Raw genomic sequence first — 43,940 nt, 5'->3', positions numbered from 1 at the left:
CCCTCCCCCACAAGGGGGGAGGGAGCGAGAGGTCGGTGCCTCCCTCACGCGCAAAGGCCCATCGGAAATTCTCCAATGATTTCAGTCGCCATTCTACTGTGCATGGGGTTGTTTTCGAATGTTTGAGTGACGGGAGCCGTCCATGACCGCCCAGCCGCTGCTCGACGTTCAGGACCTCACCGTCGAGTTCACCACCCGTCGCGGCATCGTGAAAGCGGTGCAGCACGTCGACATCTCCGTGGCCAAGGGCGAGACGCTCGCCATCGTCGGCGAGTCCGGCTCCGGCAAGTCGGTGACCTCCTATGCCGTGATGCGCATCCTCGATCGCGCGGGGCGGATCGCCGAGGGTTCGGTGATGTTCTCCGGCATCGACGTCAAGGCCGCGACCGAAGACCAGATGCGCGACCTGCGCGGCCGCGAGGTCTCGATGATCTTCCAGAACCCGCGCGCCGCGCTGAACCCGATCCGCAAAGTCGGCGACCAGATCGAGGACGTGCTGCGCACCCATGTGCAGCAGGCCCAGGTGGCCGATCACGGCGAGAAGGCGATCGAGGCGCTGGAGCAGGTCAAGATCGCCCGCCCGCGCGAGCGCTACCACGCCTATCCGTTCGAGCTCTCCGGCGGCATGTGCCAGCGCGTCGTCATCGCGCTCGCGCTCGCCTGCAATCCGCAGCTCCTCATCGCGGACGAGCCGACCACCGGCCTCGACGTCACCACCCAGAAGGCGGTGATGGACCTGATCGTCGAGCTGACGAAGCGCCGCGCGATGTCGACCATCCTGATCACGCACGATCTCGGCTTGGCTGCCGCCTATTGCGACCGCGTCGTGGTGATGGAGAAGGGCCGCGTCGTCGAGACCGCGAAAGCCGCCGACATCTTCGCCAACCCGCAGCACCCCTACACCAAGAAGCTGATGCGCGCGACGCCGCGGCTGGGTGTGAGCCTGCGGGATCTGCTGCCGGAAGAGGAGGGCACTGCCTTCGCCTCTCCCCGCGTGCGGGGAGAGGCCGACGCGCTCGGGAGCGCAATTGCGCCCAAGAGCGCGGCGGGTGAGGGTGAGCCTCCGCGTATTGTGCTCGCAGATGTAGCCCCTCACCCCAACCCTCTCCCCGTGAAGGACGGGGAGAGGGAGCAGAGCAGTGCAAGCGGGGAGAAGGCGCCCCTCCTCCTCGTCGACAAGCTCGTCAAGGAATATCCCCGCCAGGGCGCCACCGCCGTGCTCGGCAAACTGTTCGGCCGCAAGCCGCCGGTCGAGCCAGACGTGTTCCGCGCCGTCGACGGCATCAGCTTTGCGATCGGCCATGGCGAGAGCGTCGGCCTCGTCGGCGAATCCGGCTGCGGCAAATCGACGACGTCGATGATGGTGATGCGTCTCCTCGATCAGACCTCCGGACTGATCGAGTTCGATGGCGAGGCGATCTCCGGCATCGCGCCATCGGCCTTTGCCCGCCTGCCGCAGCGCAGCCGCATCCAGATGGTGTTCCAGGACCCGACCGACAGCCTCAACCCGCGCTTCACCGCCGCGCGCGCCATCGCCGACCCCATCATGCAACTCGGCGACGTCAAGGGCCGCGATGCGCTCCGCGCCCGCTGCGAGGAACTGGCCACCATGGTCGGCCTGCCGCACAACCTGCTCGACCGCTTCCCGCACCAATTGTCCGGCGGCCAGAAGGCCCGCGTCGGCATCGCCCGGGCCATTGCCCTGCATCCGAAGCTGGTCATCCTGGACGAGCCGACGGCGGCGCTGGACGTCTCGGTGCAGGCCGTGGTGCTCAATCTGCTGCAGGATCTCAAGGCGCGGCTAGGTATGAGCTATCTGTTCGTCTCGCATGATTTGAATGTGGTGCGCTTGTTGTGCGATCGTGTCATTGTCATGCGGACGGGTCGAATCGTCGAGGAAGGCTCGTCCGAGCAGGTCTTGAGCGATCCCAAGGACGACTACACCAAGGAACTGCTGACGGCGATCCCGCATCCGCCGTTGCCGGCCTAGGTGTCGTGCCCCGCGCAGGCGGGGCATCCAGTAATCACCAGCGTTGGTGTGTACTGGATCGCCCGCCTTCGCGGGCGATGACGAAGATGGAGATAAAAGTGACTGCGAGTAAACGCGAACCCCTGGACGACTATATCGACGCCGTATCAAAAGCGCTGGCGCTGCCGCTCGAGGAGGCCTGGAGGCCCGCGGTGCGCGCCAACCTCGAGGTCTCGCTGCGGCTCGCCCGTCTCGTCGACGAATTCGCGCTGCCGGACGAGACCGAGCCGGCGCCGATCTTCACGGCCTGATGCTGCCATGACCGCCAAGCCAGAGATGACGGCTTCCGAGATCGCAAGCGCGGTCGCAAGGCGGAAGATGTCCGCGCTCGATGCCACGGAAGCCGCGCTGGCGCGCATCCAGCAGCATGACGGTGTGCTCAATTCCTTCACCGACATCACCGCCGATCGTGCCCGCACGAAAGCGCGCGCGGTCGACGTCGACATCGCCGCCGGCAAGCCCGTCGGCCCGCTCGCCGGCGTGCCGTTCGCGGTGAAGAACCTGTTCGACGTCGCGGGCCTGCCCACCCGCGCAGGCTCGAAGATCAACCGCGACCTCGCACCCGCCAAGCGCGATGCGGCGCTGATCGAGCGCATGGAAGCGGCCGGCGCCGTTCTCGTCGGCGCGCTCAACATGGGCGAATACGCTTACGACTTCACGGGCGAGAACATCCACGACGGCCCCTCGCGCAATCCGCACGACACCACGCGGATGAGCGGCGGTTCGTCGGGCGGCTCGGGCAGCGCCGTCGGCGGCGCGCTGGTGCCGCTCGCGCTCGGCTCGGACACCAACGGCTCGATCCGCGTGCCGTCGTCGTTCTGCGGCATCTTTGGCCTGAAGCCGACCTATGGCCGGCTGTCGCGCGCGCGCTCGTTTCCGTTCGTCGCGAGCCTCGACCATCTCGGCCCATTCGCGCGCTCCGTCACCGATCTCGCGCTCGCCTATGACGTGATGCAGGGGTCGGATGCGGACGATGCCGCCTGCACCACGCGTGGGCTGGAACCGACGCTGCCGCTGCTCGCCAATCCGGTTTCGGATCTGCGCATCGCCGTTGCCGGCGGTCACTTCCAGAAGAACGTCTTTCCGGAAGCGGTCGAAGCCGTCAGCCGCGTTGCCAAGGCGCTTGGTGCGACGAAAGTCATCGACGTGCCTGAAGCCTCGCGCGCCCGCGCGGCCGCCTACGTCATCACCACCACCGAAGGCGCCTCGCTGCACCTCGATCGCCTGCGCAAGCGCCCGAACGACTTCGATCCGGCCGTACGCGACCGGCTGATCGCGGGCGCCATGGTGCCGGCGCCGCTGGTTGATCGCGCGCAGAAATTCCGCCGCTGGTATCGCGCGCAGCTTGCCGAGATCTTCAAATCGGTCGACGTGCTGCTGGCGCCGGCGACGCCCTGCACCGCGCCGAAGCTCGGCCAGGTGAATTTCAACCTCGACGGCGTCGAGCTGCCGGTGCGCGCCAATATCGGCATCCACACCCAGCCGATCTCGTTCATCGGCCTGCCGGTCGTGGCAGTGCCGGTGCCGCTCGAACCGCTGCCGATCGGCGTGCAGATCATCTGTGCGCCCTGGCGCGAGGACATCGCGCTGCGCGTCGCGCACGCGTTGGAGAAGATGGGCGTCGTTGCTGCGTCCACGCCAAGAGGATTTTGAGATGGAGATCGATCTCCCCGAGGTGATCGCGGAAGTCAAAGCCGCGTTCGAGCGCTATGAGCAGGCCCTCGTCAGCAACGACGTCGCCGTGCTCGGCGAACTCTTTCGCAACGACCCCCGTACGCTGCGCTACGGCATCGGCGAGAACCTCTATGGCTATGAGGCGATCTCCGGCTTCCGCGCCGCACGCTCGCCGGTCGGGTTGAACCGGCGCACCGCAAGGACGGTGATCACCAGCTACGGCCGCGACACGGCCGTGGCCTCCACCCTGTTCTATCGCGACACGGCGCCCGGCAAGGTCGGCCGGCAGATGCAGACGTGGATTCGCTTCCCGGAGGGCTGGCGCGTCGTTGCGGCTCATGTCAGCATCATCGACGAGCCGAAAGAGACCTGACCGAATGACGCTTGACGATCTTCCGCCCGGGACATTGCCGGCCGAGCCGGTGGTGCCCCGCGTCGACCGGGCACTTCCGTCGCTGCAGAAAGTCACGCGCGCCGAGGAACTGCGGCTTCAGCTTGCCGACGAGATCGTGCGCGGAATGCTGGCGCCGGGCGCGCCGCTGGACGAGACCGACATCGCGCGGCGCTTCAACGTCTCGCGCACCCCGGTCCGCGAGGCGCTGCGCCAGCTGGTGGCGAGCGGGCTGGTCGAGGCACGGCCCCATCGCGGCGCGGTGGTGGCGCGGCCATCCGTCGAGCGGCTGAAAGGTATGTTCGAGGCGATGGCGGAGCTCGAGGCCTTGTGCGCAGGCCTTGCCGCCGAACGCATGTCGGCGGCCGAGCGTCACGGCCTGGAGGCCATCCACGAGGAGCTGCGGGTGCTGAGCTACACCGGCAATCCCGAGCGCTTCCACGAGGTCAACGAGCGCTTCCACAACGCGATCTATGCCGGTTCGCAGAACGGCTACATCGCCGAGATCACGCTCGCCACCCGCGTCCGCGTGCAGCCGTTCCGCCGCGCCCAGTTCCGCAATCTCGGCCGCCTCGCCAAGTCGCACGCCGAACACGATCGCGTCGTCGTCGCCATCATGCGCGGCGACAAGCAAGGTGCCGCAGCGGCGATGCGCGCGCATATCGAGCTCGTGCGCGGCGAGTACGAGATCTACGCGGTGTCGGTGTAAGCCGTTCATTGCCACACTCTCACTGTCGTCCCCGCGGAACGCGGGGACCCATAACCACAGGGAGTAGTGCGAGGCAAAGCTCCCACTCCCAGTCTTCCCAAAGCCGCTCCCTGTGGGTATGGGTCCCGGATCTGCGCTCCGCTCTAGACAACGCTACGCGTTGTCCAGAGCTGCGCTTGTCCGGGACGACAGCGGAGTGAAATTCACCCCGTCGCGGCTTCCGCCATAAATTTCCGCCAGCCACCATACGCGGTGATATCGCGGGCCTCGCCCAGCACCTCCGGCTCGACGAGGAAGCCCTTCACGCTGCGGCCGTCCGCCAAGCGAACGGCGCCGATCGCCATCGGTGCGGGGATCGCGTTGACGAACCTGCCGAAGGCGGATGGCGATAGCGACCAGATCTCGAGCTCGATCGCGGCGCCCTTGCCGGCTGCGACACGCAGCATGCCCGGCTTGGCCGGCGTGGTCGGCAGCGCATAGAGCTTGTAGTCCGGCGCGGTCTTGGTGACCTCGATCAGGCGCCCGTCGAGCGCCGTCAGTTCGCCGTTCAGCGCCATGCCGGACAGGTGCGCGCCGACGACCGCGATGGGGATCTCGTCGCTGCTGCTGGTGGCGAGCGCTGCGAGCGGTGGCTGCGCCACGCCCTTCGCGCCGACGGTCAGCTGGGTATCCGCATGGAAGACGCGGCCGATGCTGGCGAGCAGCGCATCGCGTCCTGCGGGCGCGAGCAGTGTGATGCCGAACGGAATGCCGTCGCTGCGCATCGATGCGGGTAAGGCGAGGCCGCAGAGATCGAGCAGGTTGACGAAATTGGTGTAGGTGCCGAGACGGCTGTTGAGCTCGATCGGATTGGCGAGCACCTGTGCGGTCGTGTAGGCCGTCGGTGCCGTCGGCAGCACCAGCGCGTCGATATTGGCGAATGTGCGTTCGGCGATCTTGCGAAGCCCTTGCAGACGATAGAGGGCGGAGAAGGTTTCCGCCGCCGTCAGCCGCGCGCCGGCGGCGGTGATCTCGCGCGTCACGGGATGGATCGTGTCGGGCGCGGAGGCAAGCAGGTCCTTGATCACGAGATAGCGCTCGGCGACCCAGGGCCCCTCATACAGCAGCCGCGCCGTCTCGTAGAACGGCTCGAGGTCGAACTCGACCAATGTCGCCCCAAGCGCAGTCCATCGCTTCAGCGCATCGCCGTAAGCGGCTTCCGCTTTCCTGTCGCCGAAGAAGATCAGCTGCCCGTTACGCGGCACGCCCAGGCGCAAGTTTGGCGGCAACGGCGTGATCGCGCCAAGCGGCCGGTCGCGCGAGAACGGATCGGCCTGGTCCGGTCCCGCCATCACCGACAGCGCGAGGGCGGCGTCGTCCACCGTCAGTGCGAACACCGAGATGCAGTCGAGCGTGCGGCAGGCCGGCACCAGGCCCGCGGTCGAGATCATGCCGAGGCTCGGCTTCAGCCCGACGATGTTGTTGAGCATCGCCGGCACGCGGCCGGAGCCGGCGGTGTCGGTGCCGAGCGACAGCGGCACCAGCCCGGCGCCGACCGCGGCAGCCGAGCCCGAGCTCGAGCCGCCGGGAATGAGATCCTCGCGGATCGAGTTTTTGGGGATGCCGTAGGGCGAACGGACGCCGACGAGACCGGTCGCGAACTGGTCGAGGTTGGTCTTGCCGATGATGATGGCGCCGGCGGCGCGCAGGCGCTCCACGGCAGTCGAATCGTGCGCCGGCGTGTACGAGAAGGCCGGGCAAGCGGCCGTGGTCGGAAAGCCCAGCGCGTCGATATTGTCCTTCACCGCGACCGGCACGCCATAGAGCGGCAGGCCGGTGGCGCCCTTCGTGGCGAGACGTTCGGCCTCCGCGATCGCGTCCGTCTCGTCGCGCAGGCTGATGAACACGGCGGGGTCATTGTGGTCGCGGATGCGCTGATAGGTCCGCGCGACCGTCTGCGCCGGCGAAAGCCGGCCCGCGCGGTGCGCGGCCACAATCGCGGCGATCGTTTCAGGCTGCTCAGCCCCCATGGCGACAAAACTCCGGCAACATGTCCTCACCCCGGAGTGAAGCAAGCGATGTGCCATTGTGTACATTATCCGGGCAGGAAAATTATCCAGGATATTATCGTGAGATCAGTGGGTTGGTGGATATTTCGGCAGGGGCGCGAGCGGACGCGCCAGCGACCCGTGACGTGCATCTGCCCAAATCATGGGCAGATCGGGATCAGGTGAAGCCGGCGAGGATCCGGAGCAGCTGCGCCCTGTTCTCCCTGCCGATCTTCGCCTCGACGTGCCGCTCGTGCTCGGCCGCGAGCCGCTTGAACTTCGCCAGCGCGGTCTCGCCCTGCGCCGTAAGGTGCAAGGCATGGGAGCGCCGGTCCTCCTTCGACTTGATCCGCTTCACCAGCTTGCGCTGTTCGAGGCTGTCGAGCAGGTGCACCAGCCGGGCGCGCTCGATGCCGAGGCGCTTGGCCACCGCCATCTGCGACAGGCCCGGATTGGCGCCGATCACCGTCAGCACCGAATATTGCGTCGGCCGGATGTCGACCTCGCCGAGCGTCTTGATGAAGTCCTGAAAGATCCAGATCTGGAAACGCCGCACCGCATAGCCGGCATGGCCGGCCAGTGCGTCGAGGCCGACGTCGTCGGCGACATCGCGTGGTGCTGCGCCGTTGCCCGCGCGCTTTCGCGGGGTGTGGCGGCTGTCGACCCGGGCTGCGGTGGCTGTCACGTCGGTCTCTCCTGTCGCGCAACCCTATCGCCTCGTGGGCCTGAGTGAAAGATTGTTGTTGACGACAACAATTGTCGTGACCAACATTATGGCCAAGCGGCCCGGACGAGGCTGCGGTCGATCCCGTATCCGGGCGGAGGAGGAAACACATGACAGTCGCCCCAGATGGTGACGTTGCAGGACTGTTCGCAACGCCAAGGACGATCGCAGAGCAGCGCGCCGACGGCAGCATCGTGCTGCGATCGCCGGATCCGTTGCGCGATGGCGCCCGTTGCGTCGGCGACTGGCTGGAACAATGGGCGCGGCGAACGCCCGATGCGATCTTCCTGGCCGAACGCGGCAATGTCGAAGCGCCCTGGATCACCGTCACCTATGCCGAGGCGTTGCGGAAGGTGCGCGCCGCCGCGTCCTGGATCTTGGCGCAAGGCCTCTCCGCTGAGCACCCGCTCGCGATCCTCTCCGACAACAGCATCGATCACGCGCTGCTCGCGCTTGCCGCCCAGCATGTGGGCGTGCCATCGGCCGCGATCTCGCCCGCCTATTCACTGATGTCGAGAGACTTCGACAAGCTCAAGAGCATGATTGCGCTGCTCGAGCCGGGCGCGATCTACGTCTCCGCGGTCAGGCCGTTCGCGCCGGCGCTGGCAGCTGTCGCGCCGCTGCACCAGGCGCAGATCATCAGCGGCAATGCCGATGACGATGGCGCACTCGCCTTCCGCACCGTTGCGGCGACGCCCGAGACGCCCGACGTCGCAAGGGTCTTTGCCGCGCTCACGCCGGACACGATAGCGAAACTCCTGTTCACGTCAGGCTCGACCGGCACGCCCAAGGCGGTCATCAACACCCAGCGCATGCTGACCTCCAGTCAGCAAGCCAAGGCGCAGACCTGGACCTTTCTCGACGAGGGCCCCGGCAATCTCGTCATCCTCGACTGGCTGCCCTGGAGTCACACCTTCGGCGCCAACCACAATTTCAACCTCGTGCTGCGCAATGGCGGCTCGCTCTATATCGACGGCGGCAAGCCTGCCCCTGGTCTCTTCGCGACGTCGCTCGCCAATCTGAAAAGCGTGATCCCGACGGTCTATTTCAACGTGCCGCGCGGCTTCGACATGCTGGTCGCCGCGCTGCGCAGCGACGAGGAATTGCGCCGCCGCTTCTTCGGCGAGGTGAAATTCGCCTTCTATGCCGGCGCGGCGCTGCCGCAGAATCTCTGGGATGCCCTGGAGCAACTCTCTATCGAGACCGTCGGCCGTGCGTTGCCGATGGTCTCGGCCTGGGGCTCGACCGAAACCTCGCCGCTCGCCACCGATTGTCATTTCCTCGCCGAGCGCTCCGGCAACATCGGCGTGCCCATTCCCGGCACCGAATTGAAGCTCGTCGCCTCCGGCGACAAGCTGGAGGTCCGCGTGCGCGGCCCCAACGTCACGCCGGGCTATTGGAAGGCGCCGGAGCTGACCAGGCAAGCGTTCGACGAGGAGGGCTTCTACCTGATCGGCGACGCGGTGAAGCTTGCTGACAGCGCGCGGCCGGAGCGCGGCCTGTTCTTCGACGGCCGCGTTGCCGAAGACTTCAAGCTCAACTCAGGCACATGGGTCAGCGTCGGCACGCTGCGCGTTGCCGGCATCGCTGCGCTGGCACCGCTCGCACAGGATATCGTCGTCACCGGCCACGGCGGCGACGAGGTGCGCTTCCTGGTATTTCCAAACATCGCAGCTTGCCGCGCCCATGCCGGTCTGCCCGAGACAGCGGCTGTGAACGACGTGATCGCGCATGACCTGATCAGAACCACGATCGCGCAAGGCCTGGCGAGGCTGAAACTGCAGGGCCCCAACTCCTCCGGCCATGCCACGCGCGCGCTGCTTCTCGCCGAGCCGCCATCGGTGGATCGCGGCGAGATCACCGACAAGGGCTACATCAATCAGCGCGCCGTGCTGACGCGCCGGGCCGATGCGGTGGCGCGGCTGAATGATGATGCGTCGGCGGAGTGGGTCGGTCCGTAAGGAGTAGAGGTTCTCTCCACTCGTAAGCTCTCGTGCCCCGGACGCAGCGCAGCGCCCCGGCGATGCGAAGCATCGTCCGGTGTGATGCGCTGCAGAGCCGGGGCCCATCTATCCGAGTGCAGAGCCGGGACCCGGGGATCCAGGCCCGTAAACTAGCCCAGCATCCCTGCCGCAATATCTTGCCGATTCTTTTGTTGCCTAAGCAACTAATTTATGCGAACCGTTCCAGATAGAGATGACGGCGGGGGAACCGCCGCGTTCTTGTCTGGAGGAAACAATGCTCGGCACGAATGGTGCCGCCGGCAAACGCCGGCGCATGCCTGGAACTGTCGGAAGGTGCTGCCTGAGGCGCGACCCGTCAGACCTCAGTGCCGCCTGTCACCGCGCCGAGATTTTCGTGCAGCCGGCGCAGCAGGTCGATCAGCACCTCGCGCTCGTCCTTGCTCAGGCAGGACAACAGGCGTTTCTCACGTTCGAACGCAGCGACGATCACCTTGTCGTGGGTGGCGCGCCCCTTCGCCGTCAGCGAGATCGAATGCGTGCGGCCGTCATTGGGATCGGTGCGGATCGAGACCAGCCCGCGTTTCTCCAGTCCTGCCAGTGTCCGGCTCACCGGCCCCTTGTCGAAGCCGATGACGTGGCAGATTCGCGACGCCGGAATGCCGGGTTCGATCGCCAGCAGCGACATGATCCGCCATTCCGTGACGTTGACGCCGAACTGCTTCTGATAGAACGCGGTCGCGCTGTTCGAGAGCTTGTTGGCGATGAAGGTGATGAACGCCGGGACGTAACGGTCGAGATCGAGCGTCGGTCCCACATCATTGGGCGCGGGTTTCTGGCGGACTCTGGTCGAAGACGGCGGCATATCGGGTTTCTGACTCGCGGCGGGCCCGCTGACCTAAGGGCATGCGCTCCCCTTTCACAAGATCAAAATGAGGGAGGTCTTCCATGACCGTATCCGGCCCCGCTGGATCAGGCATTCCGCATCTCGACGTCGATCCCTTCGACATGAAGTTTTTTGCCGACCCCTACCCCACGCATGAGCTGCTGCGGGAAGCGGGCCCCGTGGTCTATCTCGACAGATGGAACGTGTACGCCGTCGCGCGCTACGCCGAGGTCCATGCCGTTCTCAACGATCCCGCGACCTTCTGCTCGAGCCGCGGCGTCGGGCTGTCCGACTTCAAGAAGGAGACGCCGTGGCGGCCGCCGAGCCTGATCCTCGAGGCCGATCCGCCGGCGCACACCCGCACCCGCGCCGTGCTGTCGAAGGTGCTGTCGCCCACCGTGATGAAGCAGGTCCGCGATCGCTTTGCCGCGGCGGCCGAGGCGCGGGTCGATGCGCTGCTGGAGACGCGCAGCTTCGATGCGATCACGGATCTTGCGGAAGCCTATCCGCTCTCGATCTTTCCGGATGCGCTCGGCTTGAAGCCCGAGGGGCGGGAGCATCTGATTCCCTATGCCAGCGTGGTGTTCAACGCCTTCGGTCCGCCCAACCAGCTGCGCCAGGAGGCGATCGAACGCTCGGCACCGCACCAGGCCTATGTCACCGAGCAGTGCCAGCGCGAGAACCTGGCGCCGGGTGGCTTTGGGGCCTGCATTCATGCACAGGTCGACGAAGGCGCCATCACGGCAACCGAAGCGCCGCTCCTGGTGCGCTCGCTGCTGTCGGCCGGTCTCGACACCACCGTCAACGGCATAGCGGCCGCGGTCTATTGCCTCGCCCGTTTCCCGGATCAATGGCAGCGCCTGCGCCAGGATCTTACGCTCGCGCGTGGCGCCTTCGAGGAGGCCGTGCGCTTCGAAAGTCCGGTGCAGACCTTCTTCCGCACCACCTCGCGCGAGGTCGAGTTGTCGGGCGCGCGGATCGGCGAGGGCGAGAAGGTGCTGATGTTCCTGGCCGCAGCCAATCGCGATCCCCGTCGCTGGGACAAGCCGGACAGCTACGACATCACACGCCGCACCTCCGGCCATGTCGGCTTCGGCTCCGGCATCCACATGTGCGTCGGTCAGCTTGTCGCCCGGCTCGAAGGCGAGGTGATGCTGACGGCGCTGGCCCGGCGCATCGAAAAGATCGAGATCACGGGCGAGCCGAAGCGCCGCTTCAACAACACGCTGCGCGGGCTCGACAGCCTGCCTGTCACCATCACTCCGGCCTGACGAGGAGCTCATGCCCGCCATCACCTTCATCCATCCCGACGGCAAGTCCGACCGCGTCGAGACCGGCGACGGCGAGAGTGCCATGCAGGCCGCGACCCGCCACGGCCTCGACGGCATCCTGGCCGAATGCGGCGGCAACGCCATGTGCGCCACGTGCCACGTGTATGTCGACGACGGCTCGCTCGCACTCTTGCCCGCGATGGCGGATGACGAAGACGCGCTGCTCGACGGCACCGCGAGCGAGCGGCGGCCGAACAGCCGCCTGTCCTGCCAGATCAAGATCACGCCCGCACTCGATGGGCTGGTGCTGAGACTGCCCGAACGGCAGGTCTGACTTTTCAAACGCGCCGGCAGAGACCGGCGCGCCAATCGACCAACAGGGGAGGGAAATGATGAAACGTCTGAAGTGGACGCTCGCGCTGGCCGCGAGCCTGGTAACTGGCGCGGCGAATGCCGAGATATCGGACAACGTCGTGCGCATCGGCGTGCTCAACGACATCTCCGGCATCTTCCAGGACACCAACGGCATGGGTTCGGTCGAGGCCGCGCGCATGGCGGCGGAGGATTTCAACGGCGGTGGAAAGGGCATCAAGGTCGAGATCGTCTATGCCGATCACCAGAACAAGGCCGATGTCGGCAACGCCATCACCCGCAAATGGCTCGACGTCGAGGGCGTCGATGCCATCGTCGACGTGCCGAACTCGGCGGTCGGCCTCTCCATCAATGCCCTGCTGCGCGACAGCCGCATGACGTTCCTGGCGTCGTCGACCGCAAGCTCGGATCTCACCGGCAAGGCCTGCTCGCCCAACACCATCCAATGGGTCAATGACGCCTGGGCAACCGGCAACACCACGGCGGCCGCGATGATGTCGCGCGGCGGCAAGGATTGGTATTTCCTCACGGTGGACTATGCGCTCGGCAAGGGCATCGAGGCGGAGGCGCAGAAATACATCGAAGGACACGGCGGCAAGGTGCTCGGCTCCTCGAAGCATCCGCTCGGCACTTCCGACTTCGCGTCCTTCCTGTTGCAGGCGCAGAGCTCCAAGGCGCAGGTGATCGGGCTCGCCAATGCCGGCGGCGACACCATCAACGCTGTGAAGCAGGCGGCCGAGTTCGGCATCCAGCAGAGCGGCCAGAAGCTCGTCGCCTTCCTGCTCTTCATCAACGACATCCACGGTATGGGCATCAAGGTCGCCCAAGGGCTCCAGCTCATGGAAGCCTTCTATTGGGACATGAACGAGGATACCCGCGCCTTCGCCAAGCGCTTCGCCGCCCGGCCCGGAATGAACGGCAAGATGCCGAGCGGCAATCAGGCCGGTGTTTACGCCTCTACGCTCGCCTATCTCAATGCGGTCGCCGTCACCGGCAGCGACAATGCCAAGCAGGTCGTGCCCGAGATGAAGAAGTTCAAGGGCAAGGACAAGCTGTTCGGCGACACCACGATCCGCCAGGACGGCCGCGTCGTGCACCCCATGTACCTGTTCGAGGTGAAGAAGCCGGAGGAGTCGAAATATCCATATGACTACTACAAGCTGGTCTCGACGATTCCCGCCGACCAGGCCTTCCGTCCGCTGACGGAAGGCGGATGTGAGCTAGTGAAGTAGCTATAGCCGAGCGCGCAACTGCACCCTCTTCCCTTGTGGGCTAAGGCGTGCACAGAATTTTCTTGCCTTGAGTGAATCGAGTCTGATTCTTTGTAATGCGGTTAAGAAGGATAACCGCATTGAAGGCAGGAATGGATTGGTCGGTCGGCCGTTTTGGAGACGTTCGACTGGCCAAAAGGGGGCGCTGTTGTTGCGGCGCGCCGTCGAACGCGTGACGATGAATCTGCGAGCAGCGGCCGATGGCCGCGCCGAATGGGTCGGCTTCAGCCGGTGGCTGAACAATCCGAGCGTAACGGTGGACGAGATCGTCGGGCATGGCGCAGAGGTGCTGTCGAAGCAGTGTGCAGGCCTGCATGTGCTTGCGATCCAGGACACGACGGAACTGAACTACGCGAGGCATGCGGGCCGGGTCCGCGGCCTTGGCCCTTCCGGGAACGGGATTGACCCAGGCCTGTTTGTGCATCCGGTGTTGGCCGTTGACGCCGGGAGCGGAGCCTTGCTCGGGCTCGCTGGGATGCAGATTTGGACGCGCCAGGGGCCTGCGTCGCCCGATTACCAGAGCCAGCCAATCGAAGAGAAGGAGTCCTATCGTTGGATAAAGAGCGCGGCCGACGCCAAGAGTGCGCTTGCTGCTGCGGCGATGGTCACGGTGGTTGGCGACCGTGAGAGCGACATTTACGAGGAATTTGACCGGATTCCTGACGCACGGACCCATTTGCTTACACGTGCCTGTCGCGATCGCGCCCTGGTGGGCGGCGGAAAGCTGTTTGATATTGCCGAAAGTTGGCCGGTCCAGCATAGCTTCGACTTGGAGGTTCGGGCACAGCCCGGCCGTGCGGCACGAACGGCCAAGATCGCACTGCGCTTTGGCGGGGTGACCATCAAGCGCCCGGCCAACTGCAGCGACCGGAAAGCTGCGCGTCAATTGACGTTGCGCTTGGTTGAAGTGAAGGAACTGGATCCCGTTATCGGGGAGTCGATCCACTGGCGCCTTCTCACCACTCATACGGTGACGACCGTGAAGCAGGCGCTGCAGATCGTTGATTGGTACCGTCAGCGCTGGCACATCAAGCAGTTGTTCCGCACCAGTAAAAGCCAAGGCCTCGACATCGAGAGCAGCCAAGTCGAGGCGGCTGAGGCATTGTTCAAGCTCGCTGCCATCGCGATGACGGCAGCTACCAAGATCATGCAGCTCGTCCTCGCCCGTGATGGCACGGTCGACCGCCCCGCCACCGACGTGGTGCCTCCGGACCAACTGCCGATCCTCGAAATCTTGCAGGTCCAGCTCGAAGGCAGGACTGACAAGCAAAAGAACCCTCACTCCAAGCACTCTGTCGCATGGCTCGCATGGATCATCGCTCGCCTCGGAGGATGGACCGGCTACGCCTCGGAGCGGCCACCAGGTCCCATCACTATGCGCAGAGGGTGGCACCGCTTCAAGCAAATGTCAGCCGGTTGGAGGCTCCGAGATATGTGCACGCCTTAGCCTTGTGGGGGAGGGTGGCTTCGCGAAGCGAAGGCGGGTGAGGGGTTCTCTCCTCATGGCAATCGTGCGAGTGGAAAGAACCCCTCATCCGGCGCTTCGCGCCACCTTCTCCCACAAGGGGAGAAGGAAAAAGCTACACCACCTTGCTTGACCCCTGCGTGATCAACCGCGCCGCCCGTTGGTCTCGCGCGTAGATCCAGAGCCAGCTGAGCGCGACGCTGAGGCGGTGGCGCAGGCCGATCAGGAAGTAGATGTGGGCGATGCCCCAGATCCACCATGCGATGGCGCCGCGCAGCTTGATGCGGCCGAAATCGATCACCGCCAGGCGCTTGCCGATCTGGGCGAGGCTGCCGGCATGCTTGTAGCGGAACGGGCCGGTCGCGGCGCCGCGCAGGCGCGCTCTTATGGTCTCGGCGACGTGGCGGCCCTGCTGCTTGGCGGCCGGTGCGATGCCGGGCACCGGCTTGCCGTTCCAGGCGTTGATGCTGACGGTGTCGCCGATCGCAAAGATCTCGGGATGGCCGGGGATGGTCAGGTCGGCTTCGACCTGCACGCGCCCGGCACGGTCGCTGGGGGCGCCCAGCCATTCGGCCGCGGGCGAAGCGCGCACGCCGGCGGCCCAGATTCGGGTCTTCGCCTCGAGCAGCTTGCCGCCGAACACGACGCCCTCGCGATTGATCTCGGTAACGGCCTGGCCGAGCACGACCTCGACGCCGATCTTTTCCAATGAGGCCTGGGCATAGGCCGAGAGGTCGTCGGGAAAGCCTGCGAGCACGCGCGGGCCCGCCTCGATCAGCACCACGCGCGCCTTGTGCGTGTCGATATTGCGGAAATCGCCGGGCAGGGTGTGATGCGCCATCTCGGCGATGGTGCCGGCGAGCTCGACGCCGGTCGGGCCGGCTCCGACGATGACGAAGGTCATCCGCGCCGCGCGCTTCTCCGGATCGGTCTCGCGCTCGGCGCGTTCGAACGCCACCAGGATGTGCCGGCGCAGCGTGGTCGCATCCTCCAGCGTTTTCAGGCCGGGCGCGAACTGCTCCCACTCGTCGTGGCCGAAATAGGCGTGCCGCGCGCCGGTGGCGAGCACCAGCGTGTCGTAGGGCACCTCGCTGCCGTCGTCGATCAGCACGCAGCGACGCCCCGTGTCGACGCCGCTCACGGTGGCAAACAGCGTCGTCACATCGCGGCGATCGCGCATGAGATGGCGGATCGGCCAGGCGATCTCGCTGGTCGCGAGCGAGGCGGTCGCGACCTGGTAGAGCAGCGGCTGGAACAGATGATGATTGCGGCGGTCGATCAGCGTGATCTCGACGGGAGCGCCCGCAAGCCGGTAGGTCGCCTCCAGCCCGCCGAAGCCGGCGCCGACGATGACGACGCGATGGGGATTTGCGGCCATGATGCACCTTCGAATCTCGCTGCTGCTCACCTTCATTTAAGTGCGGATTGGGCGCCGCGGTCCAATAGCCGTCATCAATCGCTGCATAGGCCTGATGTATCGATCTGGCGCGAAAAAGCGCCGCAGCCTGGACCAAGCCTTGGCCGAAGTGAGTAGAATTATATTTCTTGCCATCGCCGATTGAGGCGAAATATGGTGCAGGGCGGGCGCTGAGCCATTGGCGGCTCGACAGATTTTGCGTTCAATAGAAACAGGCCCGGGGCGGCGATCACCCCGTTTCCGGGACCGATAAGATAATATGGAGGGAGTGGTTATGAGGACGGCATTTTGGCTGGCGGGCGCAGCGGCGCTGGTGCTGGCAAATCAGGCATTCGCCGGCGACACGATCAAGATCGGTTTCGTCTCGACGTTCAGCGGCCCGACCGCCGTGATCGGCAACGACATGCGCAATTCCTTCGAGCTCGCGCTCGATCATCTCGGCCGCAAGATGGGCGGCAAGCCGGTGGAGGTGCTCTACGAGGACGACGGGCAGAAGCCCGATGTCGGCAAGCAGAAGACCGAGAAACTGGTGCAGTCGGACAAGGTCGACTTCATCGTCGGCTATATCTGGTCGAACGTGCTGCTCGCCTCGCTCAAGACCGCGGTCGATTCGAAGACCTTCCTGATCTCGGCCAATGCCGGTCCGTCGCAGCTCGCCGGCGAACTGTGCTCGCCTTACGTGTTCTCGACCTCCTGGCAGAACGACCAGACCCCGCAGGCGGTCGGCACCTATATGAACCAGAAGGGCGTCAAGTCGGTGTTCCTGATCGGCCCGAACTACGCCGCCGGCAAGGACATGCTGGCCGGCGTCAAGAGCACCTTCAAGGGGCAGGTCGTGGGTGAGGAATACACGGTGTGGCCGAGCCAGCTCGACTTCTCCGCCGAGCTCTCCAAGGCGCGCGCCTCCGGCGCCGAGTCGATCTTCGTGTTCTACCCCGGTGCCGCCGGCGTGCAGTTCCTCAATCAATATGCGCAGGCCGGGCTGAAGAGCACGATGCCGCTCTACACCGCCTTCACCATCGACGAGCTCTCGCTGCCGCTCCAGAAGGAGAACGCGCTCGGGGTGCCCGGCGCGCAGCAATGGGTCAACGACCTCCCCAACGAGCAGAACAAGCGCTTCGTCGCCGACTACCGCAAGAAGTACACCGGCCTGCGCCCGACCTTCTACGGTGCGCAGTCCTATGACGCCGCGAACCTGATCAACAGCGCCGTCGTCGCCGTGAACGGCGACACCTCGAAGAAGGACGAGATGAAGGCCGAGATGGAGAAGGCCAACTTCAAGTCGGTGCGCGGCGCGTTCAAGTTCGGCAACAACCACATCCCGATCCAGAACTTCTACCTCCAGGACGTGGTCAAGGATTCCGAAGGCCAGCTCGCGCTGAAGACCGTCGCCACCATCGTCGAGAACGACCAGGATCGCTTCCACGACAAGTGCAAGATGAAGTGAGGTTGGTGCTCCCAGCTGCCTCTGTCCCTCTCCCCGCTTGCGGGGAGAGGGACAGGGTGAGGGGGATTCTCCGCGGGGGCGGTAGACGTTGAGTTCGCAACTACTCACCACATCGTCATTGCGAGCGCAGCGAAGCAATCCAGTCTCTTTCCGCGGAGGGATTCTGGATTGCTTCGCTGCGCTCGCAATGACGAGTTGAGGGAGCGTTGCTCTTGATTGTGATGTGACTCGCTGAGAGTTCCCCTCACCCGGAATTTGCTCTCGCAAATTCCGGCTTCTCTCCGCATCCGCCTTCGCCAAAGCTTCGGCGGACAAGCGCGGGGGAGGCGAAGAACTACACCCTTGGCATGCTCATCGGCCTCACCTCGCGGGCCTGCGCTGCGAGCCTGATGGCGGCGTTGGACGCGCCAAAGCCCTGATAATTCCTGCGCTCGACGATCTCGAAGAAGAAGCGCTCGTCGAAGATGTGGGTGTAGACCTGGAAGAATTCGCCGTCGCCCTCGCGGTCGTAGAGGATGTGGTTGGCGCGCAGCTGCGCCATCAGCTCGGGCGCGAGGTCGTATTTGGCTTCGACATCGTCGTAGTAGTTCTCGGGGATATCCAGGAAGTCCGCGCCGCGCTTGCGCATCGCGGCAACGGCCGCAAAGATATCCCGGCATGCGAACGCGACGTGCTGCACGCCCGAGCCGAAGAACTCGGAGATGAAGCGCGCCGGCAGCGTCCGGTTGGCGGAGGAGCCGTTGAGCACGAAACGCAGGCTTTCGTCGCCGTTGATGATGGCCTGGCTCTGCACGAGGCCTCTGGGGTCGACGATCTCCATCTGCGGCCGCCGCTTCAGATCGAGGATGCCGGTGTAGAACAACAGCCAGGACAGCATCTCGTCATAGGGCATCGACTGTGCGATGTGATCGACCGCGAGCAGTGCATCGCCGCTTGCATCGCTTGCAACCGGCTCGAAATCGGTACCCCAGTTCTTGCCGGCCTGATCGAGAAAATAGAGCAGGCTGCCGCCGACGCCGTGGATCGCGGGGATCTCGAGTTCGCCCGGCCCGACCGGCTGGTAGAAGGTCCGCGCCTTCAGCGTCTCGGCGCGCTGCATGGCGAGGCCGGCATTGTCGACATCGAGCGCAATCGCGCAGACGCCGGGACCATGGGTGACGTAGTGCGAATGGGCAAAGCCGTCGGTCTCGCAATTGATGACGAGCTCGACCTTGCCCTGCGACCAGCGCTCGACAGCCTTGCTGCGGTGCCGGCCGGTCTTGCGGAAACCGAGCTGCGAAAACAGGCGGCCGAGTTCGCTCGCCTTGGTCTCGTTGACGGCGAACTCGATGAAGCCGGTGCCGCGACTTCTGGCTTTCGGTGCCAGCGGCTCGCCGGCAAGCTTCGGCCAGTCCGGCGCGAGCTGGTCCTCCAGCAGGATCAGCGAGCGTAGCCCGTCGATCGCAGTCTGCGCCGCCGAGCCGGCGCGGAACTGGTCGTTGAATATCTCCAGCGACAGCGGCCCGGCGTAGCCGGTCGCCGCAATCGCGGCCATGAACTCGCCGATCGGCAGGTCGCCCTGGCCGGGGAAGGAGCGGAAGTGCCGGCTCCAGGAGAGAATGTCGAGCTCGAGCCTCGGCGCGTCCGCCAGCTGCACCAGAAAGATCTTGTCGCCGGGGATCGAAGCGATCACACGGGTCGGAAAGCCCGGCGCCAGGGCGTGAAAACTGTCGAGGATGATTCCGATCGCGGGATGATCGGCGCGGCGCACGATCTCCCAGGCGTCGCGATAATCGTTGACATGGCGGCCCCAGGCCAGCGCTTCGTAGCCGACGCGCAAGCCGCGCCTGGCGGCTCGCTCGCCAAGCTCGCGAAAGTCGTTCGCGGCGCGGTCGATGCCGCCGAGCGAGGCGGGCGACACGTTCGAGCAGATCAGCAGCAGGTCGGTGCCGAGCTCCTGCATCAGATCGAACTTCCGCTCCGCGCGGCCGAAGTTGCGCGCGCGCTGGGGCTCCGGCATGCCTTCGAAATCGCGGAACGGCTGGAACGCGCAGATCTCGACATTGAGATCGCGGCAGAGCTTTGCGATGTCGCGCGGGCCTGCGCCGAACGACAGCAGATCGTTCTCGAAAATCTCGACCGCGTCGAAACCTGCGGCCGCGATGGCGCGGAGTTTCTCGTCGAGAGCGCCAGAGAGGGAGACCGTTGCGATCGAGCGCTTGTTCATGCCGCGCTCTCCTCCATGGCGCCGCCGAGGAAAAGCTGGCCGATGCGCGGATCGTTCAGAATGCGCCTGGCGTCATCGACCATGCGGGTCTGGCCGAGCTCGAGCACGATGCCGATGTCGGAGATCTCCAGCGCCGAGCGCGCGTTCTGCTCGATCATCAGGATGGTGACGCCGCGGTCGCGCAGGGATTTCAGGATGTCGAAGGTCTGCTGCACCATCAGCGGCGACAGGCCGATCGAGGGCTCGTCGACCAGCACGAGTTTCGGCTCGAGCAGCAGCGAGCGGGCAATCTCGAGCTGCTTCTGCTCGCCGCCCGACAGCGTCGAGGCCTGCTGCGCCGACTTGCGGCGCAGCGCGGGGAAGAGGTCGAGCGCCGCCTCGATCCGCCGGGGCAGGTCGAGGCCCTTGTCGGCGGCGACGCCGCCGAGCTCGATGTTGTGGCGCACCGACAGCTCGGGAAAGATGTTGCGCCCCTGCGGCACGTAGCAGATGCCGGCGTTGAGCAGCGCGCGCTGGCTCCAATTCGTGACATCGCGACCCGCGAAGCTGATCTTGCCCTCGCGCAGCCTGAGCAGGCCGAAGATCGCCTTGAACACGGTCGACTTGCCGGCGCCGTTCGGGCCGATGATGGTGGTGATGGTCGCCTGCGGCACGGCGAAGGTCGTGCCGTTCAGGATCGTCATCTTGCCGTAGCCGCCGACGAGATTGTGGACCGAGAGGATCGGGTCACTCATCACTCGCTCCCTACAGCATGATCCGGAAAAGTGCGCAGCGGTTTTCCGACAAGATCATGCTCAAACAACAAGGCTAAAGCGCGATGCCGGTTCATTCTAATCTCCATCGCGCTTTAGTGTCCGAGATAGGCTTCGATCACGGCGGGGTTCTTGCGGACCTCGTCCGGCCGTCCCATCGCCAGCACCTTGCCCTCCGCCATGACCATCACGCGCGAGCACAGCGACATCACGAACTCCATGTTGTGCTCGATCACGACGAAGGTGGCGTTCTTCTCGCGGTTGATCGCGACCAGGCGCTCCTTCAGGTCAGCCAGCATCGACGGGTTGACGCCGCCGGCGGGCTCGTCGAGCAGCACCAGGCGTGGTCCGCCCATGAAGGCCATGGCGGCATCGAGCAGCTTCTGCTGGCCATAGGAGAGACCACCGGCCGGTTCGTCGGCGAGATGATCGAGCTTGAAGAAGCCGATCATCTGGTTGGCGGCGTCGGTCAGCCCCGCATCGGAGCGGCCGACCAGGCGCGAGGCCATGTTGCCCTGGTGCTCCTGCCCGGCGAGGATCAGGTTTTCCCGCACCGAGAGCTTTGGGAACACCTGCAGCAGCTGGAAGGTGCGGCTGACCCCGAGCCTGTTGAGCTCGGACGGACGCAGGCCGGTGACGACCCGCCCGTCAAGCTTCACTTCGCCGCCGCTCGGGCTGAGCTGGCCGAGGATGCAGTTGAACAGGGTCGACTTGCCGCAGCCGTTCGGGCCGATCAGGCCGAGAATCTCGCCCTCGCGCACGTCGAACGAGACGCCGCCGACGGCGCTGATGCCGCCGAAGTTCTTCTTGATGTCGGTGACTTCGAGGACCGCACTCATTGCGCCGTCTCCAGGCGGGATTTCGCGACGGCACGTAGCGCCGAAGCCGCTTTGGTACGGCGTTCGGCGAGATAACGGTCCAGGAGTCCCAGAATGCCCGTCGGCGACCAGATCAGCAGCAGCATCACGGCGACGGCGTAGAGCATCAGATAATAGCCTTCGGTGAAGCGCAGCCATTCCGGCAGCAGCACCGCGATCATGGCGCCAAGGAAGGGGCCGAAATAGAACCCGGCGCCGCCGACGATCACCATCATTAGCAGGTCGAGCGAGAGCGACAGGTTGAACGGAACAGGGTCGATATATTGCGTCAGCGGCGCGTAGAGCGCGCCGGCGACGCCGCCGAGCGCCGAGCCGATTGCGAACGCCATCAGCGTATAGCGCCGTGTGTCGATGCCGAGCGATTGCGCGCGCAGCGGATTTTCGCGCAGTGCCATGAAGGCGCGGCCCCACGGCGAGCGGATCAACCACCACATCGCGAGCGACACGATCGCAAGCGAGGCGAGACACACATAGTAGAACGGCAGCGGCTTGTTGGTTGCCAGCCCGAAGATGTGCGGGCGCGGGATGTTGGAGATGCCGTAGATGCCGCCGGTCAGCCAGCTCTCGTTGCGGAACACCAGGAAGGCGAGCGTGGAGAAGGCGAGCGTGACGAAGGCGAGATAGTGGTGCTGCACGCGCAGCGCGGGATAGCCGAGCACCCAGCCGACCGCGAAGCTCAGGACGATCGCGACCACGATCGCCGCCGGCAGGGGCCAACCATGCGTCGTCATGATCGCCGCCGCATAAGCGCCGATGCCGACGAAGGCACCCTGCGCCAGCGAGACCTGGCCGGCATAGCCGAGCGTAAGATTGAGGCCCATCGCGGCGATGCTCATCACTGCCCATTGGCTGAGGATGAACAGGCCGTAGCGGTTGAAGTTCATGGGGACGATGATCAGCGCGGCGATGACGGCAAGGCCGAGCGCGATCTTCAGGGGTTTGGCGAAGCCGCTCATACGGTGCGCTCCTCGGCACGGCCAAGCAAGCCCTGCGGCCGGAACAGGATGACTGCGATCAGGAAGATCATCGGCACGGCGGCGCGGTACTGCGTCGAGACATAGGCGGCCGCGAGATTGTCGAGCACGCCGATCAACAGGCCCCCGGCGATCGCACCGCGCACCTGGTTGAAGCCGCCGACGATTGCGGCGATGAAGGCGGCTTGGCCCAGCACCTCGCCGGAGGAGAACTTGGCGAGGTAAATCGGCGTGATCAGGAGCGAAGCCAGCGCGACCAGGAAGGCGTTGATCAGGAAGGTCAGCAGGATCATGCGCTCGACCGGGACGCCAATGATGCGCGCCACCGTCGGGTTCTGCGCCGCCGCCTGCATCTGGTGGCCGAGCGAGGTACGGTTCAGAAGCGTCGTCAGTCCAAGCACGGCGAGGATGGCGACGACGAGCACGCCGATGCTCTGCAGCGAGACGGCGTGGCCGAGGATGGAGATGTCGCCGGTCGGCACGACCGAGGGGAAGGGTGACGCTTCCGCGCTGTAGAACTGCTTGACGGCCTCCTTGATGCCGATGGCGAGCGCCATCGTCGCAATCGCCAGCGGCAGCACGCCATGGCGCATCATCGGGTCGACCAGAAGCAGCTTGAAGGCGAGGCCGAGCAGGATCATCGAGAGCAGGATCCCGAGGATGATGGCGAGCCAGAACGGCGCGCCCACATGCATGGCCGCCAGCATGAGGAACGCCGGCAGCATCACGAACTCGCCTTGGGCGAAATTGATGGTCTGCGAGGTCTGCCACAGCAGCGTGAAGCCGACCGCGACCAGCGCGTAGATCGCGCCAGTTGCAAGTCCCGCGACCAGAAGATCGAACAGGTTGGACATGTTCCCCTCTTTATCTCACTCCGCTCTATCGTCTCCCTCTCCCCGTTCTCACGGGGAGAGGGCGGGGTGAGGGGCTGTCTCCGCGAACTCAACTGTCACCGTGACTGCGGAAGCAGCCCCTCATCCCAACCCTCTCCCCGCGAAGAGCGGGGCGAGGGAGAAGAAGGGCGAGAGCGCCTCACTTTACCTTCGGCAGCACCTGCTTCACGACCTGCTTGCCCTCGACGACCTCGACCAGGAAGCTCTGACGATCGATGTCGCCGGTGTCGCTGAAGGTGACGTCCATCAGGATGCCCGGCTCGTCGGCGGCCTTGATGGTCAGGCCGTGCAGCGTGTCGGCGAACTTCTTGGGGTCGACCTTGCCCATCTTCTCGGTGGTGGCCTTCACCATATAGACGGCGAGATAGCCCTTCAGGCCGTTGTGGTCCGGCACGTAATTGTACTTCTTGGAGAACTTCTCGCGGAACGCCTTGATCAGATCGACCGGGGCATCCGTGGTGAGGCCGACATGGCCACGCGCGCCGTTGGCGGCATCGCCGGCGAGCTCGATCACCTTCTGGCCGATCAGCGTGGTCTCGCCCATCAGCGGCACAGTGACGCCCTGCCGCTTCAGCTCCTTGAGGATGCGCGCGCTCTCTTCTTCGTTGAGATACACGAACACGGCGTCGGGGTTGGCGGCCTTGATCTTGCCGACGTCGGCCGCGAAATCGGCCTGGCCCGCCTCGGTCGAGAGATCGGCCACCACCTTCGAGCCGAGCCGGTCGAGCTCCTTGATGACGACGTCGCGGCCGCCGCGGCCGAAATCGTTGTTGACCCAGATCACGGCCACCGACTTCGCCTTCATCTCGTCGTGGATGTACTTTGCGACCTTCGGCATCGAGGATTGCTGGCCGAACGAGGTGCGGAACAGGTACTTGTTGCCTTGTTGCGTCAGCTCGGCGGCCTCGCCACCCATGATCTGCGCGATGCCGGCCTCGGCGGCGAGCGGCGCGGTGACCTTCACCGAGCCGGAATAGCCGGGCCCGAGCAGCACATACGGTTCGCCGTCGAGCGCCTTCTGCACCTGCGCGCGGGCGACGCCGGGGTTGGACTGCGAGTCGGCGTGGGTGACCTCCAGCTTGCGGCCGAGCACGCCGCCCTTGGCGTTGATCTCCTCGACCGCGAGGTCGATGCCGTTCTTCCAGTTGGTGCCGACGGTGGCGCCGCCGCCGGACAGCTCGGCGACGTCGGCGAGCTTGATCGCCTGGGCGTAGGCGCTGGTTGCGGTCATGATGGTGAACAGCGCGCCCACCAATAGCGTTGGTTTCATCGTCCTCTCCTCCCGTTTCGAATCTTGCAAGCGGCCTTGTGTCCGGCCGCTTTGCCTCAAGCTGCCTGATAGGCGGCACTGCGCGCAGCCATCACGGCATCAAAAGCCTCTCCCATGATCTCGGTCGATGGGGCAAGGCCGGTGAACAGTTCGAAGGCGTCCGCGGCCTGGTAGATCGCGAGCTCGCGTCCGGTCATGATCCGGGCGCCTTTCTCTCGCGCTGCGGCAAGCAGCGGCGTGATCAGCGGCGAATAGACGGCGTCGGCGACCCACAGGTCCGCCCTGAGCAGCGCCGCCGGTACCGGCGCGTCACGGCTCGGCAGCATGCCGACTGGCGTGCCGTTGACGAGGCCGGTCGCGCCAACGAGCGCGTCCTCGATGCTTCCAGCCACCCTCGCACCGCCTTGCCCGGCGAGCAGCCCAGCGAGTTTCTCAGCGCGCGCCGGCTCGCTGTCGAAAATGCGGATGTCGGCGACCTTCAGGCTCGCCAGCGCGAACGCGATGGCCTTGCCAACGCCGCCGGCGCCAATCACCGCGACGGCATTGCCGGACGGCGCAAGCAGTGGCGCCACCGCCCGGGCGAAACCCGTGGTGTCGGTGTTGTGGCCGGTCAGCCGGCCATCTCCGACGACGACGGTGTTGACCGCGCCCATGCTGGCTGCGCCCGGCGCCAGCGCGTCGAGCAGCGGGACCACGGCCTCCTTGTAGGGGTAGGTGACATTGACGCCGGCGAAGCCGAGCCGCCGCACGCCTTCGAGCATCATGCGGAGCCCGGCCGCGTCGGCGCCGGCGACCTCGATGAGCTGGTAGTGACCGCGCAGGCCAAGCGCCTCGGCGGCGCGTTCATGCATGGCGGGGGACGCGGAATGCGCGATCGGCGCGCCGATCAGGCCGGTGAGAAGCTTCTTGCTGGCGGCGTATCCGCGCTTCGACATGGTTCGCCATCGTCTCGTTGGGAGCGTCCGGTCCCGGCCATTAGCGGGGAAAACCGCGCAATTCCAGCTGCGACGATAGCCTTTCCTCCGCCTAACACAATTACCCTTTTATCCGGCAAACCTAACATCATGTTATTTCTTCCGGCCCCGTGCCGAAACGGTCTTGCCGTTGCCGCGCAACGGCTCGACCGCGCGCATCTCGGTGCGCAGGGACTCGATGAAATACTCGGCATGCAGCGACAGCGGCGCGCCGCGCTTCACTGCGACATAGGTGTCGAACCGTGTCGGCTCGGTGATCTTCAACAGCTCGATCCCCGGATAGCCGCCATGGGCCACCGTGAACTGGTCGATGATGGCGATGCCGAGCCCCGCCTTCACCAGCGCGCAGACCGTGGTGCCGAAGCGCGCGCGGATGGTGATGTTGTAGTCGAGTCGGTTGCGCGCAAAGATCTCGGCCATGATCCGCCCATAGGGATCGTTCGGGTCGATGCCGATCAGCGGATAGCGGGTGATCTCGGCGGCGGAGACCTGCTTGCGGCCGGCGAGCTCATGGCCGGGCGGAACGATGCAATAGAGCTCGCCCGAGGCGAGCGGCATGAAGTCGAGCCCGGAGTGCTCCAGCCGGTAGCTCATCGCGACGCACTCGCCGCGGCCGAGCAGGAGATAGTCGATGGCTTCCTCGAGCTTGAGGATGTTGATGTCGATGCCGAGATCGGGATAGCGGCGGCGGACGCGCTCGATCGCGCGCGGCACCATCACCTGCGAGATGCTCGGCACCGAGCCGATGCGCAGCTCCGAGAGGCCGCCGCGGCCGATCTTGGAGATGATCTCGGAGAGATCGTCGACCTTCTTGTAGACGCCGTTGATCTGCTCGAAGATGTTCTCGGCTTCCGGCGTCGGGAAGTAGCGCCCGTTCTGGCGCTGAAAGAAGCGGATGCCGAGCGAGCGTTCGGTGTATTTGACCAGACGGCTGATTCCCGGCGCCGACACGTTGAGCAGCTTCGCCGCACCGCCGATGGTGCCCGTCACCATCACGGCACGGATCACTTCAACCTGGCGCAGCGTCATCATGGCCTTGAAATGTCCTTGGCATCCGGAAGACGATCGTGGCGGCGATCATCTCACGAGAGCCGTGATGTCATCCAGCGGCAAGTGGGGTGTCGATGTGGACGGAGGCGGCAGACTCTGCCTTCTCCCCTTGTGGGAGAGAGACCCCTCATCCGGCGCTTCGCGCCACCTTCTCCCACAAGGGGAGAAGGGAAACCACATTTTCAGCCAGAGAGTTTCGACTACAATCTGCGCGCTCAAATGGAAGGGCCGCGTCGCCGCGCGATCAGTTGCATCGGCGTCGTTTGTTGCAACTGCGATGGCTAGCTCGCCGGGCCCTCGGGCGATACGTTCTCGGCCGCCTCCGCGTGCTCGCTTTGCAGCACCTTGCGCGCGAACTCGATGATCTTCTGCTTGTTCGCCGTTTCGCGGACGGCAAAAAACACGCGGTTCAATTCCAGTCCGAGCACGCTGTTGAGGGCAATGTCCTCGTCTTCCATCATTGGTTTCCCGCTTCAGACATTTCAGGTGTATCGCGGCGTAAATTCTGCCACAAGTAGTTTAAATCTTCAGAGCAGATCGGCACCGGGAAACTACGGCCACAGCCATTTGAGGCAGTTCGCAGATACGTGCTATACGGAAGCGGCGAGGGTCAGGAAACGCACCGATGTCCGCCGTAGACTATGGCCGGGAGGCGCTCGACTTCATCGAAGGCCTGCAGGCCTACCGCAAGGTTCCAGAAGCCATGAATGCGCTCGAAGCGGCCTTTGGTCGCTTCGGCTTCGAAACCATCATCGTGACGGGATTGCCGAATCCCGACCAGCGGTTCGCGCAGATGGTGCTTGCCAAGCGCTGGCCGGCGGGATGGTTCAGCCTCTACACCGAGAACAATTACGACCGCTACGATCCCGTGGTGCGGCTCTGCCGGCAATCGGTCAATCCGTTCGAGTGGTCGGAAGCCCCCTATGATGCCGAGCTCGAGCCGAGCGCAGCCGAGGTGATGAATCGCGCCAGCGAGTTTCGCATGTCGCGCGGTTTCATCGTGCCGATCCACGGGCTCACGGGCTATGAGGCCGCGGTCTCGCTTGGCGGCGTCCATCTCGACCTCAATCCCCGCAGCAAGCCGGCGCTGCACCTGATGGCCATGTATGGCTTCGACCACATTCGCCGTCTGCTCGAGCCGGTGCCGCACCCGTCGACGCACCTCACTCGGCGCGAGCGCGAGGCGATCGCCTGGGCTTCGCAGGGGAAATCGGCCTGGGAGATCGGCGAGATCCTGCACATCACGCAGCGCACCGCCGAAGAGCATCTTGCAACCGCCGCGCGCAAGCTCGGTGCCGTCAACCGTACGCATGCGGTAGCGCTGGCGATTCGCAACAAGATCATCGCTCCCTAGCCGCCTCACTGGGAAATTTCCCAATATCGGATCTGCATCTTTTCGCGGAGTCTGCCTCCATTGATAATGAATGGGGGTTTTCATGATTCACGCAATTTCCGCGGTAAATCGCCACCTTTATGAAGACGTGATCGAGCAGCACTTCCGGCTACGTCACGACATTTTCGTCGAGGAGCGGCGCTGGGAGACGCTGCGCAGGCCGGATGGCCGCGAGATCGATTCCTATGATGACGAGGACACCGTCTATCTGCTGGCGCTGGAAGAGCGTCGCGTCGTCGGCGGTCATCGGCTCTACCCGACCACCAAGCCTTCGATGATGAGCGAGGTGTTCCCGCATCTGGCGGCGGTACGCGGCTGCCCGGCCGATCCGCTGGTCTGGGAATGGTCGCGCTACTTCGTCGTGCGCGATCGCCGCGACGGCGCGCTCAACCTGCAACTGATGGCGGCGGTGCAGGAGTTCTGCCTCGATCAGGGAATCGCGCAGGTCAGCGCGATCATGGAGACGTGGTGGCTGCCGCGCTTCCACCAGGCCGGGTTCGTCGTCACGCCGCTCGGCCTGCCGGCCCTGGTGGAGAACGCATGGACCATGGCGGCGATCATCGACATTCGCCGCGAGACACTCGATGCCCTGCACGATCGAATCGGCTTGGCTTCCGTCGTGCAGCAAGACGGCCCGCGACTGGATGCCGTCGCCCGTGCCAACCTCTGCGGCTTCGCTGCCGCGCAACGAAAGAGCGCCTGAGATGTCGAACATGATGCGGGACAGCCAGATCATGGCGCAAACGAACGACGAAAATCTCGGCTACATGTCCGATATGGCGCTCGAGCTGGCGCAGATGGCGGACGACGCCGGGTTGGCGACGCTCGCCTATCTGTTCCGGATGGCAGCGCTCGAAGCCACGACGGCCAACGGCGGGCTCGCCGAACCCGATGATCTACCCCGGCAGATGACGTCGCACTAGACTTCCCCAGAACTCCGACAAATTTGCACCCTCTCGTCCGTCCGCCGGCGAGAGGGTGATCGCATGGGTGCGGCAGGTTGCCCCAGCCTGCACGGCAGCCTTCTTGCTAGGGTCGATCTCGATCTCGATCGCATGCATCGGCATGCAACAAAGTGCATGTTTGGTGTCGAATCGCTCTTGCCTCGGAACGATACTGCCATTACCCATTTTTCGGCCTTGAAGAGGCAGGGGGAGCTCTTTCACTGATGGCGACATTGCTCGAACATCGGCGCGACGCTGCGTGCGCCTGAAAGAGTCTTGATGCTGCTTGTCGTCGAACAGTTCCTGAACGGATTGCAGTTTGGCCTGCTGCTGTTCCTGCTCGCCGCCGGCCTGACGCTGGTGTTCGGGATCATGGATCTCGTCAACCTCGCGCACGGCTCGCTCTATATGATGGGGGCCTACTTCGCCGCGACCTTTGCCGCCTGGACCGGCAGCTTCCTGCTCGGCGCGCTGATGGCGCTCGGGGCCACGCTGGTGCTCGGCATCGTGCTGGAGGTGACGGCGCTGCGGCATCTCTATGGCCGCGACCACCTCGACCACGTGCTCGCGACCTTCGGCCTGATCCTGTTCTTCAACGAAGCCGTGCGGCTGATCTGGGGCCCGGCCGGTCTTGCGCTGCCGCTGCCGGCCTGGCTCACCGTACCTGTGCCGATCCTGCCCGGCATTCACTATCCCGCCTATCGCCTCGCGATCATCGTGGTGGCCTTGCTGGTCGCGCTGCTGCTCTATCTCGGCGTGATGCGCACCCGCATCGGCATGCTGATCCGGGCCGGCGCCTCCAATCGCGAGATGATCGGTGCGCTCGGCATCAACATCAAGCTGCTCTATACGCTGGTGTTCGGTTTGGGAGCCGCGCTCGCGGGCCTTGCCGGCCTGATGCAGGCGCCGATCCTGACCGTGCAGATCGGCATGGGCGAGAATATCCTCATCCTCGCCTTCGTCATCATCGTGATCGGCGGCATCGGCTCGATCCGCGGCGCGTTCCTCGCCGCGATCTTCGTCGGCATGATCGACACGCTCGGCCGTGCCTTCCTGCCGAACCTGTTGCGGCAGGTGCTGAGCGGTGCCGCTGCTTCCACCGCCGCGCCGGCGCTGTCGTCCATGCTGATCTACCTGCTGATGGCGATCGTGCTGGTGGTGCGCCCGGAGGGGCTGTTTCCGGCCAATCGTCGATGAAGGCTATCACGGTGAGCAAGGCCGTCACGGCCCTGATGCTGGCGGGCCTCGTGCTGCTGCCGCTCTATTCGCAGCTCTCCGGCAACATCTTCATCCTGACGCTGTTCACCCGCATCATCATCCTGGCGCTGGCGGCTGCGAGCCTCAACCTGATCATGGGTTTTGGCGGCATGATGAGCTTTGGTCACGCCGCCTATCTCGGCATCGGCGGTTACGCGGTCGGCATGCTCGCTCAGGAAGGCGTGGGAAGCGGCTTCATCCAGTTTCCGGTCGCGCTCGCCGCCTCCGCCATTTACGCGCTCGTGATCGGCGCGCTCTCGCTTCGCACGCGCGGCGTCTACTTCATCATGATCACGCTTGCCTTCGCCCAGATGGCCTATTACGTCGCCTCGGGGCTGGCGCGTTACGGCGGCGACGACGGCCTCACCATCTACAAGCGCAGCGACTTCTCCGGCCTGATCGATCTCGGCAATCGCGTGCAGTTCTACTATCTCTGCCTTGCCTGCCTGTTCGGCGTCATCTTCCTGATCTGGCGCATCGTCAATTCGCGCTTCGGCCTCGTCGTGCAGGGCCTGCGTTCCAACGAGCAGCGCATGCAGGCGATCGGCTTCCCGGCCAAGCGCTACCAGCTGGTCTGCTTCGTCATATCAGGCACCATGTGCGGCCTTGCCGGGGCGCTGCTCGCCAACAACACCGATTTCATCAGCCCGGCCGTGATGTACTGGACGCGTTCCGGCGACCTCATGGTGATGGTGATCCTCGGCGGCATGGGCACGCTGTTCGGCCCGGTCATGGGCGCCGTGGTGTTCCTGCTGCTGGAAGAGTTCCTGTCGCAGATCACCGAATACTGGGCGCTGATCATGGGTCCGCTGCTGCTGCTGATCGTCCTGTTCGGCCGCGGCGGCATCATGGGCGCGCTGGGGAGGGCTGGCCGTGGCTGAACCCTTGCTCCGCGTCGAAAAGCTGGTGCGTCGCTTCGGCGGCATCATCGCGACGGATCACGTCTCGCTCGACGTCGCGGAAGGCGAGCTGCACGCCATCATCGGCCCGAACGGCGCCGGCAAGACCACGCTGATCAGTCAGCTCACCGGACATCTCTCCCCGCATTCCGGTAGCGTTTTGCTCGGCGGCCGGGACATCACCGATCTGCCGGCCTATCGCCGCTGTGCGCTCGGGCTCGCGCGCTCGTTCCAGATCACCTCGCTGCTGCTCGACTTCACCGCCGCCGACAACGTCGCGCTGGCGGCGCAGGCGCATGCCGGAACCTCGTTCCGCTTCTTCGCCAACGCGCGCAAGGAAAAAGGCCTGCGCGATGCCGCCCAGGCGGCGCTCGATCGCGTCGGGCTCGCGCATCGCGCCGATGTTCTGGTGTCGAAGCTCAGCCATGGCGAGCGGCGCCAGGTCGAGCTTGCGGTCGCCCTGGCCAGCAAGCCGAAATTGCTGCTGCTCGACGAGCCCATGGCCGGCCTCGGCGTCACCGAGTCCCAGGGCATGGTCAAACTGCTCCAGGAGCTGCGCAAGGAAGTGTCGATCGTGCTGGTCGAGCACGACATGCCGGCGGTGTTCGCGCTGGCCGATCGCATCTCGGTGCTGGTCTATGGCCGCGTCATCGCCTCCGGCGATCCTGCCGCGATCCGCCAGAACGAGGACGTCAAGCGCGCCTATCTCGGTGATCAGCATGTGGTGACGCATCATGGCTGACACATTGCTCGAGGTCGAAGGCATCGAGACCTGTTACGGCCTGTCCCAGGTGCTGTTCGGCCTGTCGCTGTCGATCAAGCCGGGCGAGATGGTATCGCTGATGGGTCGCAACGGCATGGGCAAGACCACCACCATCCGCTCCATCATGGGCCTGACGCCCGCGCGCGCAGGCGCGATCCGTTTCGCTGGCGCCGAGGTGCGACAGCTTCCGTCCTACAGGATCGCAAAGCTCGGCGTAGGCCTCGTTCCGGAGGGGCGCCAGATCTTCCCGAACCTCACCGTGCGCGAAAATCTGGTGGCCGCCGCCGCGGACCGCTTCGGCAGCAGCAATCCGTGGACGCTGGCAGCGATCTACGTGATGTTTCCGCGCCTCGCCGAGCGTGCCTCCAATATGGGCAACCAGCTCTCCGGCGGCGAGCAGCAGATGCTCGCCATCGGCCGCGCATTGATGACCAATCCAAAACTCCTGATCCTGGACGAGGCAACCGAGGGCCTTGCGCCGCTGATCCGCGAGGAAATCTGGAGCTGCCTGTCGCTGCTCAAGAGCCGGGGACAGTCGATCCTGGTCGTCGACAAGAATGTCGACCACCTCGCCCGCATCTGCGACCGCCACTACATCATCGAGCGCGGCAGGACGGTGTGGAGCGGCACGTCCGACGAACTCGTGGCCGAGCCGGATCTGCAGCACAAATATCTGGGAATTTAGCGCTTCCTCGCGCGATGTGAGCAGCGGAATGCCAGCGCCTCGCATTCCCCGTCATCTGGTCAATTGACCTTACCCAATTCGCATGCAGCGCCCAACTAACGTGTGAGGCGGTGCGCGCCGATCTCGATCAGGGTGGTCCGACAAGACAAGCGATAGATCAGGCTGAAAAATTGATCCCACATGACCGAACTCCGTTGTTGATCATGGACGGAAATTATAGGCCGCGTGTCCTTCCGGCGTTTTTCGCGGAATGAGGAAATGGCTTCGTCCCGGAGTGGCGCAATGTCGTCGGAACTTTCCGGAAGAAGTCGCCTCACGGGAGCGTGAAGCAACGCGCCCGGCTTGAGGCCGGCCCGGATTCCGATAGAAGCCGGTAGTTCTCCCGAGATGAAGCGCGCGCGGCGAGGCAGTATCGTGCGGCGCTTCAGACTTGGTTGTCGAATGAGTTCCGATCGTGAAGATGATCCGCCGATCCTCATCTGCTCGAGATGCAGGCGGCCAATGAAGTTCCTGGCGACGCTGCCGGGAATCGTCATGCTCCGTTCGGAGCACGCTTACAATTGTATTCCGTGCCGGCGCGTCGACACGATTCGGCTGAAGTGACCATCGGTGCCGGATCGGGCCGGACTTGCTCAAAACATCTCGAAATACTCGCGATGCTCCCAGTCCGTCACCTCGGACAGGAAGCGATCGATCTCGGCGTTCTTGATGTGGGTGTAGTAGTCGACGAATTCGGTCCCGAGCTTCTCGCGGAAGAAAGGGTCGTCCTTCAGCGCGGCGACCGCATCGCGCAGCGATTTCGGCAATGGCAGCGCTTTGGTCTCGTAGGGCGTGTCCGCCGAGGGGGCCGGGGTCGAGCTTGCGGTCGACGCCGTCGAGACCTGAGAGAATCTGTAGCTGCATTCCCGTTGTCTCGAAGGCGGTGCTATAATGGCTCCAAGCATGAGAGAACAGGGAGGACGCCATGCACCATACCATGGTTCCCAGTGATCGCGTGGAGCGCGTCGCCGTCTATGGACGCGACGGTACGAAGCTCGGCACAATCGAACGGCTGATGCTCGACAAGCTGAGTGGAATGGTTGCCTATGCCGTGATCAAGACCGGTGGACTGCTTGGCACCCATCATCACTACCCTCTCCAGTGGAACGCGCTGAAATACGACCCCAGCCGCGAGGCGTTCCAGATCGAGTTGACGCTGGACGAACTCAGTAGCGGCCCGTGCGAGTTCGATGGCGATGCGTTCGACTGGGGCGACCGTTCGCGGTCCTACCCGCATCCGCATTACTGGTCGGTCTAGCGAGCAAGCCGGCCTGGAAGCCCGCATTCTCGCACCGGACTGGCTGGGCCCGAGCCGCGGCCACCGAGCCGCGTCTGACGTGATCGTCCGGCTATCCGGCGAGCGGCTGTTCGCCGACTTTGGGCCAATAGGTGCCAAAGCTCCAGAGGCCGCCCTCCGGATCGCGCGCGGCGAAATCGCGGCTGCCATAATCGGTTGTGTAGGGCTCCATTTCGATCTTTGCGCCAGCGGCTTTCACCTTCTCATAGAGCGCGTCTGGATCATCAACGGCCAGATAGACGGCATCTGTCCGCTGGCCGCTGATGTCACCAACCCGCTTGGCGTAGGCATCGTCGCGATGCGCGCCCAGCATGAGGATCGATGATCCGAACGCCAGCTCGGCGTGGATGATCGTGCCCTCCTTGCGGTACACCACGTGTTCGGCGAAGCCGAGAACGTTCTTCAACCAGGCGATCATCGCCTCCGCATCCCTGCAGCGCATCGTGTGGTAGAGGCGCGGCGCTTCGTAGCCGTTCGGCTGGTTCATGAAACCCTCCAAGTTCTGTGCAAGTTCTGTGCAAGTTCGGTGCAAGTTCGGCGCAAGTCCTTGCAAGCTTGTTGCGACGCCGACCCTAGTTCGGATCATGGCGGCAGGCTTGAACAAATGGGACTTGACCGTTGCCTCGCGCCGTCCTGGCGCTAGCCGCCGCCGTCCCGCATCAGGCGTGGATCGACGACATCGAGCCGCGCGGCCCATCCGGTCGGCGTCTCGCCGCTGAATATCCGGAAATCGCGAGCAAGATGCGCCTGGTCCGCATAGCCGGCGTCTGCTGCAATTGCGGCCCAGCCGCCTGTGCCGTCCGTCCGGGCAAGCGCACAGGCCCGATGAAAGCGCAGCATCTGGGCCAGCGTCTTTGGCGGAACGCCGATCTCGTTGTGGAAGCGACGCGTGAGATGCTTGCGGCTCCAGCCGATGTCGGAGGCGATGGCGGCGATCCTGATCGCGCCTGCGCGTTCCCAGAGCGTCTCCAGGGCGAAAGCGACCGCCGGCGAAGGCTCGTGGACGGCGCGGCGAAGCACGAAATCCTCCACGATCTCGAATCGCCGCCGCCAGCCGACCGCCTCGGCCACCCTGGCGCGGAGGTTCTCACCATCGCGTCCCAGAATGTCGTCAAGGCCGACCATGCGGGCGGTCAAATCGGGCACGGCTCCTCCGAAGAAGCGATACGCCCCGAGCGGCGTGAAATCGACCTGAACGCATTCGGCGCGGCCGTCGGATTCGATCAGGACCGGCCCGGGAAAGAGACCCGCCGCGAAACTCGGTCGAGCGTCTGCAGCATCCGATTGGTGCCCGAGCGCAATACGGAAGGGCGTTCCCAGGTTCACCAGCAGAGGGAGCGCAAGCGGCGCGGCGTGGCGGAAGGCGGCCAGGCCGAGGCCGCGCTCGCGGTAGAACGAGATGCTGGAGACCAGCCGCGCAAGGCGGGGGGAGGCAGATCGACGGATGACATCGGCGGTTGCGTCCATCGCGCGTCTCGCTCGTTCGCGCCCAGCATAGCGTCGCGATGGCGCCCATCCAAGTCTATCGCTACGGCACCGTGCCCTGCCGCGCTTCCGCCATCTCGCGCATCAGGAACTTTGCCGGGACGTCGTGATAGGTGCCGCGGTCATTGACATATTGCATATGGGCGCGGCCTTCGCCGTCGAAGGGGTGCAGCAGCGCATCGGTGCGATTTGTCCGGAGTTCAATTCAAGCAATGCATGGCGCATTGCGCGAGAGCATGGGCGCGTCCTCGATTTGCGACGAGGCGCTGCCGTATCAAGGCCGGTTGCGCATCCAGTCAGCAAGGCCCGACATTGCGCGGTCGAGATCCTGGCGCGCGGCGATATCAATCACCGTCTCCTCCAGCGCTCCACGCATGCAGAGCATCCACGCATCGCGCTCGGCATCACCGATGGCAAAGCCGATGTGCCGCTGCCGCAATCGCGGATGGCCCTTCTCTGGGGAATAGAGCTTCGGGCCGCCCGTCCATTCCGTGAGATAGCGCTTCAAGACGACCCGGATCAGACCGAGGTCGTCCGCATGCATCGCGCGGATGACTTTCGCTTCCGGCAGCGTGTCCATGCGGTCGTAGAAGCGGTCGACCAGACGATCGATCGTGGCGCTGCCGCCGATCCGCTCGAACATGGAGGTGCTGACGTCGGTGGGGGTCATGGTTGTTCCAAGCTGTCTATTGGGCTCGCATATAGTGACATTGTGGCGCGCCCACAAACTCCGCCGTCGTCCCGGACAAGCGAGCCTTAGCGAGCGCCGATCCGGGATCCATAACCACAGGGAGATGTTTGGCGAAGACTCGTGGTTGCCCTCTCGCGCAACGACTCTTTCCTGGGGATATGGGTCCCGGATCTGCGCGCGCTTGTGGCGCGCTTGTCCGGGACGACAGCGGAGCAATTGGATACAGCTCGCCCTACAGCGCCACGCTGCGCAGCCCGAAGCTGAGGGCTTCGTTCTGCAGCACTGGCCGCACCGCATCGATCAGCCGTGCAGCAGCTGCATCGACCGAAAGCCCGGCCGTATCCACCACCGCCGTCGCGCGCGAATAAAGCGGCTCGCGGCTCAAGAGGATGTTGCGCAGCTCGGCCATCGCCGAGCGGTCATCCGCCATCGGGCGCAGATCGCCCTGGCGGCGGACGCGAGCCATGTGCTCCTCGGGCTCGGCCTTCAGCCAGATCGTGTAGAACGAGGTCAGGACCTGGTCGAAGGTCAGGGGCTCGGAGACGATGCCGCCGCCGGTTGCCAGCACCATCAGCTCGTTGCGCGCGAGCAGCTGTTGCAGCGCCGCCTGCTCCATGCGGCGAAAGCCTTCCTGGCCGTAGAGCGCGATGATCTCGGCGACCGAGAGGCCGTTCTGCTGCTCGACTTCCTTGTTGAGCTCGACGAAACTCCAGCCGATCTTCTTCGCCAGCATCCTGCCGAGTGTGGACTTGCCGGCGCCGCGCAGGCCGATCAGCGCGATGCCGCAGAATGGCGCGCGCCGCGGTGCGGAGGCGCTGCCGCCGGCGAGCAGATCCTTGGCCTGCGCGATCTGCGCCGGCGTTGCCTTGCGCAGGAGATCGCGAAACATCTGCCAGTCCGGCGTCGGATCGGCCGAGGGGAGCAAATCTTCGAGATGGGCGCCCATCGCGTCCGAGACGCGGCGCAGCAGCACGATGGAGACATTGCCCTTGCCGCTTTCGAGCTGGGCGATGTAGCGCTCCGAGATCCCCGAGACCTTGGCGAGCACCTTGCGCGACATGCCGCGCAATGCGCGCATGGTGCGCACACGTTGGCCGAGCTGTTCGAGGAAGCGGGATTCGGCGTCGGGACTTTCGCTCATGAGTCTTCTTTACAGGGGTCCTGCGGCGCGTTTTAATGAAACATAGTGCCTGCTGGCATTGACAGCAAGCCGTCGCGGTGTCTTTCTATGAATTATAATTCTAAATTCGGGGGAGATGTCCGTGAGCGAGGGATCCTACAATGCGGTGACCTGGCTGCTCGACCGTAACGTCGAAGAGGGCCGCGGCGACAAGCTCGCCTTCGACGACACCGTCTCGCGGCTCAGCTATGGCGAGCTCCAGCAACAGACCCGGCGCGCCGCCAACATGCTGCGCCGGCTCGGCGTCCGCCGCGAGGAGCGCGTCGCGATGATCATGCTGGATACGATCGATTTCCCGATCGTATTCCTGGGCGCGATCCGCGCCGGTGTCGTGCCGGTGCCGCTCAACACGCTGCTGACCGCGGACCAGTACGCCTACATCCTCGCCGATTGCCGCGCACGGGTGCTGTTCGTGTCCGAAGCGCTCTATCCCGTCATCAGGGACGTCGTCGGCCGCATGCCGGATCTCGAGCATGTCGTCGTCTCCGGTGCCAAGCAGAACGGCCACAAGCAACTGGCCGAAGAGATGGCCGGCGAGAGCGATCAGTTCACCACCGCGGCGACCCACCCGGATGAGCCGGCGTTCTGGCTCTATTCGTCGGGGTCAACGGGCATGCCCAAGGGCGTGCGCCATCTGCACTCGAATTTGCAGGCGACGGCGGACACCTACGCCAAGCAGGTGCTCGGCATTCGCGAGAGCGATGTCTGTCTGTCGGCGGCAAAGCTGTTCTTCGCCTACGGTCTCGGCAACGCGCTGACCTTCCCGATGTCGGTCGGCGCCAGCGTCATCCTCAACAGCGAGCGTCCGACGCCGGCCCGCATGTTCGATCTGATGAACCGCTACAACCCGTCGATCTTCTACGGCGTGCCGACGCTGTTCGCGGCGATGCTCAACGACGAGACGATGAAAAGCGAGCGCTGCGGCAAGGCGTTGCGCATCTGCACCTCGGCCGGCGAGGCGCTGCCGGAATCGGTCGGCACCAGCTGGAAGGCGCGCTTCGGCGTCGACATCCTCGACGGCGTCGGCTCGACCGAGCTCTTGCACATCTTCCTGTCGAACGCCCCCAGCGACATCAAGTACGGCTCCTCCGGCAAGCCGGTGCCGGGCTATGCGGTGCGGCTCGTCAACGAGGCCGGGCAGGACGTTGCCGACGGCGAGGTCGGCGAACTGCTGGTCGATGCTCCCTCGGCCGGCGAAGGCTACTGGAATCAGCGCCACAAGAGCCGCCGCACGTTCGAAGGACCATGGACGCGAACCGGCGACAAATATGTTCGTGATGCGGATGGCCGCTACACCTTCTGCGGCCGCGCCGACGACATGTTCAAGGTCTCCGGCATCTGGGTCTCACCGTTCGAGGTCGAGAGCGCGCTGATCACGCATCCGGCCGTGCTCGAGGCCGCCGTCGTGCCCGAAGCCGATCCGGAAGGGTTGCTGAAGCCGAAGGCCTTCGTCGTGCTGCGCCCGGGCGTGACAACGACGGACTTGCAGGAGACGCTCAAGGACCACGTCAAGCAGAAGATCGGCCCGTGGAAATATCCGCGCTGGATCGACGTGGTGGACTCGCTGCCGAAGACCGCGACGGGCAAGATCCAGCGATTCAAGCTGCGCGAGGGCGCGAATTGAACGGCATGGTGTGTCATATGACGCGTTCTATCGCCTCGAGCACCGCTGCGCTCCCTCCCCCCTTGTGGGGGAGGGCGGGGGAGAGGGGTAGCCTCAGCGGTGGTGCCGCGGTCGTTGGTGAGCGGCGCACGCCGCGCCCGCGCCTTCGAGAGAATCCCCGTGTGGCACCCCCCTCCCTGACCTCCCCCACAAGGGGGGAGGGAACGCCTGAGTGCGCGGAAGCACCTTCTGCTCATTGCGCGAAGAAGAGTGACATCATGACCAATCTCACCCCCACCGGATTCCTCAGCATCGATGGCGCCAGCCTCGAATACAAATGGCTCGCGCCGCAGGCGGCCGATGCGCCGACCATCGTCATGCTGCACGAAGGCCTCGGCTGCGTCGGGCTCTGGGGCGACTTCCCGGAAGAGCTGCAGCAGGCGACCGGCGCCGGTATCTTCGCCTATTCGCGCGCGGGTTACGGCCAGTCCAGCCCGGTCGCGTTGCCGCGGCCACTCGACTACATGCAGCGCGAGGCGCTGGACGTGCTGCCGAAACTGCTCGATGCGATCGGCTTCAAGCGCGGCCTCCTGCTCGGCCATTCCGACGGCGCCTCGATCGCGACCATCTATGCCGGCGCGCATCAGGATCATCGGCTGAACGGCCTCGTGCTGATCGCGCCGCATTTCATCGTCGAGGACATCTCGATCAAATCCATCGCCGCGATCAAGACGACGTTCGAGACCACCGATCTCAGGACGAAACTGGCGCGCTGGCACAAGGACGTCGACAACGCGTTCCATGGCTGGAACGGCGCCTGGCTCGATCCAAAATTCCGCGATTGGGATATCTCGGAATACCTCGCCTACATCCGCGTGCCCGTCATGATCGTGCAGGGCGCGGACGACCAATACGGGACGCTGCGGCAAGTCGAGATCGCGCAGGAGGAATGTTACTGCCCGGTCGATCTGAAGATCATTGCCGGCGCGGCGCATTCGCCGCATCGCGAGGCCGCGGGGCCGACCCTCGATGCCATCGTGCAGTTCGCAAAGGCCGCCTTGCGGGACGATCCAGGACTTCAGGCCGCATAAGGCGAATGCACGCTTAGATGAAGCAAAGTGCATATGACGCCGAGATTCGGGCTGGACTAACCTAGTTAGATGCACTATTGTGCATCTAACGCTCCAAAACGCATAAGCAAGCTTAAGGGTGGCTCATGGCCGGGGAAGATCGGCGCCTCGCAGGCGGCGCGACATTCATCGATTTCCAGACCGAACCGTCCCGCTACAAGCACTGGAAGCTTGCGGTCGAGGGTGACGTTGCGACCCTGACCATGGACGTCGACGAGAACGGCGGCCTGTTCGAGGGCTACCTGCTCAAGCTCAACTCTTACGATCTCGGCGTCGACATCGAGCTTGCCGACGCGGTTCAGCGCCTGCGCTTCGAGCATCCCGAGGTGAAGGTCGTAGTGATGCGCTCGGCCAAGAACCGCGTGTTCTGCGCCGGCGCCAATATCCGCATGCTGGCGGGCTCGACGCATGCGCACAAGGTGAACTTCTGCAAGTTTACCAACGAGACCCGCAACGGCATGGAAGACTCCTCGGAGAACTCCGGCCAGCGCTTCATCACCGTCGTGAACGGCTCGGCCGCCGGCGGCGGCTATGAGCTGGCGCTTGCGACCGATCACATCATCCTCGCCGATGACGGATCATCCGCCGTTGCGCTGCCCGAGGTGCCGCTGCTCGCGGTGCTCCCCGGCACCGGCGGTCTCACGCGCGTTGTCGACAAGCGCAAGGTGCGCCGCGATCACGCCGATTTCTTCTGCACCATCGAAGAGGGTGTGAAGGGCAAGCGCGCGGTGCAGTGGCGTCTCGTCGACGAGATCGCGCCGAATTCCAAGCTGGAAGCCAAGATCGCCGAGCGCGCCAGGGAGTTCGCGGCAGCCTCGAAACGCACCGGCAGCGGCAAGGGTATCGCACTGACGCCGCTCGATCGCGTGATCGATGAGACCAGCATCCGTTACGGCTTCGTCACCGTCGATATCGATCGCACGGCTCGCATCGCTACCATCTCGATCAAGGCGCCGGAGGCCGCGCCGCCTGCCGACATCGACGGCATGATGGCGCAGGGCGCCTCGTTCTGGCCGCTCCAGGTCGCGCGCGAGCTCGACGACGCCATCCTGCATCTGCGCATCAACGAGCTCGAGATCGCCATGCTCGTCTTCAAGAGCCATGGCGACCGCGCCCATGTGCTCGCTTGCGATGCCTTCCTCGAAGCCAACAAGGCGCACTGGCTGGTCAACGAAATCCGCCACTACTGGAAGCGCGTGCTCAAGCGCGTCGACGTCACCTCGCGCACGCTGGTGACGCTGGTCGAGCCCGGCTCCTGCTTTGCCGGCACGCTCGCCGAGCTCGTGTTCGCCGCCGACCGCTCCTACATGCTGATCGGCACGCGCCAGGGCGACAACCGCCCGCCGCCGTCGATCGAACTGTCCGCCATGAATTTCGGTCCGTATCCGATGAGCCACGGCCTGACGCGGCTGCAATCGCGCTTCCAGGCCGATCCGTCCGATGTGGAGCGCGCGGAAGCGACCATCGGCACCAGCCTCGATGCCGAGGAGGCCGAGGAACTCGGCCTCGTCACCTTCGCGCTCGACGACATCGACTGGGACGACGAGGTCCGAGTGTTTCTCGAGGAGCGCGCCAGCTTCTCGCCCGACAGCCTCACCGGCATGGAAGCGAGCCTGCGCTTCGTCGGGCCCGAGACGATGGAATCGAAGATCTTCGCCCGCCTCACCGCCTGGCAGAACTGGATCTTCCAGCGTCCGAACGCGGTCGGCGAGGAAGGCGCGCTGCGCCGCTACGGCAGCGGCCAGAAGCCGAAATTCGATATGACGCGAGTCTGACATTCACCGCGTCATGGCCGGGCAGAAGCGCGAAGCGCGTCTTCGCACAAATGTCCCGGCCATCCACGTCCTTCGCTCAAGGAAGCAAGAACGTGGATGCCCGGCACAAGGCCGGGCATGACGGAACGAGATCGCAAGGAGACACGGCCATGAACATGAACATCATGAACGTCGACTACTCGACCAAGATTCCGAACAACGTCAATCTGGCTGAAGACCGCCAGGTGCTGAAGGCGCTGGAGGGCTGGCATCCCGGCTACATGGACTGGTGGAGCGACATGGGGCCGGAAGGTTTTCAGGAATCGCTGGTCTATCTGCGCACCGCGTACTCGGTCGATCCGCGCGGCTGGGCCAAGTTCGATTACGTCCGCATGCCCGAATATCGCTGGGGCATTCTCCTTGCGCCGCAGGAAGAGAACCGCGTCGTGCCGTTCGGTGAGCACTACGGCGAGCCGGCCTGGCAGGAAGTCCCGGGCGAGCACCGCGCCATGCTGCGCCGCCTGATCGTGATCCAGGGCGACACAGAGCCGGCTTCGGTCGAGCAGCAGCGCCATCTCGGCAAGACCGCGCCCTCGCTCTACGACATGCGCAACCTGTTCCAGGTCAACGTCGAGGAAGGCCGTCACCTCTGGGCGATGGTCTACCTGCTGCAGAAATATTTCGGCCGCGACGGACGTGAGGAGGCCGACGATCTCTTGCGCCGCCGCTCCGGCGATGCCGACGCGCCGCGCATGCTGGGCGCGTTCAACGAAGCGACGCCGGACTGGCTGTCCTTCTTCATGTTCACCTATTTCACCGACCGCGACGGGAAGATGCAGCTGCACAGCCTCGCTCAATCGGGCTTCGATCCCTTGTCGCGCACTTGCCGCTTCATGCTGACCGAGGAAGCGCACCACATGTTCGTCGGCGAGACCGGCATCACCCGCGTCGTGCAGCGCACCTGCGATGCGATGCGCGCGGCCGGCATCACCGATCCCACCGACATCGCGAAAGTCCGCGCGCTCGGCGTCATCGATCTCCCGACCATCCAGAAGAAGCTGAACCTGCACTACACGCTCTCGCTCGACCTGTTCGGCTCGGAAGTCTCGACCAATGCGGCCAACGCCTTCAACGCCGGCATCAAGGGCCGCTACCACGAGACCCAGATCGAGGACGACCACCAGCTCAAGAACTCGACCTATCCGGTGCTCAAGCTGATCAACGGCGAGATCAAGCTGGTCGACGAGCCGGCGCTGACCGCGCTCAACATGCGCCTGCGCGACGATTACAGCCAGGATTGCGTCAAGGGCATGCTGCGCTGGAACAAGGTGATCTCGACCGCGGGCTATGATTTCAAGCTGACTCTGCCCAACGTCGCCTTCCATCGCCACATCGGCGAGTTCAAGGACGTGCACGCGACGCCCGACGGCATCCTGATCGACGATGCCACCTGGGCCAGGCGCAAGGACGAGTGGCTGCCGTCGGCGAGCGACGGCGACTTCATCACCTCTCTGATGCAGCCCGTCACCGAAACCGGCAAGTACGCATCCTGGATCTCGCCGCCGAAGGTCGGCATCGACAACAAGCCCGGCGATTTCGAGTATGTGAAGATCGAGTCGTAAGCACTCTTCACGAGACGGCGCGATCTTCGCCAAGATGCAGAGATCGCGCCACACACCTAGCCGTCATCGCCCGGCTTGAGCCGGGCGATCCAATATTCCAAAGACGGTTGTGACGAAATCGAGGCGCCGCGGCGTACTGGATGCCCCTGTCCCGGCTCCGCCGGGCCACAAGGTGCTCGGCCGCCGAAGCTTCAGCGAAGGCGGCAAGCCGGGGCATGACAGCGCCTTCTCTCCCGAAAGGTGCGAGAACGTCGGCTTGTGGACCGATATTGTTGCAAAAGTCATTGTAACCGACGAATGCCCCTTCGGCCATTGGGCAAAGTGGACCGGCTTTGATCCGCCGACCCTGACGCTCTCTACGCAACTCCTACGCTACGCGATGCAGAGAGCATGAGCGGGCGGAGGTCGTGCAACGAGCGACGCGAGGCGCCTCAGATTTTGCGCGATGGCAGCAAGAACAAACTCATCCTGTGCGCCTCGTGGTCCACGCAGTCGAAGCCGACCGAGCCTGAGAATGCGCTTCAGGTGTGCAAACCGCATCTCAATCTTCTTCCGCT

At 64.8% G+C, this 43,940-nt stretch carries 42 protein-coding genes and 1 pseudogene; 23 read left to right on the top strand and 20 right to left on the bottom strand.

Annotated features, from left to right (window positions below):
- Nucleotides 1-142 precede the first annotated feature (142 nt).
- The 5 genes from H1B27_RS35445 (at nucleotide 143) to H1B27_RS35425 (ending at nucleotide 4,803) form a co-directional block, all read left to right on the top strand.
- Nucleotides 143-1,990, top strand: a complete 1,848-nt coding sequence (locus H1B27_RS35445) for a dipeptide ABC transporter ATP-binding protein (RefSeq protein WP_197969232.1) — start codon at nucleotides 143-145, stop codon at nucleotides 1,988-1,990.
- A 98-nt stretch (nucleotides 1,991-2,088) separates the two neighbouring features.
- Nucleotides 2,089-2,280 (top strand): DUF4089 domain-containing protein, encoded by a 192-nt coding sequence (locus H1B27_RS35440; RefSeq protein WP_311977571.1) that lies wholly within the window; start codon nucleotides 2,089-2,091, stop codon nucleotides 2,278-2,280.
- Between the two features lie 7 nt (nucleotides 2,281-2,287).
- Nucleotides 2,288-3,682, top strand: a complete 1,395-nt coding sequence (locus tag H1B27_RS35435; protein ID WP_197969230.1) for an AtzE family amidohydrolase — start codon at nucleotides 2,288-2,290, stop codon at nucleotides 3,680-3,682.
- A 1-nt stretch (nucleotide 3,683) separates the two neighbouring features.
- Nucleotides 3,684-4,076, top strand: a complete 393-nt coding sequence (gene hpxZ / locus H1B27_RS35430; protein WP_197969229.1) for an oxalurate catabolism protein HpxZ — start codon at nucleotides 3,684-3,686, stop codon at nucleotides 4,074-4,076.
- A 4-nt stretch (nucleotides 4,077-4,080) separates the two neighbouring features.
- The gene (locus H1B27_RS35425; protein ID WP_061879702.1) at nucleotides 4,081-4,803 is read left to right on the top strand and encodes a GntR family transcriptional regulator; all 723 of its coding nucleotides are present in this window, start codon (nucleotides 4,081-4,083) and stop codon (nucleotides 4,801-4,803) included.
- 203 nt (nucleotides 4,804-5,006) lie between these two features.
- Here the strand turns inward: H1B27_RS35425 and atzF are convergent, their stop codons facing one another.
- Entirely contained in the window at nucleotides 5,007-6,812 is a 1,806-nt protein-coding gene (gene atzF / locus H1B27_RS35420) for an allophanate hydrolase (protein ID WP_197969228.1), read from the bottom strand.
- 196 nt (nucleotides 6,813-7,008) lie between these two features.
- Nucleotides 7,009-7,515 (bottom strand): MarR family winged helix-turn-helix transcriptional regulator, encoded by a 507-nt coding sequence (locus tag H1B27_RS40510; protein WP_061879700.1) that lies wholly within the window; start codon nucleotides 7,513-7,515, stop codon nucleotides 7,009-7,011.
- A gap of 149 nt (nucleotides 7,516-7,664) precedes the next feature.
- Here H1B27_RS40510 and H1B27_RS35410 point away from each other — a divergent pair, with 149 nt between their 5' ends.
- The gene (locus H1B27_RS35410) at nucleotides 7,665-9,515 is read left to right on the top strand and encodes a feruloyl-CoA synthase (RefSeq protein WP_197969227.1); all 1,851 of its coding nucleotides are present in this window, start codon (nucleotides 7,665-7,667) and stop codon (nucleotides 9,513-9,515) included.
- 358 nt (nucleotides 9,516-9,873) lie between these two features.
- Here H1B27_RS35410 and H1B27_RS35405 read toward each other — a convergent pair whose 3' ends face one another.
- Nucleotides 9,874-10,380 carry a MarR family winged helix-turn-helix transcriptional regulator gene (locus H1B27_RS35405; RefSeq protein ID WP_197969226.1) on the bottom strand — a complete coding sequence of 169 codons (507 nt, stop codon included), beginning with the start codon at nucleotides 10,378-10,380 and terminating at the stop codon, nucleotides 9,874-9,876.
- Between the two features lie 83 nt (nucleotides 10,381-10,463).
- On the opposite strand from H1B27_RS35405, the gene H1B27_RS35400 reads away from it, so the two are divergent.
- The 4 genes from H1B27_RS35400 to H1B27_RS35385 all read left to right on the top strand — a co-directional run bounded on the left by H1B27_RS35400 (nucleotide 10,464) and on the right by H1B27_RS35385 (nucleotide 14,762).
- Nucleotides 10,464-11,672 (top strand): cytochrome P450, encoded by a 1,209-nt coding sequence (locus H1B27_RS35400; protein WP_061879697.1) that lies wholly within the window; start codon nucleotides 10,464-10,466, stop codon nucleotides 11,670-11,672.
- Nucleotides 11,673-11,682: 10 nt separating this feature from the next.
- On the top strand, nucleotides 11,683-12,006 hold the full coding sequence (locus tag H1B27_RS35395; RefSeq protein WP_061879696.1) for a 2Fe-2S iron-sulfur cluster-binding protein: 324 nt from the start codon (nucleotides 11,683-11,685) through the stop codon (nucleotides 12,004-12,006).
- A gap of 58 nt (nucleotides 12,007-12,064) precedes the next feature.
- The gene (locus H1B27_RS35390; RefSeq protein WP_197969233.1) at nucleotides 12,065-13,276 is read left to right on the top strand and encodes an ABC transporter substrate-binding protein; all 1,212 of its coding nucleotides are present in this window, start codon (nucleotides 12,065-12,067) and stop codon (nucleotides 13,274-13,276) included.
- A 67-nt stretch (nucleotides 13,277-13,343) separates the two neighbouring features.
- Nucleotides 13,344-14,762 carry an IS4 family transposase gene (locus tag H1B27_RS35385; protein WP_197969225.1) on the top strand — a complete coding sequence of 473 codons (1,419 nt, stop codon included), beginning with the start codon at nucleotides 13,344-13,346 and terminating at the stop codon, nucleotides 14,760-14,762.
- A 133-nt stretch (nucleotides 14,763-14,895) separates the two neighbouring features.
- Here the strand turns inward: H1B27_RS35385 and H1B27_RS35380 are convergent, their stop codons facing one another.
- Entirely contained in the window at nucleotides 14,896-16,158 is a 1,263-nt protein-coding gene (locus tag H1B27_RS35380; RefSeq protein WP_197969224.1) for an NAD(P)/FAD-dependent oxidoreductase, read from the bottom strand.
- 313 nt (nucleotides 16,159-16,471) lie between these two features.
- Between H1B27_RS35380 and H1B27_RS35375 the strand changes: the two genes are divergently transcribed.
- Nucleotides 16,472-17,644: an ABC transporter substrate-binding protein gene (locus H1B27_RS35375; protein WP_061879695.1), complete on the top strand. Its 1,173-nt coding sequence runs from the start codon at nucleotides 16,472-16,474 to the stop codon at nucleotides 17,642-17,644.
- Between the two features lie 334 nt (nucleotides 17,645-17,978).
- Here H1B27_RS35375 and H1B27_RS35370 read toward each other — a convergent pair whose 3' ends face one another.
- The 9 genes from H1B27_RS35370 to H1B27_RS35330 all read right to left on the bottom strand — a co-directional run bounded on the left by H1B27_RS35370 (nucleotide 17,979) and on the right by H1B27_RS35330 (nucleotide 27,102).
- Nucleotides 17,979-19,850, bottom strand: a complete 1,872-nt coding sequence (locus H1B27_RS35370) for a bifunctional sugar phosphate isomerase/epimerase/4-hydroxyphenylpyruvate dioxygenase family protein (RefSeq protein WP_197969223.1) — start codon at nucleotides 19,848-19,850, stop codon at nucleotides 17,979-17,981.
- Complete coding sequence (locus H1B27_RS35365) at nucleotides 19,847-20,584, bottom strand: ABC transporter ATP-binding protein (protein WP_197969222.1); 738 nt, start codon at nucleotides 20,582-20,584, stop codon at nucleotides 19,847-19,849. Before H1B27_RS35365 ends, H1B27_RS35370 begins: the two co-directional genes overlap by 4 nt.
- Before the next feature lie 113 nt (nucleotides 20,585-20,697).
- A complete protein-coding gene (locus H1B27_RS35360; protein ID WP_061879692.1) occupies nucleotides 20,698-21,441 on the bottom strand; it encodes an ABC transporter ATP-binding protein in 744 nt (247 codons plus the stop codon).
- A complete protein-coding gene (locus tag H1B27_RS35355; protein WP_061879691.1) occupies nucleotides 21,438-22,436 on the bottom strand; it encodes a branched-chain amino acid ABC transporter permease in 999 nt (332 codons plus the stop codon). The genes H1B27_RS35360 and H1B27_RS35355 overlap by 4 nt, the downstream gene beginning before the upstream one ends.
- Nucleotides 22,433-23,308: a branched-chain amino acid ABC transporter permease gene (locus H1B27_RS35350; protein ID WP_197969221.1), complete on the bottom strand. Its 876-nt coding sequence runs from the start codon at nucleotides 23,306-23,308 to the stop codon at nucleotides 22,433-22,435. Before H1B27_RS35350 ends, H1B27_RS35355 begins: the two co-directional genes overlap by 4 nt.
- A gap of 178 nt (nucleotides 23,309-23,486) precedes the next feature.
- Entirely contained in the window at nucleotides 23,487-24,617 is a 1,131-nt protein-coding gene (locus H1B27_RS35345) for an ABC transporter substrate-binding protein (protein ID WP_197969220.1), read from the bottom strand.
- A gap of 56 nt (nucleotides 24,618-24,673) precedes the next feature.
- Complete coding sequence (locus H1B27_RS35340; protein ID WP_197969219.1) at nucleotides 24,674-25,552, bottom strand: shikimate dehydrogenase; 879 nt, start codon at nucleotides 25,550-25,552, stop codon at nucleotides 24,674-24,676.
- A gap of 132 nt (nucleotides 25,553-25,684) precedes the next feature.
- Nucleotides 25,685-26,623 (bottom strand): LysR family transcriptional regulator, encoded by a 939-nt coding sequence (locus H1B27_RS35335; RefSeq protein WP_197969218.1) that lies wholly within the window; start codon nucleotides 26,621-26,623, stop codon nucleotides 25,685-25,687.
- A 299-nt stretch (nucleotides 26,624-26,922) separates the two neighbouring features.
- Nucleotides 26,923-27,102, bottom strand: coding sequence for a hypothetical protein (locus H1B27_RS35330; RefSeq protein WP_082822056.1), 180 nt, complete (start codon nucleotides 27,100-27,102; stop codon nucleotides 26,923-26,925).
- 164 nt (nucleotides 27,103-27,266) lie between these two features.
- Between H1B27_RS35330 and H1B27_RS35325 the strand changes: the two genes are divergently transcribed.
- From H1B27_RS35325 to H1B27_RS35295, 7 genes are all read left to right on the top strand, one after another.
- A complete protein-coding gene (locus H1B27_RS35325) occupies nucleotides 27,267-27,995 on the top strand; it encodes a helix-turn-helix transcriptional regulator (protein WP_061879686.1) in 729 nt (242 codons plus the stop codon).
- Between the two features lie 82 nt (nucleotides 27,996-28,077).
- Nucleotides 28,078-28,737 (top strand): acyl-homoserine-lactone synthase, encoded by a 660-nt coding sequence (locus H1B27_RS35320; RefSeq protein WP_197969217.1) that lies wholly within the window; start codon nucleotides 28,078-28,080, stop codon nucleotides 28,735-28,737.
- A gap of 1 nt (nucleotide 28,738) precedes the next feature.
- On the top strand, nucleotides 28,739-28,957 hold the full coding sequence (locus H1B27_RS35315; RefSeq protein WP_197969216.1) for a hypothetical protein: 219 nt from the start codon (nucleotides 28,739-28,741) through the stop codon (nucleotides 28,955-28,957).
- A gap of 300 nt (nucleotides 28,958-29,257) precedes the next feature.
- Nucleotides 29,258-30,175, top strand: coding sequence for a branched-chain amino acid ABC transporter permease (locus H1B27_RS35310; protein WP_036042790.1), 918 nt, complete (start codon nucleotides 29,258-29,260; stop codon nucleotides 30,173-30,175).
- Nucleotides 30,172-31,116, top strand: coding sequence for a branched-chain amino acid ABC transporter permease (locus H1B27_RS35305; protein WP_061879683.1), 945 nt, complete (start codon nucleotides 30,172-30,174; stop codon nucleotides 31,114-31,116). The genes H1B27_RS35310 and H1B27_RS35305 overlap by 4 nt, the downstream gene beginning before the upstream one ends.
- Nucleotides 31,109-31,876, top strand: a complete 768-nt coding sequence (locus tag H1B27_RS35300; protein WP_061879682.1) for an ABC transporter ATP-binding protein — start codon at nucleotides 31,109-31,111, stop codon at nucleotides 31,874-31,876. Before H1B27_RS35305 ends, H1B27_RS35300 begins: the two co-directional genes overlap by 8 nt.
- Entirely contained in the window at nucleotides 31,869-32,582 is a 714-nt protein-coding gene (locus H1B27_RS35295) for an ABC transporter ATP-binding protein (RefSeq protein WP_061879681.1), read from the top strand. The genes H1B27_RS35300 and H1B27_RS35295 overlap by 8 nt, the downstream gene beginning before the upstream one ends.
- Nucleotides 32,583-32,677: 95 nt before the next feature.
- On the opposite strand, the gene H1B27_RS35290 is transcribed toward H1B27_RS35295, so the two are convergent.
- Nucleotides 32,678-33,118 (bottom strand): hypothetical protein, encoded by a 441-nt coding sequence (locus H1B27_RS35290; protein WP_156505064.1) that lies wholly within the window; start codon nucleotides 33,116-33,118, stop codon nucleotides 32,678-32,680.
- A gap of 96 nt (nucleotides 33,119-33,214) precedes the next feature.
- Nucleotides 33,215-33,485: pseudogene (locus tag H1B27_RS35285) on the bottom strand (glutamine synthetase); the annotation flags it as partial.
- Between the two features lie 61 nt (nucleotides 33,486-33,546).
- On the opposite strand from H1B27_RS35285, the gene H1B27_RS35280 reads away from it, so the two are divergent.
- A complete protein-coding gene (locus H1B27_RS35280) occupies nucleotides 33,547-33,879 on the top strand; it encodes a PRC-barrel domain-containing protein (protein WP_131874636.1) in 333 nt (110 codons plus the stop codon).
- 91 nt (nucleotides 33,880-33,970) lie between these two features.
- Here the strand turns inward: H1B27_RS35280 and H1B27_RS35275 are convergent, their stop codons facing one another.
- The 4 genes from H1B27_RS35275 to H1B27_RS35260 form a co-directional block, all read right to left on the bottom strand.
- Entirely contained in the window at nucleotides 33,971-34,405 is a 435-nt protein-coding gene (locus H1B27_RS35275) for a VOC family protein (protein WP_197969215.1), read from the bottom strand.
- A 152-nt stretch (nucleotides 34,406-34,557) separates the two neighbouring features.
- The gene (locus H1B27_RS35270) at nucleotides 34,558-35,385 is read right to left on the bottom strand and encodes an AraC family transcriptional regulator (protein ID WP_197969214.1); all 828 of its coding nucleotides are present in this window, start codon (nucleotides 35,383-35,385) and stop codon (nucleotides 34,558-34,560) included.
- A 292-nt stretch (nucleotides 35,386-35,677) separates the two neighbouring features.
- On the bottom strand, nucleotides 35,678-36,073 hold the full coding sequence (locus H1B27_RS35265) for a group II truncated hemoglobin (protein WP_197969213.1): 396 nt from the start codon (nucleotides 36,071-36,073) through the stop codon (nucleotides 35,678-35,680).
- A gap of 253 nt (nucleotides 36,074-36,326) precedes the next feature.
- Nucleotides 36,327-37,235 carry a helix-turn-helix transcriptional regulator gene (locus H1B27_RS35260; RefSeq protein ID WP_197969212.1) on the bottom strand — a complete coding sequence of 303 codons (909 nt, stop codon included), beginning with the start codon at nucleotides 37,233-37,235 and terminating at the stop codon, nucleotides 36,327-36,329.
- Nucleotides 37,236-37,356: 121 nt separating this feature from the next.
- Here H1B27_RS35260 and H1B27_RS35255 point away from each other — a divergent pair, with 121 nt between their 5' ends.
- The 4 genes from H1B27_RS35255 (at nucleotide 37,357) to boxB (ending at nucleotide 43,383) form a co-directional block, all read left to right on the top strand.
- Nucleotides 37,357-38,898, top strand: coding sequence for a benzoate-CoA ligase family protein (locus tag H1B27_RS35255; RefSeq protein ID WP_197969211.1), 1,542 nt, complete (start codon nucleotides 37,357-37,359; stop codon nucleotides 38,896-38,898).
- Nucleotides 38,899-39,155: 257 nt separating this feature from the next.
- Nucleotides 39,156-39,968: an alpha/beta fold hydrolase gene (locus H1B27_RS35250; protein ID WP_197969210.1), complete on the top strand. Its 813-nt coding sequence runs from the start codon at nucleotides 39,156-39,158 to the stop codon at nucleotides 39,966-39,968.
- A 125-nt stretch (nucleotides 39,969-40,093) separates the two neighbouring features.
- Entirely contained in the window at nucleotides 40,094-41,782 is a 1,689-nt protein-coding gene (boxC, locus tag H1B27_RS35245) for a 2,3-epoxybenzoyl-CoA dihydrolase (RefSeq protein ID WP_197969209.1), read from the top strand.
- Between the two features lie 149 nt (nucleotides 41,783-41,931).
- The gene (gene boxB, locus H1B27_RS35240) at nucleotides 41,932-43,383 is read left to right on the top strand and encodes a benzoyl-CoA 2,3-epoxidase subunit BoxB (RefSeq protein ID WP_194390328.1); all 1,452 of its coding nucleotides are present in this window, start codon (nucleotides 41,932-41,934) and stop codon (nucleotides 43,381-43,383) included.
- A gap of 372 nt (nucleotides 43,384-43,755) precedes the next feature.
- On the opposite strand, the gene H1B27_RS35235 is transcribed toward boxB, so the two are convergent.
- On the bottom strand, nucleotides 43,756-43,940 hold a 185-nt coding region (locus H1B27_RS35235; RefSeq protein WP_197968442.1), incomplete at its 5' end, for a transposase.

This window comes from Bradyrhizobium diversitatis, assembly GCF_016031635.1.
In the GTDB taxonomy this organism is placed as follows: Bacteria; Pseudomonadota; Alphaproteobacteria; order Rhizobiales; family Xanthobacteraceae; genus Bradyrhizobium; species Bradyrhizobium diversitatis.
The sequence above is the reverse complement of the archived record's forward strand: the minus strand, read 5'-3'. Positions and strand labels throughout refer to the sequence as shown.

Bases quoted from the DNA above. Each gene is read 5' to 3' on its own strand.
- H1B27_RS35445 (WP_197969232.1), top strand. From the start codon at position 143: ATGACCGCCCAGCCGCTGCTCGACGTTCAGGACCTCACCGTCGAGTTC.
- H1B27_RS35435 (WP_197969230.1), top strand. From the start codon at position 2,288: ATGACCGCCAAGCCAGAGATGACGGCTTCCGAGATCGCAAGCGCGGTC.
- hpxZ (WP_197969229.1), top strand. From the start codon at position 3,684: ATGGAGATCGATCTCCCCGAGGTGATCGCGGAAGTCAAAGCCGCGTTC.
- H1B27_RS35425 (WP_061879702.1), top strand. From the start codon at position 4,081: ATGACGCTTGACGATCTTCCGCCCGGGACATTGCCGGCCGAGCCGGTG.
- atzF (WP_197969228.1), bottom strand. From the start codon at position 6,812: ATGGGGGCTGAGCAGCCTGAAACGATCGCCGCGATTGTGGCCGCGCAC.
- H1B27_RS35410 (WP_197969227.1), top strand. From the start codon at position 7,665: ATGACAGTCGCCCCAGATGGTGACGTTGCAGGACTGTTCGCAACGCCA.
- H1B27_RS35405 (WP_197969226.1), bottom strand. From the start codon at position 10,380: ATGCCGCCGTCTTCGACCAGAGTCCGCCAGAAACCCGCGCCCAATGAT.
- H1B27_RS35400 (WP_061879697.1), top strand. From the start codon at position 10,464: ATGACCGTATCCGGCCCCGCTGGATCAGGCATTCCGCATCTCGACGTC.
- H1B27_RS35395 (WP_061879696.1), top strand. From the start codon at position 11,683: ATGCCCGCCATCACCTTCATCCATCCCGACGGCAAGTCCGACCGCGTC.
- H1B27_RS35390 (WP_197969233.1), top strand. From the start codon at position 12,065: ATGAAACGTCTGAAGTGGACGCTCGCGCTGGCCGCGAGCCTGGTAACT.
- H1B27_RS35380 (WP_197969224.1), bottom strand. From the start codon at position 16,158: ATGGCCGCAAATCCCCATCGCGTCGTCATCGTCGGCGCCGGCTTCGGC.
- H1B27_RS35375 (WP_061879695.1), top strand. From the start codon at position 16,472: ATGAGGACGGCATTTTGGCTGGCGGGCGCAGCGGCGCTGGTGCTGGCA.
- H1B27_RS35370 (WP_197969223.1), bottom strand. From the start codon at position 19,850: ATGAACAAGCGCTCGATCGCAACGGTCTCCCTCTCTGGCGCTCTCGAC.
- H1B27_RS35365 (WP_197969222.1), bottom strand. From the start codon at position 20,584: ATGAGTGACCCGATCCTCTCGGTCCACAATCTCGTCGGCGGCTACGGC.
- H1B27_RS35360 (WP_061879692.1), bottom strand. From the start codon at position 21,441: ATGAGTGCGGTCCTCGAAGTCACCGACATCAAGAAGAACTTCGGCGGC.
- H1B27_RS35355 (WP_061879691.1), bottom strand. From the start codon at position 22,436: ATGAGCGGCTTCGCCAAACCCCTGAAGATCGCGCTCGGCCTTGCCGTC.
- H1B27_RS35350 (WP_197969221.1), bottom strand. From the start codon at position 23,308: ATGTCCAACCTGTTCGATCTTCTGGTCGCGGGACTTGCAACTGGCGCG.
- H1B27_RS35345 (WP_197969220.1), bottom strand. From the start codon at position 24,617: ATGAAACCAACGCTATTGGTGGGCGCGCTGTTCACCATCATGACCGCA.
- H1B27_RS35340 (WP_197969219.1), bottom strand. From the start codon at position 25,552: ATGTCGAAGCGCGGATACGCCGCCAGCAAGAAGCTTCTCACCGGCCTG.
- H1B27_RS35335 (WP_197969218.1), bottom strand. From the start codon at position 26,623: ATGATGACGCTGCGCCAGGTTGAAGTGATCCGTGCCGTGATGGTGACG.
- H1B27_RS35330 (WP_082822056.1), bottom strand. From the start codon at position 27,102: ATGATGGAAGACGAGGACATTGCCCTCAACAGCGTGCTCGGACTGGAA.
- H1B27_RS35325 (WP_061879686.1), top strand. From the start codon at position 27,267: ATGTCCGCCGTAGACTATGGCCGGGAGGCGCTCGACTTCATCGAAGGC.
- H1B27_RS35320 (WP_197969217.1), top strand. From the start codon at position 28,078: ATGATTCACGCAATTTCCGCGGTAAATCGCCACCTTTATGAAGACGTG.
- H1B27_RS35315 (WP_197969216.1), top strand. From the start codon at position 28,739: ATGTCGAACATGATGCGGGACAGCCAGATCATGGCGCAAACGAACGAC.
- H1B27_RS35310 (WP_036042790.1), top strand. From the start codon at position 29,258: ATGCTGCTTGTCGTCGAACAGTTCCTGAACGGATTGCAGTTTGGCCTG.
- H1B27_RS35305 (WP_061879683.1), top strand. From the start codon at position 30,172: ATGAAGGCTATCACGGTGAGCAAGGCCGTCACGGCCCTGATGCTGGCG.
- H1B27_RS35295 (WP_061879681.1), top strand. From the start codon at position 31,869: ATGGCTGACACATTGCTCGAGGTCGAAGGCATCGAGACCTGTTACGGC.
- H1B27_RS35290 (WP_156505064.1), bottom strand. From the start codon at position 33,118: ATGACGATTCCCGGCAGCGTCGCCAGGAACTTCATTGGCCGCCTGCAT.
- H1B27_RS35280 (WP_131874636.1), top strand. From the start codon at position 33,547: ATGCACCATACCATGGTTCCCAGTGATCGCGTGGAGCGCGTCGCCGTC.
- H1B27_RS35275 (WP_197969215.1), bottom strand. From the start codon at position 34,405: ATGAACCAGCCGAACGGCTACGAAGCGCCGCGCCTCTACCACACGATG.
- H1B27_RS35270 (WP_197969214.1), bottom strand. From the start codon at position 35,385: ATGGACGCAACCGCCGATGTCATCCGTCGATCTGCCTCCCCCCGCCTT.
- H1B27_RS35265 (WP_197969213.1), bottom strand. From the start codon at position 36,073: ATGACCCCCACCGACGTCAGCACCTCCATGTTCGAGCGGATCGGCGGC.
- H1B27_RS35260 (WP_197969212.1), bottom strand. From the start codon at position 37,235: ATGAGCGAAAGTCCCGACGCCGAATCCCGCTTCCTCGAACAGCTCGGC.
- H1B27_RS35250 (WP_197969210.1), top strand. From the start codon at position 39,156: ATGACCAATCTCACCCCCACCGGATTCCTCAGCATCGATGGCGCCAGC.
- boxC (WP_197969209.1), top strand. From the start codon at position 40,094: ATGGCCGGGGAAGATCGGCGCCTCGCAGGCGGCGCGACATTCATCGAT.
- boxB (WP_194390328.1), top strand. From the start codon at position 41,932: ATGAACATGAACATCATGAACGTCGACTACTCGACCAAGATTCCGAAC.